Source organism: Amycolatopsis sp. NPDC049253, assembly GCF_040678995.1.
Classification (GTDB): Bacteria; Actinomycetota; Actinomycetes; order Mycobacteriales; family Pseudonocardiaceae; genus Amycolatopsis.
On record NZ_JBFAQX010000031.1, the window covers coordinates 1 to 56,431 of the forward strand.

General features: G+C 70.6%; 53 protein-coding genes, 2 tRNA genes and 1 other RNA gene (1 of these 56 cut by a window edge). 35 read left to right on the forward strand and 21 right to left on the reverse strand.

Features of this window, described 5'->3' with window-relative positions:
• Positions 1-118: 118 nt before the first annotated feature.
• Positions 119-562 carry an Lrp/AsnC family transcriptional regulator gene (locus AB0K15_RS39770; RefSeq protein ID WP_364063364.1) on the reverse strand — a complete coding sequence of 148 codons (444 nt, stop codon included), beginning with the start codon at positions 560-562 and terminating at the stop codon, positions 119-121.
• A gap of 125 nt (positions 563-687) precedes the next feature.
• Here AB0K15_RS39770 and AB0K15_RS39775 point away from each other — a divergent pair, with 125 nt between their 5' ends.
• The 6 genes from AB0K15_RS39775 to AB0K15_RS39800 all read left to right on the forward strand — a co-directional run bounded on the left by AB0K15_RS39775 (position 688) and on the right by AB0K15_RS39800 (position 7,205).
• Positions 688-1,116 carry a rhodanese-like domain-containing protein gene (locus AB0K15_RS39775; protein ID WP_364063123.1) on the forward strand — a complete coding sequence of 143 codons (429 nt, stop codon included), beginning with the start codon at positions 688-690 and terminating at the stop codon, positions 1,114-1,116.
• Positions 1,113-1,862, forward strand: coding sequence for a type 1 glutamine amidotransferase (locus AB0K15_RS39780; RefSeq protein WP_364063126.1), 750 nt, complete (start codon positions 1,113-1,115; stop codon positions 1,860-1,862). The genes AB0K15_RS39775 and AB0K15_RS39780 overlap by 4 nt, the downstream gene beginning before the upstream one ends.
• A gap of 94 nt (positions 1,863-1,956) precedes the next feature.
• Positions 1,957-3,087 carry an inorganic phosphate transporter gene (locus tag AB0K15_RS39785; protein WP_364063129.1) on the forward strand — a complete coding sequence of 377 codons (1,131 nt, stop codon included), beginning with the start codon at positions 1,957-1,959 and terminating at the stop codon, positions 3,085-3,087.
• A 55-nt stretch (positions 3,088-3,142) separates the two neighbouring features.
• The gene (locus AB0K15_RS39790) at positions 3,143-6,118 is read left to right on the forward strand and encodes a bifunctional [glutamine synthetase] adenylyltransferase/[glutamine synthetase]-adenylyl-L-tyrosine phosphorylase (RefSeq protein ID WP_364063132.1); all 2,976 of its coding nucleotides are present in this window, start codon (positions 3,143-3,145) and stop codon (positions 6,116-6,118) included.
• 26 nt (positions 6,119-6,144) lie between these two features.
• Positions 6,145-6,576, forward strand: coding sequence for an acyl-CoA thioesterase (locus tag AB0K15_RS39795; RefSeq protein ID WP_364063135.1), 432 nt, complete (start codon positions 6,145-6,147; stop codon positions 6,574-6,576).
• The gene (locus AB0K15_RS39800) at positions 6,573-7,205 is read left to right on the forward strand and encodes a class I SAM-dependent methyltransferase (protein ID WP_364063138.1); all 633 of its coding nucleotides are present in this window, start codon (positions 6,573-6,575) and stop codon (positions 7,203-7,205) included. Before AB0K15_RS39795 ends, AB0K15_RS39800 begins: the two co-directional genes overlap by 4 nt.
• Here AB0K15_RS39800 and AB0K15_RS39805 read toward each other — a convergent pair.
• Positions 7,193-7,345 (reverse strand): hypothetical protein, encoded by a 153-nt coding sequence (locus AB0K15_RS39805; RefSeq protein WP_364063141.1) that lies wholly within the window; start codon positions 7,343-7,345, stop codon positions 7,193-7,195. The genes AB0K15_RS39800 and AB0K15_RS39805 overlap by 13 nt on opposite strands.
• 284 nt (positions 7,346-7,629) lie before the next feature.
• Complete coding sequence (locus tag AB0K15_RS39810; RefSeq protein WP_364063144.1) at positions 7,630-8,196, reverse strand: TetR/AcrR family transcriptional regulator; 567 nt, start codon at positions 8,194-8,196, stop codon at positions 7,630-7,632.
• 199 nt (positions 8,197-8,395) lie between these two features.
• Here AB0K15_RS39810 and AB0K15_RS39815 point away from each other — a divergent pair, with 199 nt between their 5' ends.
• The 3 genes from AB0K15_RS39815 to AB0K15_RS39825 are packed head-to-tail and all read left to right on the forward strand — an operon-like array spanning position 8,396 to position 11,965.
• Positions 8,396-8,848, forward strand: coding sequence for a (2Fe-2S)-binding protein (locus AB0K15_RS39815; protein ID WP_364063147.1), 453 nt, complete (start codon positions 8,396-8,398; stop codon positions 8,846-8,848).
• The gene (locus AB0K15_RS39820) at positions 8,835-9,797 is read left to right on the forward strand and encodes a xanthine dehydrogenase family protein subunit M (RefSeq protein ID WP_364063150.1); all 963 of its coding nucleotides are present in this window, start codon (positions 8,835-8,837) and stop codon (positions 9,795-9,797) included. The genes AB0K15_RS39815 and AB0K15_RS39820 overlap by 14 nt, the downstream gene beginning before the upstream one ends.
• Positions 9,794-11,965: a xanthine dehydrogenase family protein molybdopterin-binding subunit gene (locus AB0K15_RS39825; protein ID WP_364063153.1), complete on the forward strand. Its 2,172-nt coding sequence runs from the start codon at positions 9,794-9,796 to the stop codon at positions 11,963-11,965. Before AB0K15_RS39820 ends, AB0K15_RS39825 begins: the two co-directional genes overlap by 4 nt.
• A 353-nt stretch (positions 11,966-12,318) precedes the next feature.
• Here the strand turns inward: AB0K15_RS39825 and glnA are convergent, their stop codons facing one another.
• On the reverse strand, positions 12,319-13,743 hold the full coding sequence (gene glnA, locus AB0K15_RS39830; protein WP_364063156.1) for a type I glutamate--ammonia ligase: 1,425 nt from the start codon (positions 13,741-13,743) through the stop codon (positions 12,319-12,321).
• A gap of 175 nt (positions 13,744-13,918) precedes the next feature.
• Between glnA and AB0K15_RS39835 the strand changes: the two genes are divergently transcribed.
• A complete protein-coding gene (locus AB0K15_RS39835) occupies positions 13,919-14,404 on the forward strand; it encodes an RDD family protein (RefSeq protein WP_364063159.1) in 486 nt (161 codons plus the stop codon).
• A 68-nt stretch (positions 14,405-14,472) separates the two neighbouring features.
• Here AB0K15_RS39835 and AB0K15_RS39840 read toward each other — a convergent pair whose 3' ends face one another.
• The gene (locus AB0K15_RS39840; RefSeq protein WP_364063162.1) at positions 14,473-15,201 is read right to left on the reverse strand and encodes a DUF4191 domain-containing protein; all 729 of its coding nucleotides are present in this window, start codon (positions 15,199-15,201) and stop codon (positions 14,473-14,475) included.
• A gap of 64 nt (positions 15,202-15,265) precedes the next feature.
• On the opposite strand from AB0K15_RS39840, the gene AB0K15_RS39845 reads away from it, so the two are divergent.
• From AB0K15_RS39845 to AB0K15_RS39870, 6 genes are all read left to right on the forward strand, one after another.
• A complete protein-coding gene (locus AB0K15_RS39845) occupies positions 15,266-17,359 on the forward strand; it encodes an ATP-dependent DNA helicase UvrD2 (RefSeq protein WP_364063165.1) in 2,094 nt (697 codons plus the stop codon).
• Between the two features lie 210 nt (positions 17,360-17,569).
• Positions 17,570-17,830 carry a hypothetical protein gene (locus AB0K15_RS39850; protein ID WP_364063168.1) on the forward strand — a complete coding sequence of 87 codons (261 nt, stop codon included), beginning with the start codon at positions 17,570-17,572 and terminating at the stop codon, positions 17,828-17,830.
• A gap of 153 nt (positions 17,831-17,983) precedes the next feature.
• Entirely contained in the window at positions 17,984-18,328 is a 345-nt protein-coding gene (locus AB0K15_RS39855; protein WP_364063171.1) for a WhiB family transcriptional regulator, read from the forward strand.
• Positions 18,325-18,582, forward strand: coding sequence for a hypothetical protein (locus tag AB0K15_RS39860; protein ID WP_364063174.1), 258 nt, complete (start codon positions 18,325-18,327; stop codon positions 18,580-18,582). Before AB0K15_RS39855 ends, AB0K15_RS39860 begins: the two co-directional genes overlap by 4 nt.
• A gap of 276 nt (positions 18,583-18,858) precedes the next feature.
• A complete protein-coding gene (locus tag AB0K15_RS39865; protein WP_364063177.1) occupies positions 18,859-19,860 on the forward strand; it encodes a class I SAM-dependent methyltransferase in 1,002 nt (333 codons plus the stop codon).
• Positions 19,857-20,039: a hypothetical protein gene (locus AB0K15_RS39870; RefSeq protein WP_364063180.1), complete on the forward strand. Its 183-nt coding sequence runs from the start codon at positions 19,857-19,859 to the stop codon at positions 20,037-20,039. Before AB0K15_RS39865 ends, AB0K15_RS39870 begins: the two co-directional genes overlap by 4 nt.
• 820 nt (positions 20,040-20,859) lie before the next feature.
• Here the strand turns inward: AB0K15_RS39870 and AB0K15_RS39875 are convergent.
• From AB0K15_RS39875 to AB0K15_RS39885, 3 genes are all read right to left on the reverse strand, one after another.
• Positions 20,860-21,798, reverse strand: coding sequence for a hypothetical protein (locus AB0K15_RS39875; RefSeq protein ID WP_364063183.1), 939 nt, complete (start codon positions 21,796-21,798; stop codon positions 20,860-20,862).
• A 102-nt stretch (positions 21,799-21,900) separates the two neighbouring features.
• Positions 21,901-23,232 (reverse strand): AarF/ABC1/UbiB kinase family protein, encoded by a 1,332-nt coding sequence (locus tag AB0K15_RS39880; protein WP_364063186.1) that lies wholly within the window; start codon positions 23,230-23,232, stop codon positions 21,901-21,903.
• Between the two features lie 54 nt (positions 23,233-23,286).
• Positions 23,287-24,324 carry a hypothetical protein gene (locus tag AB0K15_RS39885; protein WP_364063188.1) on the reverse strand — a complete coding sequence of 346 codons (1,038 nt, stop codon included), beginning with the start codon at positions 24,322-24,324 and terminating at the stop codon, positions 23,287-23,289.
• A gap of 221 nt (positions 24,325-24,545) precedes the next feature.
• Between AB0K15_RS39885 and AB0K15_RS39890 the strand changes: the two genes are divergently transcribed.
• A complete protein-coding gene (locus tag AB0K15_RS39890; protein ID WP_364063367.1) occupies positions 24,546-25,061 on the forward strand; it encodes a M48 family metallopeptidase in 516 nt (171 codons plus the stop codon).
• Positions 25,062-25,500: 439 nt separating this feature from the next.
• Here AB0K15_RS39890 and AB0K15_RS39895 read toward each other — a convergent pair whose 3' ends face one another.
• Positions 25,501-26,910 (reverse strand): zinc-dependent metalloprotease, encoded by a 1,410-nt coding sequence (locus AB0K15_RS39895; protein WP_364063191.1) that lies wholly within the window; start codon positions 26,908-26,910, stop codon positions 25,501-25,503.
• 89 nt (positions 26,911-26,999) lie between these two features.
• Between AB0K15_RS39895 and AB0K15_RS39900 the strand changes: the two genes are divergently transcribed.
• On the forward strand, positions 27,000-28,121 hold the full coding sequence (locus AB0K15_RS39900; RefSeq protein ID WP_364063194.1) for a PDZ domain-containing protein: 1,122 nt from the start codon (positions 27,000-27,002) through the stop codon (positions 28,119-28,121).
• A gap of 99 nt (positions 28,122-28,220) precedes the next feature.
• Here AB0K15_RS39900 and AB0K15_RS39905 read toward each other — a convergent pair whose 3' ends face one another.
• On the reverse strand, positions 28,221-28,781 hold the full coding sequence (locus AB0K15_RS39905; RefSeq protein WP_364063197.1) for a PPA1309 family protein: 561 nt from the start codon (positions 28,779-28,781) through the stop codon (positions 28,221-28,223).
• A 165-nt stretch (positions 28,782-28,946) separates the two neighbouring features.
• Between AB0K15_RS39905 and AB0K15_RS39910 the strand changes: the two genes are divergently transcribed.
• From AB0K15_RS39910 to AB0K15_RS39920, 3 genes are all read left to right on the forward strand, one after another.
• Positions 28,947-31,946, forward strand: a complete 3,000-nt coding sequence (locus AB0K15_RS39910; protein ID WP_364063370.1) for a UPF0182 family protein — start codon at positions 28,947-28,949, stop codon at positions 31,944-31,946.
• Between the two features lie 67 nt (positions 31,947-32,013).
• Positions 32,014-32,087 (forward strand) — tRNA-Met (locus AB0K15_RS39915).
• Between the two features lie 359 nt (positions 32,088-32,446).
• Positions 32,447-33,676, forward strand: coding sequence for a cytochrome P450 (locus AB0K15_RS39920; RefSeq protein WP_364063200.1), 1,230 nt, complete (start codon positions 32,447-32,449; stop codon positions 33,674-33,676).
• On the opposite strand, the gene AB0K15_RS39925 is transcribed toward AB0K15_RS39920, so the two are convergent.
• A complete protein-coding gene (locus AB0K15_RS39925) occupies positions 33,669-35,075 on the reverse strand; it encodes an FAD-dependent monooxygenase (protein WP_364063203.1) in 1,407 nt (468 codons plus the stop codon). The genes AB0K15_RS39920 and AB0K15_RS39925 overlap by 8 nt on opposite strands.
• A gap of 77 nt (positions 35,076-35,152) precedes the next feature.
• On the opposite strand from AB0K15_RS39925, the gene AB0K15_RS39930 reads away from it, so the two are divergent.
• The 6 genes from AB0K15_RS39930 (at position 35,153) to ftsX (ending at position 39,784) form a co-directional block, all read left to right on the forward strand.
• A complete protein-coding gene (locus AB0K15_RS39930; RefSeq protein ID WP_364063206.1) occupies positions 35,153-35,770 on the forward strand; it encodes a TetR/AcrR family transcriptional regulator C-terminal domain-containing protein in 618 nt (205 codons plus the stop codon).
• A 53-nt stretch (positions 35,771-35,823) separates the two neighbouring features.
• Positions 35,824-35,897 (forward strand) — tRNA-Met (locus AB0K15_RS39935).
• Positions 35,898-36,267: 370 nt separating this feature from the next.
• Positions 36,268-36,768, forward strand: coding sequence for a helix-turn-helix transcriptional regulator (locus AB0K15_RS39940; protein ID WP_364063209.1), 501 nt, complete (start codon positions 36,268-36,270; stop codon positions 36,766-36,768).
• 63 nt (positions 36,769-36,831) lie between these two features.
• Positions 36,832-37,935, forward strand: a complete 1,104-nt coding sequence (gene prfB, locus AB0K15_RS39945; RefSeq protein ID WP_364063212.1) for a peptide chain release factor 2 — start codon at positions 36,832-36,834, stop codon at positions 37,933-37,935.
• Positions 37,936-38,142: 207 nt separating this feature from the next.
• Positions 38,143-38,832: a cell division ATP-binding protein FtsE gene (gene ftsE / locus AB0K15_RS39950; RefSeq protein WP_220246574.1), complete on the forward strand. Its 690-nt coding sequence runs from the start codon at positions 38,143-38,145 to the stop codon at positions 38,830-38,832.
• Between the two features lie 58 nt (positions 38,833-38,890).
• A complete protein-coding gene (gene ftsX, locus AB0K15_RS39955; RefSeq protein ID WP_360604851.1) occupies positions 38,891-39,784 on the forward strand; it encodes a permease-like cell division protein FtsX in 894 nt (297 codons plus the stop codon).
• Positions 39,785-39,842: 58 nt separating this feature from the next.
• Here ftsX and AB0K15_RS39960 read toward each other — a convergent pair whose 3' ends face one another.
• The 3 genes from AB0K15_RS39960 to AB0K15_RS39970 are packed head-to-tail and all read right to left on the reverse strand — an operon-like array spanning position 39,843 to position 41,608.
• Entirely contained in the window at positions 39,843-40,895 is a 1,053-nt protein-coding gene (locus tag AB0K15_RS39960) for an FAD-dependent monooxygenase (protein WP_364063217.1), read from the reverse strand.
• Positions 40,896-40,898: 3 nt separating this feature from the next.
• A complete protein-coding gene (locus AB0K15_RS39965; protein ID WP_364063220.1) occupies positions 40,899-41,099 on the reverse strand; it encodes a hypothetical protein in 201 nt (66 codons plus the stop codon).
• 59 nt (positions 41,100-41,158) lie between these two features.
• A complete protein-coding gene (locus AB0K15_RS39970; protein WP_364063223.1) occupies positions 41,159-41,608 on the reverse strand; it encodes a MarR family transcriptional regulator in 450 nt (149 codons plus the stop codon).
• A 178-nt stretch (positions 41,609-41,786) separates the two neighbouring features.
• Here AB0K15_RS39970 and AB0K15_RS39975 point away from each other — a divergent pair, with 178 nt between their 5' ends.
• From AB0K15_RS39975 to AB0K15_RS39985, 3 genes are all read left to right on the forward strand, one after another.
• Entirely contained in the window at positions 41,787-41,951 is a 165-nt protein-coding gene (locus tag AB0K15_RS39975; RefSeq protein ID WP_364063226.1) for a hypothetical protein, read from the forward strand.
• Positions 41,952-42,115: 164 nt separating this feature from the next.
• Entirely contained in the window at positions 42,116-42,598 is a 483-nt protein-coding gene (gene smpB, locus AB0K15_RS39980; protein WP_360604843.1) for an SsrA-binding protein SmpB, read from the forward strand.
• Entirely contained in the window at positions 42,595-43,491 is an 897-nt protein-coding gene (locus AB0K15_RS39985; protein WP_364063229.1) for an amidohydrolase family protein, read from the forward strand. The genes smpB and AB0K15_RS39985 overlap by 4 nt, the downstream gene beginning before the upstream one ends.
• On the opposite strand, the gene AB0K15_RS39990 is transcribed toward AB0K15_RS39985, so the two are convergent.
• The 5 genes from AB0K15_RS39990 to AB0K15_RS40010 form a co-directional block, all read right to left on the reverse strand.
• The gene (locus AB0K15_RS39990; RefSeq protein ID WP_364063232.1) at positions 43,481-44,818 is read right to left on the reverse strand and encodes an acyltransferase; all 1,338 of its coding nucleotides are present in this window, start codon (positions 44,816-44,818) and stop codon (positions 43,481-43,483) included. The two genes, AB0K15_RS39985 and AB0K15_RS39990, sit on opposite strands and share 11 nt — an antisense overlap.
• A gap of 94 nt (positions 44,819-44,912) precedes the next feature.
• Entirely contained in the window at positions 44,913-45,146 is a 234-nt protein-coding gene (locus AB0K15_RS39995; RefSeq protein ID WP_364063373.1) for a hypothetical protein, read from the reverse strand.
• Positions 45,147-45,225: 79 nt separating this feature from the next.
• On the reverse strand, positions 45,226-45,867 hold the full coding sequence (locus AB0K15_RS40000) for a response regulator transcription factor (RefSeq protein WP_364063235.1): 642 nt from the start codon (positions 45,865-45,867) through the stop codon (positions 45,226-45,228).
• Positions 45,868-45,921: 54 nt separating this feature from the next.
• Positions 45,922-47,055 (reverse strand): sensor domain-containing protein, encoded by a 1,134-nt coding sequence (locus tag AB0K15_RS40005; protein WP_364063238.1) that lies wholly within the window; start codon positions 47,053-47,055, stop codon positions 45,922-45,924.
• Positions 47,052-47,738, reverse strand: coding sequence for a sensor domain-containing protein (locus AB0K15_RS40010; protein ID WP_364063241.1), 687 nt, complete (start codon positions 47,736-47,738; stop codon positions 47,052-47,054). The genes AB0K15_RS40005 and AB0K15_RS40010 overlap by 4 nt, the downstream gene beginning before the upstream one ends.
• Positions 47,739-47,924: 186 nt before the next feature.
• On the opposite strand from AB0K15_RS40010, the gene ssrA reads away from it, so the two are divergent.
• Together ssrA and ggt are read left to right on the forward strand one after the other, a co-directional pair.
• Positions 47,925-48,297, forward strand: a transfer-messenger RNA (tmRNA) gene (gene ssrA, locus AB0K15_RS40015).
• A 394-nt stretch (positions 48,298-48,691) separates the two neighbouring features.
• On the forward strand, positions 48,692-50,479 hold the full coding sequence (gene ggt, locus AB0K15_RS40020) for a gamma-glutamyltransferase (protein ID WP_364063244.1): 1,788 nt from the start codon (positions 48,692-48,694) through the stop codon (positions 50,477-50,479).
• 45 nt (positions 50,480-50,524) lie between these two features.
• On the opposite strand, the gene AB0K15_RS40025 is transcribed toward ggt, so the two are convergent.
• Together AB0K15_RS40025 and AB0K15_RS40030 are read right to left on the reverse strand one after the other, a co-directional pair.
• Entirely contained in the window at positions 50,525-51,310 is a 786-nt protein-coding gene (locus tag AB0K15_RS40025; protein ID WP_364063247.1) for an IclR family transcriptional regulator, read from the reverse strand.
• A gap of 27 nt (positions 51,311-51,337) precedes the next feature.
• Positions 51,338-52,303, reverse strand: coding sequence for an aldo/keto reductase (locus AB0K15_RS40030; RefSeq protein ID WP_364063250.1), 966 nt, complete (start codon positions 52,301-52,303; stop codon positions 51,338-51,340).
• Between the two features lie 140 nt (positions 52,304-52,443).
• On the opposite strand from AB0K15_RS40030, the gene hutH reads away from it, so the two are divergent.
• The 3 genes in view from hutH to AB0K15_RS40045 are tightly spaced (at most 2 nt apart) and all read left to right on the forward strand, a layout consistent with a single transcriptional unit that may run on beyond the window.
• Entirely contained in the window at positions 52,444-53,970 is a 1,527-nt protein-coding gene (gene hutH / locus AB0K15_RS40035) for a histidine ammonia-lyase (RefSeq protein WP_364063253.1), read from the forward strand.
• A 2-nt stretch (positions 53,971-53,972) separates the two neighbouring features.
• Positions 53,973-55,625, forward strand: a complete 1,653-nt coding sequence (hutU, locus tag AB0K15_RS40040; RefSeq protein WP_364063256.1) for a urocanate hydratase — start codon at positions 53,973-53,975, stop codon at positions 55,623-55,625.
• Positions 55,622-56,431, forward strand: the 5' portion of a protein-coding gene (locus AB0K15_RS40045) for an allantoate amidohydrolase (RefSeq protein WP_364063258.1). 387 nt of this gene lie beyond the right edge of the window; only the first 810 of its 1,197 coding nucleotides appear in the window; it begins with the start codon at positions 55,622-55,624; its stop codon lies beyond the right edge, outside the window. Before hutU ends, AB0K15_RS40045 begins: the two co-directional genes overlap by 4 nt.

Here is a 56,431-nt window from a genome sequence, read left to right on the forward strand (position 1 = left end):
GTTGTGGGAGAGTAGGACGCCGCCGAACTTTACGTGACAGTCAGGCCCCGGTCGAGAACGCGCAAGCGGTTCTCCCGGGGCCTGACCGCATTTCCAGACCTTTCCGGGCGAAGCCGCCTCAGCTCGGGCGGGTGATGGGCCGGCTCACCACGGGAGACGAGAAGACCAGCGAGGTCGTCGTCTCGCCGTAGCGCTGAGCGCGCTCCACGAAGGTCTCCAGCTCACCCGTGGAACGGCACCGCACCCGCAGCAGCCAGCACTCGTCCCCCGTGATGTGGTCGGCGGAGACGACCTCCGGCAGCGGCAGGATCGTCGAGCGGAACCGCGGGCCGTCGAGGCTGCGGACGCGCACGCGGACCATCGCCTCGATCGGCAGGCCCAGCTTGGCCGCGTCGATACGGGCGCCATACCCCGTGATCACCCCGCGCTGCTCGAGGCGGCGCACTCGCTCCGTCACAGCGGGAGCGGACAGCGACACGCGCCGGCCGAGCTCGGAGAACGTGAGGCGGCCGTCGGACTGCAGGAGCTCGATCAGCTGCCAGTCGACGGTGTCGAGGTCCACGAAATGGTTCACAGAACAAACTCCCGGCAGAGCGCGGCGCGAACGAGGAAATCCCAGGCTAACCAACCCGATCACGAGGGTTCGGCTCTGTGGCGAACGCCCCGCTCCAAGCGACGATTGACCCCATGAAACCCCGTATCCTCCAGTTCGAGACCCCCACCCCGAACGAAGCCGTCACCTACTTCGGCCGCGAGCTCGGCTTCGAGGTCGACCCCGTCGACCTGGCCCAGGACCTCGCCGAAGGCCGCACCGACGGGTACGTGCTGGCCGAGACCCGCGGGACCGAGGCGTACGCGAGAGCGCGCATCCCCGGCGCCATCCACTTGCCCTACCGGGAAATCACCGAGGACAGCACTCGCGACCTCGACAAGAACCTCGTCTACGTCTGCTACTGCGAAAGCATCCACTGCAACGCCGCCACCCAAGGTGCGCTCCGCCTGTCCGCCCTCGGCTTCACCGCGAAGCGGCTCTCCGGCGGCATCACCACGTGGCAGAACGCGGGCTACCCCACCGAGACCGCGCACCCCAGCCCACTCCGTACCCTGGAGAGGTGACACGTCTGCTGATCATCCAACCCGACGCCGGCGACCCCCTCGGCCCGCTCGGTGACTGGCTGACCGAGGCCGGCGCGGAGCTCGATGTCCGGAACCCGCCGGAGCACGAGCTGCCGGCGGACCTCGACGGCTACGCGGGCGTCATCTGCCTCGGCGGCGGCATGGGCGCGCTGGACGACGAACACCACCCGTGGCTCGCCGACGTCCGCAAGCTGCTGAGCCAGGCCGCGGGCAAACAGCTCCCGACGCTCGGCATCTGCCTGGGCGCGCAGCTGCTCGCCGCGGCCACCGGCGGCCAGGTCGTCGTCGGCGAGGACGGGCCCGAGGTCGGCCCCGCGCTGGTCTCCAAGAAGGACGCGGCCTGGACCGACCCGCTGTTCGCCGACCTGCCGCTGATGCAGGACGTGATCCAGTTCCACAACGACGTGATCAAGCGCCTCCCGCCCGGCGCCGAGCTGCTCGCGTCCGCGCCGCTGTACCAGAACCAGGCCTTCCGCCTGCGCCGCTGTGTCTACGGCGTGCAGTTCCACATCGAGACGACGCCGGACATCGTGCGCCGCTGGGCCGAGGACGAGCCGGAGATGGCGGAACTCACCCGTCCGGGCGCGCTGGAGCCGGGGAAGCTGATCTCTGTGCACGCGGACATCGCCGAGACCTGGCGGCCGTTCGCGCATCGGTTCGTCCGATTGGCCGCTGGAGAGCTCGAATCGGCGGCGGAAAGTCAACGCACGTTACCGCTGGCTTAACGGATGATGCACGGATCACTAACACAGCGTTGACGATTCACTCGATCGGTCAGGTACCTTGCGAGAGATGCTCCCGTAGGTATGGAGGACCGGGGTGGATCCCTCGCTAGTGGTCGTCGTCGTGATCGGCACGGCCCTCGTCTTCGACTTCACCAACGGCTTCCACGACACGGCCAACGCGATGGCTACCTCCATCGCCACGGGCGCGCTCAAACCGCGGGTCGCGGTGGCCATCTCGGCGGTGCTGAACCTCGCCGGTGCGTTCCTGTCGGTGGAGGTCGCGAAAACGATCTCCAGCGGCCTCGTCGACGACACCAAGATCGGACCGTCGATCGTCTTCGGCGGGCTGATCGGGGCGATCGTCTGGAATCTCGTGACCTGGTATGTCGGACTGCCGTCGAGCTCGTCGCACGCGTTGTTCGGTGGCCTCATCGGTGCGACCTGGGTTTCGGCGGGCGCCGACTCCGTGCACTTCGGCAAGATCGTGGACAAGGTCCTCGTGCCGGCCGCCGCCTCCCCGGTGATCGCCGGCGTGGTCGCGGCCGCCTTCACGTACCTGGTCTACAAACTCTTCGTCCGCAGGCGGGGCGGCCGCGGCTTCCGCGTCGGCCAGATCGTGTCGGCCTCGCTCGTCTCCCTCGCGCACGGCACCAACGACGCGCAGAAGACCATGGGCGTGATCACCCTGACGCTGGTCAGCGCCGGCGGCCTGCCGGCGGGCTCGGCGCCGCCGGTGTGGGTGATCATCAGCGCGGCGTCGGCGCTGGCGCTCGGCACGTACCTCGGCGGCTGGCGCATCACGCACACGCTTGGCAAGGGCCTCACCGACATCGAGGGTCCGCAGGGCTTCGCCGCGCAGACGAGCAGCGCCGCCGTGATCCTGCTGTCCTCGCACTTCGGCTTCCCGCTCTCGACCACGCACGTGTGCTCCGGCGGGATCGTCGGCTCGGGCGTCGGCAGGCGCGAGGCGCCGGTGCGCTGGCGGATGGCCGGGCGCATGGTCGTGGCCTGGCTGTTCACGCTGCCGGCGGCCGCCCTCGTCGGCGCCGCCGCGGGGAAGCTCGCGTCGCTCGGCACGGCGGGGACCATCGGCGTCGGCGTGGTGGGCATCGCCATCGGGATCGGCATCTACGTGCTCTCGCGCCGCCGGCCCGTGACCGCGCACAGCTTCCAGGTCCCGGAGCCCTCGGCCGCCGACACGGAACCCGACCGCCTCGCCGCCTGAAAGTGAACGCGTGCCTGCCTGCTCAGCCGATGCGGATCCGGCTACGGTGAAGGAGATGGCAGAGCGCGCGCGGACGGCCGCATCGGCGGCCCGGTACGGCTTCACCGACGACAAGGCCGACGCCCAGTTGCACGCGGCGGGCTGGTGGGACGCCGCGGGACCGGTCGAGGGCACCGCCGACGTGCTCGCGGCCCTCTCGCGCGCCGCCGACCAGGACCTCGCGTTGCAGGGCCTCGACCGCATCCGCGAAGCCGACGAAGGCGCGTGGCCCGAGCTGGACCGCGCCCTGCGCGACAATCGGACGTTCCGCGGCCGTCTGCTCGGCGTGCTCGGCACGTCCACCGCGCTCGGCGACTTCCTCGCCGCCAACCCCGGCGAGTGGCACTGCCTCGCCGACCACCGCTGCACCGTGCCCGAGCAGTTCGCCGACCGGCTGCTCGACGACCTGCGCCAGGACGACGGCACGTACGTGACCGGCCTGGCCGCCGAGCAGGCGCTGCGGACGGCGTACCGGCGGCTGCTGCTCGGCATCGCGGCCGTCGACCTCGGGCACCTCGTGGAGGACGGGCTCGACCACCCGTCGTTCAAGGACATCACCCACCAGCTGACGCTCCTGGCCGAGGCCGCGCTGAGAGCGGGCCTCGCCGTGGCCGAGCAGGAGGTCGGGGCGAGCGCCGAAGGTGCGCTGGCCGTGATCGCGATGGGCAAGACCGGCGGGCGTGAGCTCAACTACGTGAGCGACGTCGACGTGATCTTCGTCGGCGCCGGTGACCTGGGCGTGGCGACGCGGCTGGCCAGCACGATGATGCGGGTGGTCGGCAAGGCGTGCTTCGAAGTCGACGCGGCGCTGCGGCCGGAGGGCAAGAGCGGCGCGCTCGTGCGCACGCTCGAGGGGCACACGGCGTACTACCGGAAGTGGGCGAAGACGTGGGAGTTCCAGGCGCTGCTCAAGGCGCGCCCGGTCGCGGGTGACACCGGGCTGGGCCAGGAATACGCGGAGATGGTCGCACCCATGGTGTGGTCGGCCGCCGACCGCGAGAACTTCGTGACCGAGGTGCAGCAGATGCGCCGTCGCGTGGAGGACCACGTCTCCGCCGAACACGCCGAGCGCGAGCTGAAGCTGGGCCGCGGTGGGCTGCGCGACGTCGAGTTCGCCGTGCAGCTGCTGCAGCTCGTGCACGGGCGCGTGGACCCCGAGCTGCGCTCGCCGTCCACAATGGAGGCTCTGGCGGCGCTGGGCGAGGGCGGGTACGTCGGGCGTGCGGACTCGGCGGAGATGGGGACTTCGTACGAGTTCCTGCGCACCGTCGAGCACCGGCTGCAGCTGCGCCGGCTGCGCCGCACGCACTTGTTCCCGGAGTCGACCGACACCGACGAGCTGCGCATCCTCGCGCGCGCGTGCGGGATTCGCGCGGTGCGCGGGCGCAGCCAGGGCCAGGAGCTGCTCGCCGAGTTCCGCCGGCACGCGCAGGGCATCCGGCGGCTGCATGAGAAGGTCTTCTACCGCCCGCTGCTGCAGTCCGTCGCCAACGTGCCGACGGAAGCGTTGCGGCTCACGACAAAACAGGCCGCGAGCCGGCTCTCCGCGCTGGGTTACGCGGCGCCGGAAGGCGCGCTACAGCACATCAAGGCGCTGACTTCGGGCGTCTCCCGGCGCGCGGCGATCCAGCAGGCGCTGCTGCCCGTGCTGCTCGATTTCCTCGCCGACACCCCGGATCCCGACGGGGGTCTGCTCTCGTACCGCAAGGTGTCCGAGGCGCTGGAGGACACGCCGTGGTACCTGCGTGTGCTGCGCGACGAGGGCACGGTGGTGGAACGGCTCGCGTTCCTGCTGGGCACGTCGAAGCTCGTGCCCGACCTGCTCGTGCGCGCGCCGGAAGTGCTGCAGCTGCTGGGAGAGCCGGCCCGGCTCACGGGGCGCAAGCCGGCCGAGGTGGCGACGTCGTTGCGGGCGGCCGTCCGGCGTCAGCCCGGGTTGAACGCGGCGGTGGCGGCGGCGCGTTCGTTGCGGCGGCACGAGTTGCTGCGCGTGGCGTGTGCGGATCTGCTGGGACTGCTGGACGTTCCGGCGGTGTGTGAGGCGCTGTCGAGTGTGTGGGTCGCCGTGCTGCAGGGTGCGCTGGCCGCCGCGTACCGGCAGCGGCAGGCGGAGCTGGGACGCACGCCGGCGACGGTCGCCGTGATCGGTATGGGCCGCCTGGGTGGCGCGGAGCTGGGCTACGGCTCGGACGCCGATGTGCTGTTCGTCTGCGAGCCGGCGGAAGGCGTGTCGGACTCCGACGCGGTGAAGTTCGCTTCGTCGGTGGCCGAGACCGTGCGCAAGATGCTGGGCGCGCCGAGTTCGGACCCGGCGCTGGTCGTCGACGCGGACCTGCGGCCGGAGGGCCGCAGCGGGCCGCTGGTCCGGACCCTGGAGTCGTACCGCGCGTACTACCAGCGCTGGGGCGAGGTCTGGGAGGCGCAGGCGCTGCTGCGCGCGCGGTTCATCGCCGGCGACGAAGAGCTGGGCGAGCGGTTCATCGCGATGATCGACCCGGTGCGTTACCCGGAGGGCGGCCTGGACGCGACGAAGGCCCGCGAGATCCGCCGCATCAAGGCGCGGGTGGAAACCGAGCGGCTGCCCCGCGGCGCCGACCCGACTCGCCACACGAAACTCGGCCGTGGCGGGCTGGCCGACGTCGAGTGGACCGTGCAGCTGTTGCAGCTGCAGCACGCGCACGAGCAGCCGGGCCTGCGCACCGCCTCGACGCTCGACGCTTTGACGGCGCTCGCGGAAACGGGGCTGGCGCCCGCGGAATCGGTGGACTATCTGCGCGAGGCGTGGCTGCTGGCCACGCGCGTGCGCAACGCCGGGATGCTCGTGCGCGGCAAGGCTGTCGACGAGGTGCCCGGCTCGGGCCGCGACCTGGCCGCCGTGGCGCGCGTGTTCGGCTACACCGTGGACGACGACCCGGGCGAGTTCCTCGACACGTATCGTCGCGTCACGCGCCGCGCCCACGCCGTGGTCGAGGAGCTGTTCTACGAGACCTAGGTTTCACCGAGATCTAGAGTGTCGGGGTGACCGATCGCGAACCGTTCCGCACCCGGATCAAGGTGCGTCACTACGAGCTCGACTCGCTGGGCCACCTCAACCACGCCGTGTACCACTCCTACGGCGAGGTCTCGCGCATCGAACTCTTCGAATCCGCGGGCGATTCCCGGCTGCGCGAGGAAAACCTCGCGCCGGTCCTGCTGGAGTCCCACATCGTCTACCGCCGCGAACTCCGCGCCGGCGACACCGTCGACGTCACCTGCGACGCCCGCTTCGGCGACGGCAAGGTCTTCTGGATGACCTCCCGCATTCTCAAACTCGACGGCACCCTCTCGGCCGAGATCACCTGCACCGTGGGCCTCATGGACCTGGAGGCCCGCCGCCTCGTCGACGACCCTCGCGGCCGCTTCGAACGCGCCGGCCTCAACCTCAAGGTCCTCTCGACGGGGGAGCGGTGACCTCCTGGCTGTCGGAGATCGGCGCCTCCTACGACACCGTCGCCCCCAGCTACGCGGCACAACTGCGCGACGCCCTCGCGGGCAAGCCTCAGCTGCGCTCTTTCCTGACGCTGTTCGCCGAACTCACCGACGGCCGCGTCGCCGACCTGGGCTGCGGCCCCGGCTGGGTCACCGCCCACCTGCGTTCCCTCGGCGTCGACGCCTTCGGCCTCGACCTGTCGCCCGAGATGATCGCCTTCGCCCGCCGCACCCACGCCGGCGTCCCCTTCGCCGTGGGCTCGATGACGGACCTCCCCCTCCCGACGGCTTCCGTGGGCGGCATCCTCGCCTTCTGGTCCCTCATCCACCTCCCCGACGCCGCCCTGCCGACGGTGCTGGCCCACTTCCACCGCGCCCTCGACCCCGGCGGCGTGGTGCTGGCGGGCTTCCACGTCGGCGACAAGACCACCTGCAAGACCTCGGGCTACGGCGGTCACCCCATGCACGTCCACATCCACCGCCGCCGCCCCGCCACCATGTCGGCCTTCCTCCGCGCCGCCGGCTTCACCATCGAATCGGAACACCTGCTCGACCCGGACGCCCGCGTCCCCGGCGGCGTGGTCATCGCGCGGGCCGGTCAGCCCCAGTAGTTGAAGAGCGCTTCGCTCAGGTTCGCGGGTCGCCAATAGGCGACGTCCGCGGCGAACACGTGCGGCCACTCCTCCGCGTTGAATGGCCTGCTCAGCTCGGCCGCGGTCAGCACCCGGAACGTTTCTGCCCGCGCCGCCACCGACTCGGGCTCGTCTCTGCCCGCGCCGCCACCGACTCGGGCTCGTCCAGGAACACCGGCGGCCCGGCATCCTCGCCCGCCAGGTCCCGTGGTCACGCGACCGCACGCACCTCGGCATCACATGCGCCCACCACGGCCACGGTGCGGCCGCGATGCGTGAGGAGGCCCTGGTGGAAGTCGGGCGCCACGCCGTCGGCCAGTCGGAACCCGGTCAGTTCACGGCCGGTGCTCCTGGGCTGCGGCGTGCCAGATCCGCCGGAAGTCACGCACGCCGAGCTCGGTTGTCAGTCGGCGCGCATGCCGCGCCACACGAAGTCCACCAGGCTTTCCGTCGCGGCCTTCCAGTCTTCGTCCGGGCTGAGCAGCAGCAAGCCCGCCATCGCGCGCATCACCGTGTCCACCGAGGTGTCCGGGCGGATGGTGCCGGCGGCGATGTTGGCCTTCAGCAGGGTGTCGAGGGCGTCGACCAGGGACTTGTACGCGTGGGCCGGCAGTTCGGCGCTGCTCGAGGCCGCGCGCAGGGCCTTGGCGAGGCCACGTTTGGTGATCAGGTAGTGCGCGAGGTGATCGCTCGCCCACACGCGGAAGGCCTGCTCCGGCGAGCGCTTCTCCAGCAGCACCGGCACGAACTCGACGAGCTGGCACACCTCCCGCTCGTACACGGCGAGGATGAGGTCGGCCGCGGTGGGGAAGTGGCGGTAGACGGTGCCGACGCCGACTTCGGCCTGCTTCGCGATGGCGTTGAACGACACCTCACCCGAGCACGCGAGCGCCTGGGCCGCGACGGCGAGGATGCGCTCGTGGTTGCGCCGGGTGTCCGCGCGTCGCGGGCTGACCGATCCCGTCGACATCGTTCCTCCCGTTCCCGGCGGCGTCTTCCCTGTTCAAGACTCTAGTGCAGTGCTGGAGTGACTCCAGGGCAACTCTCGTTGCCAAGCGGATAGTAATCCGATAGCCTCGAAAACACGAGCTCTAGCGGATCACTATCCGCTAGTTTACGCCGGCTGTGCGGCCGGCATCTCCCACCACATCTGCGGGAAAGAGATCCGAGTGGACATCTCCCTCGAAATCAACGGGCGGGTCGAACGGCTCGCCGTCGAACCCGGCGTGACGCTGCTCGACGCGTTGCGCGAACGGCTGGGCGTGACCGGTCCCAAGAAGGGCTGCGACCGCGGTCAGTGCGGCGCCTGCACCGTGCACGTCGACGGCAAGCCCGTGCTCTCGTGCCTCACCCTCGCCGCCACTGTGCGCAATCCGGTCACCACGGTCGAAGGTCTGTCCACAGAGGACGGATTGCATCCCGTGCAACAGGCCTTCGTGGACCAGGACGCGTTGCAGTGCGGTTTCTGCACGTCCGGCCAGGTGATGTCGGCCGTCGCCGCCGTGCGCGACGACGTCGCGGACGTCCGCGAGTTCATGTCCGGCAACCTGTGCCGCTGTTCGGCGTACCCGAACATCGTCGCGGCGGTCGAGCAGGCGAGGCGGGCCGATGCGACCGTTTGAGCTGACCGCGCCCACCACCGTCGAAGACGCGCTCGACGCGTCCGGAACCTTCCTCGCCGGCGGCACCACACTCGTCGACCTGATGAAGCTCGACGTCCTCACCCCGCAGCGGGTGCTGGACATCAACGACCTCCCGCTGCGCGGCATCGACACCACCGACGGCCTGCGTTTCGGTGCCCTGGAACGGATGGGCGACATCGCCGCGCACCCCGGTGTGTACCCGGCGATCTCGCGCGCACTGCTGCTGAGCGCTTCACAGCAGCTGCGGAACATGGCCAGCATCGGCGGCAACCTGATGCAGCGCACGCGGTGCTCGTACTTCCGCGACGTCACCATGCCGTGCAACCGGCGCGAACCGGGCAGTGGCTGCTCCGCGCTGACGGGCGTCAACCGCATGCACGCGATCCTCGGCACCAGCGACTCCTGCGTGGCGACACACGCCAGCGACGTCGCCGTGGCGCTCGTCGCACTGGACGCCGAGGTGGAACTCACCGGCAAGACCGGCAAACGCACCGTAAAGATCACCGATTTCTACCGCACGCCAGGGGAAACGCCGGAGGTGGAGAACGACCTGCGCCCCGGCGAGCTGATCACCGAGGTGCGCGTGCCGCGGCTGGACTGGGCCGAAAACTCCACCTACGTCAAGGTTCGCGACCGCCAGTCGTACGAGTTCGCGCTGGCTTCGGCCGCGGTGGCGCTGGACGTGCGGGACGGCGTGATCGCCGACGCGCGGGTGGCCGTCGGCGGGGTGGCGACCGTGCCGTGGCGGCTCACGGCGGTGGAGGAAGTGTTGCGGGGCAAGGCTGTCACGCAGGAGTCGTTCGAGCAGGCCGCCGCGTTGGCCGCGGAAGGCGCGCGGCCGCTGGCGTTCAACTCGTTCAAGGTGTCCCTGGTGAAGCGCACCGTCGTGCGCGCGCTGCTGGAGCTGACCGAAGGGAGCCGTCGATGACGGACAGGCTCGACGCGCCGCTGAAGGTCACCGGGCGCGCGAAATACGCGATGGACCACAACTTCCCGGGCATGGCGTACGGCTACGTCGTGGTCAGCACCGTGGCCCACGGCCAGGTCGAGAGCATGGACACCGACGCGGCGAAGAGGGCGCCGGGCGTCCTCGGCGTCTACACCCCGTTCGACCGGCTGGACCTGCGCACGCCGCCGGTGTCGCCGATCATGGGCGAGACCTGGGTGCCGCTGCGCAACACCGACGTCGGCTACTACGGGCAGCCGATCGGGTTCGTCGTCGCGGAGTCGTTCGAGCAGGCGCGCGACGCGGCGATGCTGGTGAAGGTGACCTACGACGAGAAGCCGGCGCTGGTGTCGTTCGACGAGGGGCTCGCCTCGGCCGAGGACGCGCCGGAGTCGCGCGGGAACCCGCCGCAGATCGAGGTGCTGGCCGACGGCGTCGAGTCCATTGAGGACGTTTTCGCCGCCGCGCCGTTCGTGGTGGACCACGCTTATCGCACGGCCACGCAGAACCACGCCGCGATGGAGCCGCACTCGGCCGTCGCGGTGTGGGACGACGGCGAGCTCACGGTCTACACCGGCAACCAGGGCAGCAACCTCGTCGCCACGGAGCTCGCCGGCGCGCTCGCCCTCGACGTCTCGGCCGTGCACGTGATCAACCCCTACGTCGGCGGCGCGTTCGGCGGCAAGGGGCGCACGTCCACGCCCGCGTTCCTCGCGGCCGCGGCGGCGCAGGAACTGGACCGGCCGGTGAAGGCGGCGCTGACGCGCGAGCAGGTCTTCACGGCGACGGCCACGCGCGCCGCGACGCTGCAGAAGGTCACCATCGGCGCCGACGCCGACGGCACGATCCTCGGCCTGCGTCACGACTCGTGGTCGAGCACGGCGATGGACCGCTCGTTCGTCGAGCCGACGTCGCACGGCACGTCGCGCGAGTGGTACGCCACGAAGAACCTGTCCATCAGCCAGAAGATGGTGCCGCTCAACATCCCGCCGACCACGTTCATGCGGGCGCCGGGCGAGGCGCCGGGCTCGTTCGCGCTGGAGAGCGCGATGGACGAGCTCGCCGTCGCGCTCGACATGGACCCGATCGAGCTGCGCGTGCGCAACAGCTCGCTCGCGCCGCCCGGCAAGGACCTGCAGTGGTCGAGCAAGCACCTCGACGAGTGCTTCGCCATCGGCGCGCGCGAGTTCGGCTGGACTTCGCGGCCGAAGGGGCGCGTCGACGGCGACTGGTTCGTCGGTGTCGGCATGGCGACCGCGATGTTCCCCGCCCTGCGTTTCCCCGCGACGGTCGGCATCACGCTCCACGCGGACGGCACCGCCGAGGTCGCCACCAGCGGCGCCGACCCGGGGACGGGCCTGCTGAACGTGATGTCGTCGGTGGGTGCGGAGTCACTGGACCTCGCGCCGTCCCTCATCACCCCTCGCCTGGGCGACTCGAAGCTGCCCCCGGGCGGCATGTCCGGCGGCTCCACCGCGACGGCCAGCGTCGGCACCGCGATCATGCTCGCGGCGAGCGAGGTCCTCGACGCGCTACTGGCCTTGGCCTCCGCGCCGGGCGCCCCGTTCGCGGGTCAGGAGGTGACCTACGCCGACGGCCACATCCACGGCGACACCGACACCATGCCCTTCGGCTCGCTGCTGCGTGCGGTCGGCCGGGATTCCTTGTCCGCCACCGGCTCCTCGGCCCCGGGCGAAGAACTGACGAAACACTCGTTCAGCTCCTTCGGCGCCCAGTTCTGCGAGGTCCGCGTCCACCGCCTCACCGGCGAAGCCCGCGTCTCGCGGCTCCTCGGCGTCTTCGACGGCGGCCGCATCATCAACGACAAGCTCGCCCGCAGCCAAATCAAGGGCGGCATGATCTGGGGCGTCTCCGCCGCGCTGCACGAGGCCCTCGAACTCGACACCTGGGGCCGCTTCGCCACGGGCGACTTCGCGAGCTACCTCCTGCCGGTCAACGCCGACATCCCCGACATCGACGTCCACTTCGTCCAGTACCCCGACACCTTCCACAACGCCGTCGGCGCCCGCGGCATCGGCGAAATCGCCACCGTCGGCGTCGCCGCCGCCATCGCCAACGCCATCTACAACGCGACCGGCGTGCGGGTCCGCCACATCCCGATCATGGTGGAGGACCTGCTGGTGGACTGAGCTATCCGGCGGGGGTGCGAAAACGGGACGGCGGCCGAGGTATAACCTCGACCGCCGTCCCGCGTTTCGCCGCGCGCCGCCGGCGGCCCGGACGGTTGCGCCGTACGCAGTGGCATGGCGTGCTCCGGGAAGCCAGGCTTCACCAGCAGGACATTCGCTACCCGTTCGCTCCGCCCCGCGGCCGGCTGTGGGCCGCGTTGTGGCGGCGGTTGACCGCTCCGCCCGTCGTGGCCTCTGCCAAGGCCTGCGACCCTGGCGAATCTGACGACCGCACAAAAATCGGGACGGCGGCCGAGGTATTCCCTCGACCGCCGTCCCGCGTCTCAGTTGGCCGTCAGGTCACGGCCGGCCGATCACACGTCGTAGTAGAGCGCGAACTCGTACGGGTGCGGGCGCAGCCGCAGCGGGTCGATCTCGTTTTCGCGCTTGTAGGAGATCCAGGTGTCGATCACGTCGGGCGTGAAGACGCCGCCCTCGAGCAGGAAGTCGTGGTCGGCTTCCAGGGTGTCGAGGACCGTGCCGAGGTCGCCGGGGACGAGCTTGACGTTCTTGGCTTCCTCGGGCGGGAGCTCGTAGAGGTCCTTGTCGATGGGCTCCGGCGGCTCGATCTTGTTCTTGATGCCGTCGAGGCCGGCCATCATCATCGCGGAGAAGGCCAGGTACGGGTTGCCCGACGAGTCCGGGCAGCGGAACTCGGCGCGCTTGGCCTTCGGGTTGTTGCCCGTGATGGGGATGCGGACACACGCCGAACGGTTGCGCTGCGAGTAGACCAGCGAAACCGGCGCCTCGAAGCCCGGCACGAGGCGGTGGTACGAGTTCACCGTCGGGTTCGTGAAGGCCAGCAGGCTCGGGGCGTGCTTGAGCAGGCCGCCGATGTAGTGGCGCGCCGTGTCGGACAGGCCCGCGTAGCCGGACTCGTCGTGGAACAGCGGCTGGCCGTCCTTCCACAGCGACTGGTGGCAGTGCATGCCCGAGCCGTTGTCGCCGGCGAGCGGCTTCGGCATGAACGTCGCGGTCTTGCCGGCGGCGAACACGGTGTTCTTCACGATGTACTTGAACAGCTGCAGGTCGTCGGCAGCGTGCAGCAGCGTGTTGAACTTGTAGTTGATCTCCGTCTGGCCGGCGGTGCCCACCTCGTGGTGCGCGCGCTCGATCTCGAAGCCGGAGCCCTGCAGCTGGCGGACGATGTCGTCACGCAGGTCGGCGAAGTGGTCGACCGGCGGGACGGGGAAGTAGCCGCCCTTGAACTTCGTCTTGTAGCCCTGGTTGCCACCGACCTCGTCGGCGCCGGTGTTCCACCAGCCCTCGACCGAGTCGATCTCGTGGAACGACGCGTGCTCGGCCGAGTCGAAGCGCACGGAGTCGAAGATGTAGAACTCCGCCTCCGGGCCGAAGTACACGTTGTCGGCCACGCCGTACTCGGCGATGTACTGCTCGGCCTTGCGCGCGATGTTGCGCGGGTCGCGGCTGTAGGCCTCACGCGTGAACGGGTCGTGCACGAAGAAGTTCAGCGAGAGCGTCTTCGCCTTGCGGAACGGGTCGATGCGCGCGGTCTCGGGGTCCGGCAGCAGCAGCATGTCGGACTCGTGGATCGACTGGAAGCCGCGCACGGACGAACCGTCGAACGCCAGGCCCTCTTCGTAGGCCTCGAGGTCGAAGGCCTTCGCGGGCACCGTGAAGTGCTGCATCACGCCCGGCAGGTCGCAGAACCTGACGTCGATGGACTCCACCTTCTCGTCGGCGATCAGGCGCTGGATGTCGTCTGGAGTAGTGGGCACCCTCGGTGACTCCTTCTTCGATCGAGCTCGCTCGGCAGTACTCTCTTCGGCTCACGCTAAGAGTGCGGTGTTGCCCGACCGTCACCCGTATGTTTCACACACGTTAACGGGTGGCGTGACACGCGCCATCCGACCAGGGCGGATGTGGTGTGCGCCACCGGCATACCCTGGACGGGTGGCGAGATGGACGGGCGAATGGCTCCCCGGGACCGGCAGCGGACCGGGCTCGGAAAACCGAACCGCGTCGAAATGGCCCGGTGAAACGTTCGGTCTGCCCGAATCCGGCGCCGGGTCCGTCGCCGGATTCGGTTCGCGCCTGCTGGCCCTGGTCATCGACCTGGTGCTCGCGGGCCTGATCACCACACTGTTCGTGCGCTACGACCTGCAGGACGTCGCCGCGATGCAGACGTTCAACTGGTGGGCCGGCGTCGTCTGGGCCGTCATCACGACCGTGCCGGCGATGTTCTTCGGCTTCACGCCCGGCATGGGCGCCATCGGTGTCCGCGTCGCGCGCCTCGACGGCGCCACGATGGTCGGCCCGTGGCGCGCGGTGGTGCGGATGGTGCTGACGGTCGTGATCCTGCCCGCCCTCGTCCGCAACGCCGACGGCCGCAGCTGGCTCGACCGCGTGACCGGCACCGTCGTGATCCGGATGCGCTGACCGCGGAACCCGACGAAAAAGGCCTCCCACTCGGCGACGAGTCGGGAGGCCTTTTCCGTGGACCAGGGTCAGCGACGGCGGATCGTCCGCTGCACGTTGCGCATCTTCGCGCCGGCGGGCATCGGGCCCTTCGGCATGGCCGCCCCGCGGTTGCCGAGGGCCGCGAGCTTGGCCTCCAGCGCGTCGACCTGCGGCGGCTTGAGGTTGCGCGGCAGCTTCATCAGCGTGCTCTGCAGCTTCTTGAGCGGGATCTCGTTCTCGGCGTTGCCGATGGTGTAGTCGTAGATCGGCGTGTCGCCGATCAGGCGCGACACGCGCTTCTTCTCCTGCGAGAGGAGCGCCTTCACGCGGTGCGGCGCGCCCTCGGCCACGAGGATCACGCCGGGCGCGCCGAGCACGCGGTGCACGGCGTCGAGCTGCGTGGTCGCGGCGACGGTCGGCGTCACCCGCCAGCTGCCGCGCATGTTCTCCAGCGCCCACGCGCCGGCGCCGGGCTGGCCGTCGGCCTTCGAGTACACCGTCTTCTGCACGCGGCGCCCGAAGATGATCACCGCGAGCAGCACGCCCAGCACGATGCCCAGCGGCAACAGCGCCCACTGCACGTTGAAGATGAACCCGACACCGAACAGGACGCCCGCGACGACCACGATCGAGCCGGCCATCCAAGGAATCAGCATCGGGTCTTCGCGGCGTTGCATCTTGAACGCCTCGAAGAGCTGCCCGCGCCGCGCCTTGCCGGCCGCGCGCTTCTCCTGCTTGGCCAGCTTGGCCGCTTCCTTGTCCTGCTTTCCCGCCATCTGACCAGGATACGGCCGCGTGCCCTGCCACGAATCCCTCGGCCCCCTCTGCGAGGATCGAGGGGTGGCAAGCGCATCGTCTCCGAAGAGTCGCCAGGGCCTGCTCGACGGGCTGGACCCCGAGCAACGAGCCGCCGCCTCCGCGCCGCGCGGGCCCGTCTGCGTTCTCGCCGGCGCCGGCACGGGCAAGACGCGCACGATCACGCACCGCATCGCGCACCTGGTCGGCGCAGGTCACGTCTCCGCCGGGCAAGTACTCGCCGTCACCTTCACCACGCGCGCGGCGGGCGAGATGCGCACGCGGCTGCGCGGTCTCGGCGTCGACGCCGCGCAAGCGCTCACCTTCCACGCCGCCGCGCGCCGGCAGCTGCGGTACTTCTGGCCGCGCGTGGTCGGCGACCGGCCGTGGGACCTCGTCGACAACAAGTTCCGGCTCGTGGCGCAGGCCGCCCAGCGCGCGCGGCTGAGCACGGAGACGGAGGTGCTGCGCGACCTCGCGAGCGAGATCGAGTGGAGCAAGGCCTCGCTCGTGTCGCCCGACGACTACCCGGCCGTCGCCGCGCGCACGCAGCGCGACACCCCGGCCCCGGTGGCGCAGGTCGCACAGGTCTACCGGCTGTACGAGGAGATCAAGAACTCCGCGCAGGTCCTCGACTTCGACGACCTGCTCCTGCACACCACCGCCGTGCTCGAAGAACACGAGGCCGTCGCCGTCGAGTTCCGCGACCGCTACCGCTGCTTCGTGGTCGACGAGTACCAGGACGTCACGCCGCTGCAGCAGCGTTTGCTCGACGCGTGGCTGGGCGGGCGCGACGACCTCACCGTCGTCGGCGACGCCAACCAGACCATCTACTCGTTCGGCGGCGCCTCGCCGCGGCCGCTGCTGGAGTTCACGCGGCGCTTCCCCGAGGCCACCGTCGTGCGGCTCGAGCGCGACTACCGGTCGACCCCCGAGGTCGTCGGCCTGGCGAACCGCGTGATCGGCGCGGCGCGCGGGCGTCCGGCGGGGTCGCGGCTGAAGCTCGTCGGCCAGCGGCCGTCGGGGCCCGAGCCGCGCTTCGCCGAGTACGAGGACGAGTCGGCCGAAGCGGCGGCGGTCGCGCGGCGCGTGCGCGAGCTGCTCGACGGGGGAGTGTCGGCCAGCGAGATCGCCGTGCTGTTCCGCGTGAACGCGCAGTCGGAAGCCTACGAGCAGGCGCTGTCCGAGGCCGGCATCCCGTACCTCGTGCGCGGCGGCGAGCGGTTCTTCGCGCGCGCCGAGGTCCGGCAGGCGATGTCGGCGCTGCGCGTCGCGTCGAGTGACCCGACCTCGCTCGAGCTGGTGACGGCGGTGCGGTCGGTGCTCGCGCGCGTCGGGCTCACCGAGCAGCCGCCGGCCGGCGGTGCGGCGAAGGAGCGGTGGGACGCGCTGCTCGCGCTGGTGGAGCTGGCCGAGGAGCTGGCGGCGAGCGTCGCCGACGCCGACCTGCCACGGTTCGTCGCGGAGCTGGAGCAGCGCGCGGCGGCACAGCACCCGCCGACGGTCGAGGGCGTCACGCTGGCGTCGCTGCACGCGGCGAAGGGCCTCGAGTGGGACGCGGTGTTCCTCGTCGGCCTGTCCGAGGGCACGATGCCGATCCTCCACGCGGGCGACGACGAGGCCGCGATCGAGGAAGAGCGGCGGCTGTTCTACGTCGGCGTCACCCGGGCGCGGGAGCACCTGTCACTCTCGTGGTCGCTGTCGCGCACGCCGGGTGGCCGTCGCAACCGCCGCCGCAGCCGGTTCCTCTACGGGCTGATCCCGGAGGACCACCCGGCCGCCCGCGTCGCGCGGTCGCAGCAGACGTCGTCGGCGCCGGGCTCGAAGGTGGCGCGCTGCCGGCTCTGCGGCGGGCCGCTGCTGCAGACGATCGAGGTGAAGCTGGGGCGGTGCTCGAAGTGCCCGTCCACAGTGGATGAAGGACTGCTGGAGAAGCTGAAGACGTGGCGCGGCGAGCGTTCGCGGGAGCTGAAGGTGCCGGCCTTCGTGGTGTTCACCGACGCGACACTCATGGCCATCGCCGAACAGCGACCGACCGACGACGGAGCGCTCGTCTCGATCTCCGGCATCGGCGCGACGAAGCTCGAGCGCTTCGGCGAAGAGGTGCTCAACGTGGTTCGCTCCTCGATGCGGTCTTGACCGCGTCCGCACCCTGATCGGTGCGGCGAACCCGCTGCTCGGAGGCGATCTTCGTAGCTTCGGAGAGTTTTGGGGAAAATAAGTTGCCCCGGTGTGCGAGGGGCAATAATCTGCTCGTACCCGGGTGGGAAGCCCCCGGTCTGGGGATCCATGTGACGCGCGCCGCCTCGGGTGGCGAACGTCCGGACAGCGAAAGGTGGTGCCGGTGAAATGATCAGCAACATGATGCTCTCGAACCCTGGCACCGGTCTGTCCGGCTGCGGTCTCATCCCCGCTTCGCGCCAGGGTACCGGTGTGTCCACGAGCGCCCACTTCGGCGGAGTCCGTCGGATTGACGAGCGTACGTGGACCGCGGTTGAGGTCACCCTGGCCAATGCCGCCCTCGTTGGCGCGTACCCGCAGGTTGACGTCGATCTGCCGACCATCAAGCAGTTCCGTGTTCCGTTGTCGATACGGGAGCGAAGTTCCTGACCTAGTCAGGACACGAGGCTCACGAAGGCCGCGGAACCGGTAACCGGATCCGCGGCCTTCGTGTTTTTTTGGCTGCACAACCCCACGAGGAACCAGTTGTCCAGTTCGATCGACAGTCCCAAAACCACTGAAACGACAAGAAGGAGCACGGAAATGTCGTCCGCCATCGCCTTCGCCGAGGGGTTCGACCTCGGTATCGGCGACCTGCTCGACGGGGTCGCCGCCCCCGAGCTCGACCTGCCCTGCCGTTCCCGCGACGCCGACCTCTGGTTCGCCGAGTCTCCAGCCGAGCTCGAGCGCGCCAAGGTTCTGTGCGCCGACTGCCCCGTCCGCGAGGCCTGCCTCGCGGGTGCCCTCGCCCGGCGCGAGCCGTGGGGCGTCTGGGGTGGCGAGATCTTCGAGCGCGGTGCCGTCATCGCGCGCAAGCGGCCCCGTGGCCGCCCGCGCAAGAACGCCGCCCTCGAGCCCGCCGCCGCAGCCCGGAGCGCCGCCGCATGACCGTCGAACTCATCACTATCCGCGACTACGAAGCGCGCACCCGCGAACCCGACCGCGCGCATCCGCTACCCGAACAGCTCGATACCCAGGAGACCAGCGAAATGTTGCTTCACGAAGAACTGTCCCGGGCCCGAATACGGGACTTCCACCAAGAAACCCAAGCGCTCCGACCCTGGCGCCGCGCCCGAGCCGCCCGCCGGTGGTCTCGCCTCGCCCGCTGGGCGGCGGACCGCTCGAAGCGGTTCGAGGAGTGAAGGTCTTCGGGATCTTCGAGGCTCTGAAGTGTTGAGTCTCGGAGATCTTCGAGGGGCTTGACGTCCTTTCGCCGGCAGCCCTCCGAGGGTTTGCCCCTCGGGCGGCTGAGGTCCTTGAGATTCCGTCGGCGTCTCTGGGACCTCTGGCCTCGGTTTGTCGTCCGCGCCGGAGGGCCGGTCACCCGTGTGGTGACCGGCCCTCCGGCATTTCCGTTCGACGGCCGCCGCCGGTTTGTCGGCTCGGTTCCGGTGGGGCTTCGGGTGTTGAATGAGGTCGTGTCCGCTCATACGCACGACCACATCGACTGGGCCGACCGGCTGACTCAGCTCCGCACGGCCGACACCCTCGACGCCGACGCCCTTTCGGCCATCGCCCAGCGGCTGGTCGCCGCCCTGCCCCCGACCCCGACGATCGTCGACCTCGGCTGCGGCGCGGGCGGCATGAGCACCCACTTCGCCCACGCCCTGACCACCCACGGCGGCGGCACCCTCATCCTCGTCGACGCAACGCCCGAGCTGCTCGCCGAAGCCGAGAAGTCGGTCCGGGCGGCCGCCGATGCCGCCTCGGCCGCTCCCAGTGCGCTCGACGCGCAGGCCACGCGCGGCAGCCTTGCCGGCACCGTCCCGACCGGAAGCCGACCGGCGTCGAGCGTCCGGGCGGATGGTGGTTCGACCAGTGTGGCCTCCGGTGTGGTCGAGGTGCGGGCGGTGCGTGGTGACCTCGCGGATGCCGCGCTGCCGGGGGCGTTGCCGGCGGCGGATTTGGTGTGGGCGTCGCGCGTGGTGCACCACTTGCCGGACCAGCAGGCGGCCGTGGGGACGGTCGCGGCGGTCGCGAAGGCGGGCGGGCTGGTCGCGCTCGCGGAGGGTGGGCTCGATTTCCGTTGCCTGCCTTGGGATTTGGGCGTCGGCAGGCCCGGACTCGAGGACCGGCTGCTGGCCGCACAGGCCGAGTGGTTCATCGGCATGCGCGAGGGCATCGAGGGTGCCGTCGCGATGCCCTACGGCTGGTCCGTCGCGTTGGAGCGCGCCGGGCTCACCGACGTCGACTCGTTCGGCGCGCTCGTGCACCACCCCGCCCCGGGTCCCGCGATGCTCGGCGACTACGTCGTCCACCGCGTCGCGCGCATCCTCGAGTTCGGCGGCGAGCACCTCACCCCGGACGACCGCGAAACCCTCACCTCCCTCCTCGACCCGCACGGCCCCCACTACCTCGCCACCCGCCGCGACCTCCACCTCACCGGCGCGAAGACCGTCCACTGTGGACGACGCCCGTGACCGCCCCGGACCCCACCTGCTCACGCTGCGGCCGCGCCCGCTCCGCCGAGCCCGACCCGCTCGCCGCCCTGTCCTGGGTCTCCACCAAGGACAACGGCCGCGCCCACTGGCTCTGCGCGACCTGCGCCCGCGACCACGTCCGCGACATCGAGGCCAAACTCCCCGACGAGTACTGGTGACCCCCTCGGGCGGCTCTCACCTTCCTTCCGCTCGTCGTCACTACGCCCGCAGACCGGGTCCGCCGCGCGCTCTTCGTCCACCCCTGCCCGGACTTTCCGAGCTGTCCCCCAGGTCGGACCGCTCGCGCCCGAGGTGGTGAGTCGGTGCGAGCCGCCGGCTCGCTCGCCCCTCACTGCGGCTGGCAACCGAACGCGCGCCAAGCGATTCACTCCGCCCGGGCACAAGCGGGTTAGCAGGTTCACCGCCATGTGTCCGAGTCGGCCGAGTCGTGCCGCCTGCCGGCCGTCCGATTGTCCGTTGCGTTTGCACGCTGCCTCAGCCGCATCGCGCGCTTGGGTGGGTACCTTCCCCGTCGTGCGCGGGAGCCGGCCCTCGCTCGCCTGCCGGTTCGCCCGGCAATCTGCTGCGCGTTCACCGCTACCCCTCCACATGCGGACGGAGATGGATTGGCAGGACCGCCACCGTGCGTGCGAGCTGGTCGGCTCGCGCGCGCCTGCGGGTCGTCCGGTTCGCTGTGCTTTCGCTGCTGCCCAACCGACATCGCTGGTGGAGGCGGCTTCGCAACTTCGCCGCCATGCGTCCGAGCCGCTCGGCTTGCGGTCGCCGGGTGGACGAGTTGCGGCCCGAGGCGCTTGCGCCGCTGTCTCCGCCTGGGCCTTCCAGGACGGCTGGCGATAGGCAGGTCAGCACTCCAGGCGAGTGTGGTGACCGGTCGGTCCGTCTGCGCTTTGCCGGGAGGCTCGGCGCGGCCCTCGCTCCGTGCGAACCTCCGGCAGAGCCCGCGCGGCCGGCCGGTCGTCGTAGGGCCTCACCCCGGCGTCATGCCGCGGTCTCTCGGCGGTGCACGGCGCGGACTTTCGGGCGGGGAGTGCGGGCGGCCTGGGTGTAGGCGCGGACCAGTTCGTGGGTGATGTCGGCCGGGGAGTCGTTGAGCTGGCGGGGCGTGCAGCGCACGAGGACGGTGCCGGTGGCGGTCAGAGCCAGGTGGCTGAAGTCGGTGGGGCCGGCGGCGGTGCGGTAGCGCCAGGCGAGGCCGACCTGGTCCCACCAGGCGTCGGCGATGCCGATGCGGCGGCCGCGCAGGTCGCAGACCGCGACGTTCCACTGTGGGGACGGCAGGGGAGTGTCGCGGAGGAGGCGCAGGGCCTGGCCGTGCGTGAAGGTTTCGCGGTCGTCGAGGGAGCGCAGCACGGCTCGGACCGCCGAGGAGCCGCGTTGGTTGCCGGCGTCGAGTTCGGCGAGCAGTTCGGTGCGGTCGCACAAGCCCCAGAACAGGGGGAGCGTCGTCAGGCGTTCGATGGCCTTCGGGTCGTTCTCGCGGCGCGCCAGATCCAGGGCGGCGCGCGAGGCGCCGGCGTAGGGGAGGCCGTCGACGATCACGGGCTCGGGCATGCGGGCCGTGCGGTAGGTGAGGACGCCGGGTTCGGCACCCGGGCGGCGGTAGTGCGGCAGGAGCAGGTGGATCTCGTTCGTCAGCGGGTGGGCGACGCCGTGGGCGCGCAGCGCGTCGGTCCCCGTGATGACGGTGCCGGGGCCGTAGCGCGCGATCGCGGCGTGCAGCAGCTGTAATCGGGATGGCGGTTTGTCCTGGATCACGAACACGCCGGGGTACACGCGGCGCCACGGCCCGCCCGGCCGCGCCAGCCTGGCGGCTCTTCGGGCCGAGATCCCGGCGCTGCGCAGCTTCTTGAGGTCGATCACGCCGACCGACGTTGAGTCACGGTGAGCCACATCCCGGATGCTTGCGGTAGTCGTCATGCTTCGAGGATGACCGCTCGGCCATCCGAGTGGAACCGGCTTCTCGGATCTGTGGATAACTCCGCGAAACCGGCCCGTGGCAACGCCGAGCCTGTGGACAACTCAGCGAGCGAAACCGGGCTGCCAGCGCTCCACGATGCCGCGCGCCGGGACCTCCGCGTCGAGCTGGCAGAGGATGCCCGTGGACCCCGCGGTGACGCGGTGGATCATCAGGTACTCCGGCGGCAGGTTCAGCGACCGGCCGACGCGGAAGTCACTGCCGCGGGTGTCACCGACGCGGCCGGCCTGGCGCTGCATCCAGCGGCGCGTGAAGTGGAACGTCGGCGTGGCCAGCGGTTCCGTGAACGGCGCGAGGTAGGCGAGCACCTCGTCGGCGGCGAGGTCGGAGTCGGTGCGGACGAAGCCGTTCTCGCGCAGCAGCCGCATGAGGTCGTCGGACTCGCCGTCGAGGGCCAGGCGCGTCATCTCGCCGAGGTGGCGCGGGATGCCGTTGGGCAGCTTCGCGACGCCACCGAAGTCGAGCACGCACAGGCGGCCGTCGTCGGTGACCATGAAGTTGCCGGGGTGCGGGTCGGAGTGCAGCAGGTGCGCCCGGGCCGGCGACGAGTAGTGGAACTCCATCAGCAGCCGGCCGGCGAGGTTGCGCGTCTCCTGGTCGCCGCCCGCGATGACCTTCGACAGCGGCGTGCCCGTGACCCACTCGGTCACCACGACCTTCGGCGCGCTCGCCACCACGCGCGGGATGAGGAACGCGGGATCGCCCTCGAACGCCTTCACGAACGCGCGCTGGTTGTCGGCCTCGTTGAGGTAGTCGAGCTCCTCGTCCATGCGGTCGGCGAGCTCGGCCATCAGCGGCTTCACGTCGGTGCCGGGCACGAACGCCTGGAACAGCCTGCTGAACCGCTGCAGCTGCCGAAGGTCGCTGCGCAGCGCCTCGTCGGCCCCCGGGTACTGGACCTTCACGGCGACCTCGCGCCCGTCGTGCCAGGTGGCGCGGTGGACCTGGCCGATGCTGGCCGACGCCGCCGGGACGTCGTCGAAGTGCTTGAACCGGCCCTCCCACGAGCGGCCGAGCTGCTGCGCCAGCACCCGCCGCGTCTGCTGCGCCGACATCGGCGGCGCGGCGGACTGCAGCTTGGTCAGCGCTTCGCGGTACGGCTTGGCCATGTCGTCCGGCACCGCGGCCTCGAAGACGCTCAGCGCCTGGCCGAACTTCATCGCGCCGCCCTTGAGCGTGCCCAGCACCTCGAACAGCTGCTCGGCGGCCTTCGCCGACAGTGTCGCGCTCACCTGTTCCGCGCTCTGGCCCGCGAGACGCTTGCCCCATCCGCCGACGGCTCGGCCGGCTATCCCGAGGGGAATGCTGGCGAGCTTCGCGGTGCGCGCCGCACCTCTGCGCGGCATTGCGGATTCGCGGTCTGCGGAGTCGGTCACCCTCCGATTCTGCCTTGGTGACCTTGGTGGCCGCAGCCTGCCAGGGGGTGTGGGCTACGTCTCCGGTGGTGCTTCGGGAGCTCCGCAATCGCAGTCCGGGTGCGGTTCCCAGTAGCGATGACGCAGGAGGCCTTCGAACGGATCGAGCTCCAGTGTGCTGTTCCACGTCGGCGGTGGCTCGGCGCTCGGCGACAGCACGCGCAGGGCCTGAGCGACGGCCAGCGAGGCACACGCCTGGACGGACGCGAGATCGGGCCGCTGGTCGACGTCCACGAGCTGGGTCGCGACGCGCGGCCAAGAGTCGTCGAGGTCGGTCCTGCTCAGGTCGCAGCAGCGCAAGCAGGTGCTTCGCCCCGGTACGACGAGCGGGCCGACGAGGATGGTGCCGTCGCGGACGCGGGCCGGCAGGTGGGTGAGGCCGTCGTCGACCAGCTCCGCCACCAGTTCCGGGGCGGGCACGACGGCGTCGGTCAGCACCACCACGTCGGGCGAGCGCTGCAGGTTGCGGGCGGTGCTGACTTCGGGCGCGACGCGGGCCAGCACGTGCTGGGTGGCTTTGCGGCGCGAAAGTCCCAGCTCGGCGGCGGTGAAGCCCGAGCCGAGGTCGGCCTCGGTGACGACGCCGCCGGAGCGGACGTCGATGTGCCCGACCCCGGCGTTGGCCAGCAGCACGGCGACGGCCACGGCGATCCGGCCGTCGCCTCGGACGGCCACCAGGCCCTGGCGTCTTCGCTCGGTGAGCGCGGTCTGGTGGTGGCGGGCGCGAAGGGACCAGAAACCGGTCTCGACGCGTCTGGACCCGGGGCTCGGCGCTTCCGTGACGAGGCCCAGCGCGGTGAGTTGTTTGAGCAGAAGGTGCAGCTGGTCACGGTGTTCGCTCTCGGCGAGCACCGCGTCGAGGCGGCGGCTGCCGTCGAGCCGGCGCACGAGCGCGACGACGCTCGGCGCCAGCCCGGTGGCCACCACGCCGTGGCGCGGGTCGAGGCCGATCTGGACTTCGTCGTCGCCGCGTTCGAGCACGTGGAGGCCCGGGAGCAGCGTCGGGTGGGCCGGGAGAAGGACGTTCGGCGGGGGAACAGTGGACAGCGTCATGATGATCAGCTTGACACCTCGGCGGCGGCGGACCGGCCGGGAAAAGCGAGTTATCCACAGGTGGGGCGAGTTGTGGACAACTCGGGGCTGTGACCATTCGACGCTCCCAAGTTGTCGGTCGGTGGCCTTACCGTTGTCGGGTGGTCGAAGCACGGATGCCCTCACTGCGGGGCCGGGGCGGAACGAACCCCCCGTCGGACACTCCTGAACACAAGGTCGAGGTGCGGCGCAGCGCGCGCCGGCACCGGACGGTCACCGCGTACTGGAAAGACGACACCCTCGTGGTGCTCATCCCGGCACGGATGACCCGCGCGGAAGAGAGGCACTGGGTCGCGGAGATGGAGCGCAAGCTGCAGCGCACCGAACCGCGAAAAGCCGCGTCGCCGAAGTCCTCGGACGACGCGCTGCTGGCACGCTGCGCCGTGCTGGCGGCGAAGTACGTGGATCCACGGGCGATACCCGCGAGCGTGCGCTGGGTACCGCCGATGCGCACCCGCTGGGCCTCCTGCACGCCCGTCGACGCGACCATCCGCGTCAGCGACCGCCTGCGGCGCGTGCCGTCGTGGGTGCTGGACTACGTGCTGGTCCACGAGCTCGCCCACCTGCGCGAACCCGGGCACGACGCGGCGTTCTGGACGCTGGTCAACCGGTACCCGAAGACGGAACGTGCGATCGGGTACTTGGAGGGGTTGTCGGCGGCGGCCGGGTGGGGGATTTCGGAGGAGGACGACGTTTGAGGGGAGCCGGGGCCCGCGAGGGTGATGAAGGCGGGTTTTCCCGGGCTCGGGGTGCTGCAGCGCGCCAGTGCGCGTAGGCGATGAGTCGGCGGCTCGGGAGCACGCTGGGCGATGGGAGATCCCGGCCAGGGGCTCACCGCCGACGCTCGTCGGAGACGACCGTGCACCGGCAGGCTGGGCCGGTCTGCAGGAGATGGATCGGGCCGGCGGACTGCGGGCGGTCTTGCTCCCGCAAGCCAAAGGGATTCGAGTCCGCGGCAGCGCACGGGCCGCCACGCCGGTGGGGCCGTGCGAGGAGGTCCCGCTCAGTGTCGGGAGGCGCTGGAGGCGACGGCACGTCTTGTGTTGAAAGGCCGGCAGGCGGAGTTATTGAAGCGCCGGAAAGCAACCGGTCCTCCGTCGCGAAGGCGGCGGAGGACCGGTTGCTGGACCTAAGGGATCAGGAGGTCGGGGTGTCGCCCTTGTCCTGGTCCGAGTCGGAGTCCGGCTTGGCATCCGAGCCCGAATCCGAGCCTGACGAGGACGACGAAGCAGAGCCAGACTCGGCCGCCTCGCGCTTCTGCGTCCGTTCGAGTTCCGCGATCGGGTCGAAGTCGTCGCCCAGGACGGGGGTGTCGCCGAGGCGGTCGGCGAAGTCCAAGGGCTCGTCGAGGTCCTCGGCCGTCGGCATGAGGTCCGGGTGGGACCAGAGGCCGTCGCGCTTGTCGATGCCGTGGCGGTCGCCCACGAGTTTCCACAGGGACGACGCCGCGCGCATGCGGCGGGGGCGCAGTTCGAGGCCCACGAGGGTCGCGAAGGTCTGCTCGGCGGGGCCGCCCGTGGCGCGGCGGCGGCGGAGCGTCTCGCGCAGCGCGTCGGCGCCCGGCAGGCGGTCGCCGATGGCCTCGGCGACCACGACGTCCACCCAGCCCTCGACCAGGGCGAGCAGGGTTTCGAGCCGCTTCAGAGCCGACTCCTGCTCGGGCGTGGTCTTCGGCTCCAGCAGCCCGGACGACATGGCCTCTTCGATGCTCGCCGGGTTCGACGGGTCGATCTGGCCGGCCAGCGACTCCAGCGCCGACGTGTCGACGGTGATCCCGCGCGCGAACTCCTCCACGGTCGCCAGCAGCCGCTGCCGCAGCCACGGCACGTGGGCGAACAGGCGCTGGTGCGCGGCCTCGCGCGCGGCGAGGAACACGAGCACCTCGCTGCTGGGGACTTCGAGCCCCTCGGTGAACTTCTCGATGTTCGCGGGCAGCAGCGCCGACGTGTTGGCCGGGCCCAGCGGCAGGCCGACCTCCGTGGACGTCAGCACCTCCTGGGCCAGCTGCGCGAGCGCGTTGCCGAGCTGGGAGCCGAAGGCCATCCCGCCCATCTGCCCCATCATGGACAGCAGCGGCCCGGCGGCCTGCTTGGCCTCCTCGGGCAGCGCCTGCATCCACGCGCCGGACACCTGCTGCGCGACCGGGTCGCAGAGCCGCTGCCACGTGGGCAGCGTCTTCTCGACCCACGTGCGCGCGGACCACGCGACGGTGGTGTTCGCGCCGGCGGGCAGGATCGTCGCCGCGTCGAGCCACAGCTCCGCCAGGTGCGCGGCGTCGCGCACAGCCGTGGACGAGTCTCCGGTACCCGACGCGAAGCCGATCTTGCCGTCGTCGCTGCCGCTCAGGTTCTGGAGTGCGATCTGTTTCGCCAGGTCGTAGTTCACCGGCCCGCTCGACGAGCCCGCCTGGCTGAGCATCTGGCCCAGCTGGCTCAGCATCTGCCCGAGCTGGTTGAACGCCTCCGCGCCTGACGGCTGCTCCGAGGGGTCGTTGTCGCCTCGTCTGTCGGGATCGGGCGGTCCGAAACCGAACGGGGGTTTGCTCATACGTCCACCGTACGCGGGTAGGGCCTCTCCCAGCGCGTCAACCATGGCCTTCACCGGGAAGCGAACACGGTCACCGTACGCTGTCGCTCGTGACCAAACCCGACGAGGAGACCGCGACCGCGAGCAGCCGGACCGAGCCGTCGAGGGAACCGGCGCGCGACGAGCGCCGCCTGACGCGCCGCGGCTGGACCCTGCTGGTCAGCGGCGCGCTGTTCCTGGTGTTCGTCGTAGCCGGTTTCCTGGTCCAGGTGCCGTACGTGGCCATCAGCCCGGGCCCGACGTACGACACGCTCGGTCGCGACGCCGCGGGCAATGAGGTCGTGCAGGTCAAGGGCCACGAGACGTACCAGACCAACGGCGAGCTGCGCATGACCACCGTGTCGCTCAACGACGGGATCAACCTCTTCACCGCGCTCGGTCTCTGGGCCAGCGGCCGCTACGCGCTCGCGCCGCGCGAGGAGTACTACCGCCCCGGCGAGACCAACGAGCAGGTCAAGCAGGAGAACATCCAGCAGCTGCAGGACTCCCAGAGCAACGCCCAGGTCGCCGCCCTGCGCCACCTCGGCTACCCCGTGGAGGTGCTCGCCAAGGAGATCGTGTCCGGCAGCCCCGCCGATCACGTGCTCGCGCCCGGCGACAAGCTCGTCACCGTCAACGGCACGAAGGTCACCGAAGCCGCCGACGTCGCCAAGGCCCTCACCAACACCAAGCCCGGTCAGACGGTGCAGATCACCTTCCAGGCCGACGGCCAGCCCGAACGCACCGTGCCCATCACGCTCGCCAAGCGCGACGACCGCACCCAGGGCTTCATGGGTCTCACGGCCGTCGACCACGCGATCGCGCCGTTCAACGTCAACATCTCGCTGCAGGACGTCGGCGGCCCCTCGGCCGGCCTGATGTTCACGCTGGCGATCATCGACCGCCTCACCCCGCCCGGGAAGCCGGACAACAACCTCGCCGGAGGCCGGCACATCGCGGGCACCGGCGAGATCACCGAGACGGGCGAGGTCGGCCCGATCGGCGGCATCTCGTTCAAGGTCGTGGGCGCGCGCGAGGCCGGGGCGACCGACTTCCTCGTACCGGAGCACAACTGCGCCGAGGCGAAGTCGGCTGTGCCGGACGGGCTCAACCTGATCAAGGTGTCCACTCTGGACGACGCGATCGCCCAGCTCCAGAACCTCAAGGCCGGCCGGCCCACGGCGCACTGCTGAGGAAGACGAAATGCCGGCGCCCGTCCTGAACCGGAGGCCCCCACGGGGCGGCCTCCGGCTCGACAGGGCTCGGGGCCGGAAAGCTCAGGACCGGACGGCTCAGGGCAAGAAGGTCGTCCTCAACGCTTCGAGCAGGTTCGGCGCGAGGTCGGGGCTCTCCACGATCTCGTCGACGGCGTCCGCGTCGGTCGAAACGTCGCCGGGCCGCGTGCCGCGCAGGCGCATCACGCACGCCACGTCGCCCTCGCGCAGCACCGCCGCCACGAGCCGCGCCTCCGTGCGCCGCGGGTGGTCGGCCGCCGCGCGGCGCAGGCGTTCGGCATCGGCCTCGGCGACGCCTTCGAGCTCCGCCTCGACGTCGGGCGGCAGCACGATGATCTCCTGCGCGAGCGCGCAGCCCACCACGATCTCGGGCCAGGCGATCCGGCCGAGCGACTCGGCGAGGTCACCTTCCGGCAACGCTTCTTGCGCCACGGGCGTCAGCGGGTTCGCGCGGTCGAGCTGGCCGGCCAGCTCGGGCTGCTCGTCGAGCAGGGCCGCGGTGGGCACCAGCGCGAACAGCTGCGGCGGCTGGTCCCAGCCCCCGGACGCGACGAACTCTTCGACTTCCCGGGCCAGGCCGGCGACGGGGTTGGCGGCGGGCGGCTCACTCGGCTGCATGGCGACATCGTCGCAGGCCGGTCCCCGCGCCGTCGTGCGACGTCCGATTCGGGCGGTCCCGGGAACTCGGGAACCCATCCGTAGAGTTAGACCGTCAGGGGACGCAGCTGTCCCCGCGAACGTGTTCACGAAGACAGGAGCGATGCCGTGGCGACTCGGCCCCCCGTGAGCCTGAAGCTGTCCCGCCGCAGCCGGATCCTCCTCATCATCGCCGCGGTGATCGTGCTGGCGCTGCTGCTGGGTGTCAGGCTGCTGGACACCTACGTCGACTGGCTGTGGTTCGGCGAGGTGCACGCGCGCTCGGTGTTCACCACGGAAATCCTCACGCGGATAGTCCTCTTCGTGGCCGTCGGGTTGCTCGTGGGCGGTTCGCTCGCGATCAGCCTCACCATCGCCTACCGCACGCGTCCGGTGTTCGTGCCCGTCTCGGGCAGCGACGACCCGCTCTCGCGCTACCGCTCGATGATCGTGAGCCGCATCCGGCTGTTCGGCATCGGCATCCCGCTGATCACCGGCCTCATCTCCGGCGCGTCCGCGATGGGTGACTGGCAGACGATCCAGCTGTTCCTCAACGGCACGTCGTTCGGCCAGACAGACCCGCAGTTCGGGCTCGACATCGGCTTCTACGCGTTCACCCTGCCGTTCGTGAACTGGCTGCTCGGCTGGCTGTTCGTCACGGTCGTGGTCTCGTTCTTCGGCGCGCTGATCGCCCACTACATCTTCGGTGGCATCCGCCTCGCCGGCCGCGGCGGCCAGTTGGCGGGCCCGACGCGGGCGCAGCTCGCCATCACCGTCGGCATCTTCGTACTGCTGAAGGCGGTCGAGTACTTCTTCGACCGGTACAACTTGCTGCTGTCCGATCGCGACATGCCGCTGTTCAACGGCGCCACCTACACCGACCTCAACGCGGTGCTGCCGGCGAAGCTGATCCTGCTGTGCATCTCGGTGATCTGCGCGATCGCGTTCTTCGCGGGCGCGTTCCTGCGCAACCTGCAGCTGCCGGCGATCGCGCTCGTGCTGCTGATCCTGTCGGGCGTGCTGGTGGGCGTCGCCTGGCCCGCGATCCTCGACCAGTTCTCGGTGAAGCCGAACGCGAACGACAAGGAAGCCACGTCGATCCAGCGCAACATGGACGCCACCCGCGCGGCGTTCGGGCTGCAGAACGTGAAGTACGAGGACTACCAGGGGAGCAACCAGGCCACCCAGGACCAGGTGAAGGCCGACTCGGGCACCGTGTCCAACATCCGGCTGCTCGACCCGAACGTCCTGTCCGACACCTACACCCAGCTCGCCGGCGGTCAGAACTACTACGGCTTCCCGGCGAAGCTCGACATCGACCGCTACACCGTCAACGGCTCCACGCAGGACTACATCGTGGCCGCCAAGGAGATCAAGACCGACGGGCTCACGGGCAACCAGACCAACTGGATCACCAAGCACCTCGTGTACACCCACGGCAACGGCTTCGTCGCCGCCCCGGCCAACACGATCAACCGCGCCGTCACGGACGTGTCCGACACGAGCAGCGCCGGCTACCCGATCATCGGCACCAGCGACACGAAGAACCCCACCGGCGCCGGCTCGATCGGTGGCAAGCCCGGCATCAAGGTCGACCAGCCGCGCATCTACTACGGCGAGCTGGCCGACCAGAACGACTACGCGATCGTCGGCGGCACCCCCGGCAAGGCGCCGGGCGAGTCCGACTCCCCGGACCAGAAGAACTACTACTACAACGGCACGGGCGGCGTTCCGCTCGACAACTGGTTCAACCGGCTCGCCTTCGCGGCCAACTACGGCGAGCGCAACATCCTCTTCTCCGACGCCATCGGCGACGGCTCGAAGATCATGTACAACCGCACCCCGCGCGACCGCGTCAGCAAGGTCGCGCCGTGGCTGACGCTCGACGGCGACCCGTACCCGGCGGTCGTCAACGGCAAGATCGTGTGGATCGTCGACGGGTACACCACGCTCAACAACTACCCGTACTCGCAGCAGACGCAGCTCGGCGACGCCACCAACGACTCGCTCAACGGTGTCACGCGCCAGGCCAACAACTCGATCAACTACATCCGCAACTCGGTGAAGGCGACCGTCGACGCGTTCGACGGCACGGTCACCCTGTACTCGATCGACGACAAGGAACCGGTGCTCAACGCGTGGGAGAAGGTGTTCCCGGGCCTCGTGAAGCCGAGCTCCGCGATCCCGCCGGACCTGCGCGCGCACTTCCGCTACCCCGAAGATCTCTTCAAGGTCCAGCGTGAGCTGCTCGCCCGGTACCACGTGGACAACCCGCAGCAGTTCTACGCGCAGCAGTCGTTCTGGAGCGTCCCGCAGGACCCGACGGAAGACGGCAGCGCGACCACGGCGGCGGCGAACGTCGCGAACCAGCCCGGGTATTACGTCCTCGCCGACGCAGCAGGTGAAGGCACACCGACGTTCCAGCTGACGAGCGGGCTCACCGGTCTGCAACGGCAATACCTCGCGTCGTGGATGTCGGTGTCCTCCGATCCCCAGGACTACGGCACCATTCGCGTACTCCGACTACCCACGGTCACCGGCGCGAACCAGGTCGACGGGCCGGTACAGGTGCAGAACAAGTTCCAAAGTGATCCACAGGTCGCTTCGGACCGGACACTGCTCAACAACCCCAACGTGATTCCCATCTACGGCAACATGATCACGTTGCCGGTCGCCGACGGGTTCCTCTACGTCGAACCGGTGTACATCAGACAGCGCAACCAGCTGAGCTACCCGCAGCTGGCCCGCGTCCTGGTCTCGTTCGGCTCCAAGGTCGGCTACGCGCCGACTTTGAACGAGGCACTGGACCAGGTGTTCGGCAAGGGCACCGGCGCCGCGGCGACCACCCCGGTCGAAGGGGCACCACCGTCCTCGTCGACCCCGCCGACATCACCGTCGGCACCCACGTCGCCGACCACGCCGACCACCCCGCCGGCCAACTCGGGCGGCTCCAACCCGGCACTCGACAAGGCGGTGACCGACATCCAGTCGGCGCTGGCGAAGCTGAAGGCCGCGCAACAGTCGGGCAACTTCGCCGACCAAGGCGCCGCGCTCCAAGCCCTCGACGCCGCGGCGAAGGCCTACGAGACCGCCAAAAACGCCACCCCGCCCTCGGGCAGCGGCGCCCCGCAGCAACCCGGCGGGTGACCTCGCGCACGGTAGTGGCACCTGCTTTGCGCCTGGCTGAAACCCGGGCGTAGGGTAGGTGTCACGACGCGGGGTGGAGCAGCTCGGTAGCTCGCTGGGCTCATAACCCAGAGGTCGCAGGTTCAAATCCTGTCCCCGCTACAGAGGTCGGAGGCCCGTGCTTGCGGAATGCGCAAGCCGGGCCTCTTTCGCATTTCCCCGGGGGTCGGCCCCCGGGCCCCCGCCAGGGAGGGCTTCGCCCCCCTGGACCCCCCGGTGAGGTTGCCTTGGGTGGTGAGGTGGCCGTTGGTGACGTGGCGGGGTGAGGCGGCCTGCGTGGGCGGATTCGACGCCCGAACGGCGCGGGTTCGATGTAGCCGCGGGGATTCCGTGCACCATCTGGGTCATTTCTCGACGTTGAGGTCGTGCTGGGTGGGTGGGGTTGCGTTGTGCGTCGTGTGGTCGGGCCTCGCTGGGGAGAGCGGGGGCCGCTGTTGTGCGGGGCGGAATAGGGTGCGGGGATGGGTGAAGGTGTGGGATCGGCGGGGCCGGCGCTGGGGGAGCTGTTCGGGGCGGGGCGGAGGGCCGATCCGTATGGGGCGTATGGGGAATGGCGCGACAGGGCGCCCGTGGTGCGGGTAGGGGAAGGGCTCGTGGCGGTGCTCGGGTTCGAAGAGGCCGAGCGCGTGGTGACGGGGGCGGAGTACGGGCACCCGGAGCCCGAAGTGATCGGGGCCGGGGACGAGGATCTGCCGGTGGATGGACGAGGGCGGGTGGTGAGGGCGTTCGCGTTCTTGAATCCGCCGGATCACACGCGGTTGCGGGGGTTGGCGGGGAAGGCGTTCACCGCACGGACGGTGGAGGGCCTGGTGCCGCGCGTGGAGGAGTTGGTGGAGGAGTTCGTCGGGCGGGTGGTGGAGGCCGGCGAAGGTGACTTGATGCGCGAGCTGGCGGTGCCGTTGCCGGTGACGGTGATCGCGGAGCTGCTGGGGGTGCCGGTCGGGGATCGGGAGCGGTTCGGGGCGTGGTCGGGAGCGATGGCGCGGGCGGCGGAGCCCGGGTTCTTGCTCGGGCCCGGAGTCGCGGACGCGGCGGCGCGGGCACGGCGGGAGTTCGTGGCCTACTTCAGGGAGCTGGCGGCTGAGCGGCGAAGCGCTCCGGGGGACGACCTGGTGTCGGCGCTCGTGGCGGTGTCGGACGACGGGGAACGGCTCAGTGAGGGGGAGTTGCTCGTCACGCTGACGTTGTTGCTCGTGGCAGGACACGAGACGACGACCAACCTGATCGGCAACGGAATGTTGGCGTTGCTGCGGAATCCGGATCAGTACGCCGCTCTGGCTCAAGATCAGGCGCTCGATGCGGCGTTGGCCGAAGGAGCCGTCGAGGAGATTCTGCGGTACGACTCGCCGATCCAGCTGACGATGCGGACGGTCCTGACCGACACGACCCTGGGCGGCGTCGAGCTGGCGGCGGGAACGACGGTGCTCGTGTTGGTGGGCGCGGCGAACCGGGATCCGCGCGTGGGCGAGGAGCCGGACCGGTTCGACATCACCCGCGTGCCGCGGCGGCACCTGGCCTTCGGGCGCGGGATCCACTTCTGCCTGGGCGCTCCGCTGGCGAGGCTGCAGGGGCGGACGGTGTTGCGGGAGCTCGCGCGCCGAGCACCGGGGCTGCGCCTGGCCGGAGAGCCGGAGTGGGCGGAGACGGTGACGTTGCGCGGCCTGCGAACGCTCCCCATCGCGATCAGGTGACGGGCAACCAGGCGAAGTAGCCGTCCGGGCGGACCAAGGCGGCGGAGGCGAACGGCAGGGCCGGAAAGTCCGTTGTGGACAGTGGGCCCGGAACCGCGGGCAGGCCCGACAGATCTGCGCCCGGCGTGGTGAGCAGGACGTGGTGGCCCGGGTGGAAGAGGGTGCTGGCCCAGCCGCCGCCGGGGAGGCGGAAGTCGGGGAGGCGCGCCCCGGTGAGGGGGTGGGCGTGCGGGGGCGCGGGGTAGCGGACGGCGAGCCCGGAGACCAGGCCGGACAGGTGGCGGGACACCTCGGGCAGGTCGGCGAGGGTGGTGAAGAGCGCGCGCAGAGCGCGGCTGGAGCGGCTTTGCGGGATGAGGCCGTTCTGCGCCGCGACGTTCTCGAGCACGGCGGCCCCCACGGCGCGGCGTTCGGGCTCGTACGTGTCGAGCACGTCGTCGAAGCCGTTGAGAGCCGCGGCGAGCTTCCAGCCCAGGTTGGCGGCGTCCTGCACGCCGAGGTTGAGGCCCTGGCCACCGGCGGGGAAGTGGATGTGGGCGGCGTCGCCGGCGAGGAGGACGCGGCCGACGCGGTACTGCGCCGCCAGGCGGGACGCGTCGGAGAAGCGGGACAGCCAGCGGATTTCCGTGATCACCGCCGGGCCGTAGGTCGCCGCGAAGGCCGCGTGCACCTCGGCCTCGGTGACGGGTGAGCCGAACGTCGCGGGACGCCGGGCGCGGTCGCCGAACGTCAGGCGGTACAGGAGCGGCTCGGCGAGCGGGATGAGGCCGCAGAAGCCCGTGGCGCCGTCGGACTGGACCATTCCGCGCATCGACGTCCACGTGCCGGCCGCGCGGTCGGGGACGTGGTCGACGACGACGTCGGCGACCACGCCGTAGCCGGTGCCGTCCTCGCCTTCGAACGGCACGTCCAGCAGCTTGCGCACGGTGCTGCGGCCGCCGTCGCAGCCCACCAGGTAACGGCAGCTCAAGACGAGCTCCGGCGTGACCACGCGGACGCCCGCCGCGTCCTGCGACAGCCCCACCACCTCGTGCCCGCGCAGCACCTTGCCGCCGAGCTCCGCGAACCGTTCCTCCAGCAGCTCCTCGACCTGCGCCTGCGGGATGCCCAGCTGGTACGGGTGCCGCGTGTCCCACCCCGCGTAGCTGATCGGGACGGCCGCGAAGTGTCCCTCCTGGACGGTGGCGAACGCGCGGTCCTCCGCTCTCGGCAGCAGTCCGCGCAGGTCCAGCACCTCCGCCGTGCGCGGCTGCAGGTTCAGCGCCTTCGACAGGCCGGTGCGCTCGGGCAGCCGCTCGACCACCACCGCGTCGACACCGGCCAGGCGCAGCTCGGCCGCCAGCATCAGGCCCGTCGGGCCGGCCCCGGCGACGACGACATCGGCGTGCAGCTCGTTCATGACCACTCCTTAACGTTGTTAAATTGACCCGTCGCCAGAGTGCCCTTAACATCGTTAAATTGTCAAGGAGGTAACCCGTGGCCCTGAACAGGCAGGACATCGCGCGCTCGGGACTGCGCCTGCTCAACGAAGTGGGCCTCAACGGGCTGACGCTGCGCCTGATCGCCGGCGACCTGGGCGTGAAGGCGCCCGCCCTGTACTGGCACGTCAAGAACAAGCAGGAGCTGCTCGACGAGATGGCCACGCAGATGCTCGCCGACGCCGCGGCCGGGCGCGTGCCGCCGGACGGACTCGACGAGTGGCAGCGGCTGGAGCACCAGGCCAGGGGTCTGCGCGACACCCTGCTGGCGTACCGCGACGGCGCGAAGGTCTTCTCCGGCACGTTTCTCGCCGACACGAGCCTGGTCGGCCCGCCTCCGCTGCAGGAGCGGATCGACGCGGGGCTCGACCCGGTGCGCGCCGCGCGGGCGCACTTCGCCGTTTACAGCTTCGTGATCGGCTTCACCATCGAAGAGCAGGCCGTGTATCCGGTGCGTGGTCAACGCGACGAGCGCTATGGGCCGGAAGACGCCGGCGCGGCCGTGCTGGCGAACCCCGAGGCCGGGTTTTCCGACGGGCTGGCCATCGTGCTCGCCGGCGCCCGCCAGTGGCTGGACGCGCCATCGTCGCAGGTCGAACGCATGCAAGAGCCTTAAGTGGGGGCGCCTGAAACCCGTTGAGCCCCCCGTGTAATCTATTAACACAACGACGCGGGGTGGAGCAGCTCGGTAGCTCGCTGGGCTCATAACCCAGAGGTCGCAGGTTCAAATCCTGTCCCCGCTACAGAGGTTGGAGGCCCGGCTTGCGGAATGCGCAAGCCGGGCCTCTTTCGCATTTCCCCGGAGGTCGAACCCCCGGGGCCCGCGTCGGGAGGGGCTTCGCCCCCCTGAACCCCCCGGCGAGCTGCGCTCGCAGTTGATGTCCGGGCCTTGCTTTTTCGTGCCCTGACCTGCCGGTTCGCTCGGGTGGTGGTTGCGCTCGGAGCCCTTGGTCGTTTTGCGCCGGAACTCGCGTCCTCGCGGTTGCGGAGCGTGTCCGGGTCCACAGTGGACCCGCTTCCGGATTGGGCCGAATGAGGGGATAACACTAGCCACAATGGACAGATCCCGAGGCCACTGTGGACATACCGCCGAAGAAGTGGGAACGTAGAGGTGTGTCCGAATTGAATGCAACAGCCGCCGCTCTGCTCGGTCTCCTCCACGACGGTCCCGCCACGGGCGGGCAGCTCGTCGCGGGAGCCGACGAGCGCTTCGGCGCCTTCTTCAGTGTCACCCGCAGCCAGGTCTACCGCGAGCTCCCGGCCTTGTCCAAGGAGGGCCTCGTCCGGCTGGGCAAGCAGGGCCCGCGCTCGAGCCAGCAGTACGTGCTGACCGCGGCCGGCAAGAAGGCCTTCAAGACGTGGCTCACGTCCGAGGCCGGTCCCGACCACCTGCGCAGCCCGCTCATCCTGCGGCTCGTGCACGCCGGTTCGCTGACGGCGAAGCAGCGCACCGCTCTGCTCGAGACCGCCCGCGGCACCTACCAGGTGCAGCTCGACGAGGCCAGGGCGGCCACCAAGGCGGCCGACGGCCCCTACGCCAAGGCCGTCGCCGAGTTCGCGCAGGCGCAGGCCAAGGCCGCCCTGAAGCTGCTCGACGCCATCCCGTCGGCCTGACCCACGCCACAGCCCACGACCGGTTCGCAACCGGTCGTGGGTTTTGCCGTAACCTTGGTAAACGTGAGTGATGAGTTCGATGCGGCCCTCAAGGACCTGACCGGCAAGCTGACGCAGATCGAGTCGGTGATGGACCTCGATGCGCTGCGTGCGCAGGTCGCGGAGCTCGAGAGCCAGGCCTCCAGCCCCACCCTCTGGGACAACCCGGAGGAGGCGCAGAAGGTCACCAGCCAGCTCTCGCACCGCCAGAGCGAGCTGCGCCGCGTGTCCGACCTGCGGTCGCGCCTCGACGACCTGGGCGTGCTCTACGAGCTGGCCGAGGCCGAGGGTGACGCCGGCAGCATGCAGGAGGCGGAGGGCGACCTCACCGACCTCGGCAAGGACGTCGACGCACTCGAGGTCCGCACGCTGCTGTCCGGTGAGTACGACGACCGCAACGCCGTCGTCACCATCCGCGCGGAAGCCGGCGGCGTCGACGCGGCCGACTGGGCCGAGATGCTGCTGCGCATGTACCTGCGCTGGGCCGAGCGCCACGGCTACCCCACCGACGTCTACGACATCTCCTACGCCGAAGAGGCGGGCATCAAGTCGGCGACGTTCAAGGTGAGCGCCCCTTACGTCTACGGCACCCTCTCGGTCGAGCAGGGCACCCACCGCCTGGTGCGGATCTCGCCGTTCGACAACCAGAGCCGCCGCCAGACGTCCTTCGCCCACGTCGAGGTGCTGCCGGAGGTCGAGGAGGTCGACCACGTCGACATCGCGGAGAAGGACATCCGCGTCGACGTGTACCGCTCGTCAGGCCCCGGTGGACAGAGCGTGAACACCACCGACTCCGCGGTGCGCATCACGCACCTGCCGACCGGCATCGTCGTGTCCTGCCAGAACGAGAAGTCGCAGCTGCAGAACAAGGCCGCGGCGCTGAAGGTCCTGCAGGCCCGCCTGATGCTGCGCAAGAAGGAAGAGGAGCGGGCCGAAATGGACGCCCTCAAGGACGGCGGCTCCAGCTGGGGCAACCAGATGCGCTCCTACGTCCTGCACCCGTACCAGATGGTCAAGGACCTGCGCACCGACTTCGAGGTCGGCAACCCGAGCGCCGTGCTCGACGGTGAGATCGACGGCTTCCTCGAGGCGGGCATCCGCTGGCGCAAGCAGGCCGCGGTCGCCTGATCCGCGTCCGCTCGAGTCCACTGTCGCCTGTTCCGTGAACGGGCGACAGGATCCACTGTCGACACCCGGAACCGATTCCGGGACAAGGGACTTCCGCTACCGTCCGGCGCGGCAAAAGCCACGCTTGGCGACGGCGGGGGTCCCTTGCCCGCATCGGGGGCACGGGCAACCCAGGCTTAACGAGGCCCATGGGTAGTATGCCGAACCGTGATCCGGCTCGAAGAGGTTTCCAAGGTCTACAAGACCTCGACCCGTCCTGCCCTCGAACGGGTGTCGGTCGAGATCGACAAGGGTGAGTTCGTCTTCCTCATCGGCCCTTCGGGTTCCGGGAAGTCGACGTTCCTGCGTCTCCTGCTGCGCGAAGAGGTCCCGAGCAAGGGCCGCGTGATGGTGTCCAACTTCGACGTCGCCAAGCTCGCGCGGCGCAGGGTCCCCCGCCTGCGCCAGACGATCGGCTGCGTCTTCCAGGACTTCCGCCTGCTGGCCAACAAGACCGTGGCCGAGAACGTCGCGTTCGCGCTCGAGGTGATCGGCAAGCCGCGCCTGACCATCAAGAAGGTCGTGCCCGAGGTGCTGGAGCTCGTGGGCCTGGAGGGCAAGGCCGACCGCCTGCCCAACGAGCTCTCCGGTGGCGAGCAGCAGCGCGTGGCGATCGCGCGCGCGTTCGTGAACCGGCCGCTGGTGCTGCTGGCCGACGAGCCGACCGGGAACCTGGACCCCGACACCAGCCAGGACATCATGCTGCTGCTGGAGCGCATCAACCGCACGGGCACGACCGTGCTGATGGCCACCCACGACCACTCCATCGTGGACTCGATGCGGCGCCGGGTCGTCGAGCTGCAGCTCGGCCGCGTGATCCGCGACGACGCCCGCGGGGTGTACGGCATCGGTCGCTGAGCGACCCGCCGCCCGCCTTCCCCGACAGCCCCGACCCAACAAGGGACAGACACCTGCGATGCGTGCCAGTTTCGTCTTCAGCGAGGTCCTCACCGGTTTGCGCCGGAACGTCACGATGACCATCGCGATGATCCTCACCACGGCGGTCTCCCTCGCCATGCTCGGCGGTGGCCTCCTGGCCGTGCGGACGATCGACAAGATGAAGGCGAACTTCCTCGCCGAGGTCGAGGTCCAGGTCAGTCTCGTCGAGGACATCAGCGCCAACGACAAGAACTGCTCGCAGCCGCTGTGCAGCGGGCTGCGCCAGTCGCTGCAGAACAACCCCGGCGTCGAGTCCGTGGTGTACGAGAACCGCGACCAGGCCTACGAGCGGTTCAAGAAGATCTTCGCGAGCCAGCCCGAGCTGCTGGAGCTCACCGGCCCGGAGGCGCTGCCCGCGTCGCTGCAGGTGAAGCTGAAGGACCCGGACCGCAGCGCCGCGATCATCGCGGAGTACTCGGGCAAACCCGGCGTGCGCAAGGTCGACGACCAGAAAAAGTTCCTCGACCGCGTGTTCAACGTGTTCAACGGCATCCGCAACATCGCGTTCGGGATCGCGCTCATCATGGCCATCGCGGCGCTGCTGCTGATCGCGAACACCATCCAGGTGTCGGCGTTCACCCGGCGCACGGAGGTCGGCATCATGCGGCTGGTCGGCGCGACCCGCTGGTACACACAGCTACCGTTCCTCCTGGAGGCGGTGGTCGCCGGCGTGGTCGGTGCCGTGCTCGGCATCCTGTTCCTGCTGGCCGCCAAGCTCACGTTCCTCGACTCGGTGCTCACGGGTGAGGTCTTCCCGCAGATCACCACGCTGGAACTGTTGTTCCCCGTGGCGCCGATCCTGCTGGCCGTGTCGGTCGTGATCTCCGCGATCACCGGGTACGTCACGCTCCGCCTGTACGTGCGCCACTAGCTTCACCCCGACGCCGCGTGGGCAGGATTTCGGTCCTGCCCACGCGGCGTTGTCGTTTTCAGCGCACGGCGGCCAGTGCGGCGTCCAGTTCGTCCACCTGGGACGGTGCCGGCTGCGCGTGCAGGTGGCCGTCGGGACGGACGACGGCGACCACCGGCTTCGGGCCCAGCGCGTCGGCCAGTGGGCCTTCGCCGTATCGCGGCTCGACGACGAACGCCTGCCGCACCTGGTCGCCGACGCGCCGCGCCAGGGCCCGCCACGCGGGTGCCCGGCCACAGCAGCACGGTGAAGCCGTCCGCGGAGACCGGCGTCCACGTCCGGCCGGCCACGCGCGTCTCCTGGCCCGGTTCGCCCGCCACCGGCAGCCGTTCGCCCGGCCACACGCGTTTGTCGGGCAGGGCGCGCAGGACGTTGCGCGCGGGGTAGCGCACGCCGGTCTGGGCCACCAGCGGCGCCAGGGCCCGCTGCACCAGCCCGGACGACGAGGCCGCGCGCAGGGCGACGTCGCGCGCCGCGATCTGGCGCGGCTTGCGCAGGAGCCCCAGTGTGTCTGCAGCGCCGTCGTGCGGGCCACGGCGTGAGCTGCGTCACGGCGTTCGAGGTCGTAGCCGTCGAGGACCGACTCGGGCAGCTCACCCGTACGACGCCGCCGAGGCGCCAGCCCAGGTTCACTGCGTCCTGCAGGCCCGTGTTCAGGACCTGGGCGCCGGGCCGGGCTCCTGATGTGGGCCGCGTCACCCGTCAGGAGTGTCCGGCCGGTTCGGAACGCGGCCGCGATCCGCGCGTGCACCCGGAACGTGGTGCTGAAGCGCAGTTCGCCGAGCACGTTGTGGCCGGGGCCGCGTTCGTCGACGATTCGCTGGAAGAACTCGCGTGAGGGCGGGGTGTCGTCGGTGCTGTGCGGCACGCTCACCGCGACCCGGCAGATCCCGCCGCCGCGCGGGCCGAACGCCAGGCTGCCCTGCGGCGCGTAGCAGTAGCTGACCACGTTCTGCGGGGTGCCGCCGGTGATCTCGGCGTCGGTCACGGAGAAGCTGACGTCGAACTCTTCGCCCTCGAACGACCCGCCCACGAGCTTGCGGGCCGAGCTGTGCGCGCCGTCCGCGCCCACGAGTCACGCGGTTTCGAGCTCCGCGCTCGGGCCCTCCAGCACGGCCGTGACGCGCGGGCCGCGGGTGTCACGGATCTCCGCGAGCCGCACGCCGCGTTCGATCTTGCCGCCCAGCTCGGCCAGGCGGCCGTCGATGATCCGCTCCGCCTCGCTCTGCGCGATCGCCACCGTGTCCGGGCAAGGCGTGTCGCGCAGCCGGTTCATCCAGGCGGTGCCGAATCGGGGTGTGATGTGCCCTAGGTGTGCCGCGCTGTCACCAAAGTTCAGTCGCCCTCGGCGAGCGTGGTGACGGCGCGCTGCAGCAGCTCGCGCACCGCCTTGTCCTCGTCCGGCCCGAACGCCGCGGACAGACGCGCCTCGACGGCCAGCGCGGCCTCGTTCGCCTTGCGGAACGTCGCGTGGCCGGAGCGGGTGAGCCGGGCGATGAGTACCTGCGCGTGCACGTCCGAGGGCGTGCGTTCCACGAGTTTCTTCGACTCCATTGTGGACAGCAGTGACGTCATGCTCTGCGGCGTGACGCAGCACACGCGGGCGAGCTGGGCGCCCGACAGCGGCGACATCGACAGCGCGTAGAGCACCGAGTACTGCGGCACGGACAGCCCGAACGGCTTGAGCACGTGGTTCTTCTCCGCCATCAGCGCCTGCTCGGCCCGCTTGAGGTGGGTGCCGAGCCGGGGCTCGAGGCTTTCCGTGATCCGCTCTTCCACGCCCATGTGACCTCCTCGCCGGCCTGCGCCGGGCCCTCGTCAGAGCCTGCTCCCAAACTATCAGGTTCCGGATGGGGCACAGAACCCTTCGGCCTGACGTGAGGACCCGGCTACTGCTTCCATGGCTGTTATCCATCAGGGTTCGAATGGTTCTTGCCCGATCCCGCTCGCCGAAAGGTTCTCCATGGCGGTCGGCGCCGCGCCGCGGCCCACCAAGCCCGGCCTCACGCTCTTCGCCGTGTGCGCCGCGATCGTGCTGGTGCCGGTCACGGCCACCGGCGCGTCGATCGCGTTGCCGGACATCAGCGGCAGCCTCTCCACCAGCCTCGCGCACGACGCTCCAAGGTGAGCTGGGCGTCGGCCCGTCTCCGCGGTTGCTGAAGCTGCGGAGCAGCATCCTGGCCGACGAGCCCGGCACGCCGGATCGGTGGCTCAGCGCGGTGTCCTGACCAGGGGAGCGGCGTGGGGAAACCCTGTCGGCTCGCGCGGGGAAAACCACGTAGAGTTGACATCATGCCCAAGGAACGTGGACAGAAGGTCATCGCGTCGAACCGCAAGGCTCGGCACGACTACTCCATCCTGGACACCTACGAAGCGGGACTGGTGCTGCAGGGTACGGAGGTGAAGAGCCTTCGGGAGGGCAAGGCCTCGCTGGTCGACGCGTTCGCGACCGTCGACGACGGTGAGGTGTGGCTGCGCAACGTGCACATCCCGGAGTACACGCAGGGCACGTGGACCAACCACATGCCGCGGCGGACGCGCAAGCTGCTGCTGCACCGCAGTGAGATCGAGAAGCTCATCGGCAAGACGAAGGAGAGCGGCCTGTCGCTCGTGCCGCTGTCGATGTACTTCAAGGACGGCAAGGTCAAGGTCGAGATCGCGCTGGCCAAGGGCAAGAAGGCCTACGACAAGCGCCAGACGCTGGCCAAGCGCGACGCCGAACGCGACATCAGCAAGGCCATGGGCCGCGCGCTGAAGGGCCGGTTCACGGAGTGACGCTCGGTCCCGCCTCGGACGCCGACGTCGCTCGGTGGACCGCTGCCCTCGGCCTCGACGGGCTCGTCGACATCCACGTGCACTTCCTGCCGAAATCCGTGATGGACAAGGTCTGGGCCTACTTCGACCAGGCGCGGCCGCACTACGGCACCGAATGGCCGGTGCACTACCGGACCACGGAGCAGGAGCGCGTGCAGACCCTGCGCGAGCTGGGCGTGAAGCAGTTCGCACCGCTGGTGTACCCGCACAAGCCGGGCATGGCGGAGTGGCTCACGTCGTGGGTGCTGGAGTTCGCCGAGCAGGTACCCGAAGCGGTGCCCACGGGCACCTTCTACCCCGAGCCGGCCGCCGCGTCCTCAGTGGACGCCACCCTGCGGGCCGGTGCGCGGTGCTTCAAGGCCCACGTGCAGGTCGGCGCGTACGACCCGCGGGACGACCTGCTGAAGCCGGTGTGGGGTTCGCTGGCCGACGCGGGCGTGCCCGTGGTCGTCCACTGTGGACACGGACCGCTGCGCGGCGACTTCACGGGCTTGAACGTGTTCGCCGAGGTCCTCGAACGGCACCCGAACCTCACGGCCGTGCTGGCCCACGCGGCGATGCCCGAGTTCACCAGCGCGTTCGAGCTGATGGCGCGCTTCCCGCGCGTGCACATCGACACGACGATGGTCGGCGTGCCCTTCGCGCAGAAGATGTCGCCGCTGCCGGTCGACTGGACCGACCGGCTCGTCGAGTTCGCCGACCGCGTGGTGCTGGGCACCGACTTCCCGAACATCCCGTACTCCTACGCCACGCAGCTGCAGGCGATCGCCGGCTGGGCGGCCGACGATCGCCTGGGTGAGCCGTTCCTGCGGGCCGTGCTCCACGACACCCCGGCGAAGCTGCTCAGCGTTTGACCTTCGCCGCCTCCGTGATCGCGACGGCCCGGGCGAGCAGGCGCGTCAGCGACACCTGACGGCCGGCCAGTGCGAACCCGGCGGCGAGCAGCACGACCCAGGGGATCGGGCCGTGGGCGAAGCCTTCGCTCAGCGGCTGGAAGCCGTGCGCGGCGAGCCCGAGCAGGCCACCGGACGCAAGCAGCCCGGCCAGCACGAGCTGCGGCGTCCGGGCGGTGATCACCGCGTCGTCGCGCTGCGTTTCGAAGCGGGAGAACAGCCGCAGCAGCACCAGCAGCACGGCTGCGCACAGCGCGAACCACGCCGGCGCCATCACGAGCCACAGCACCGAACCGGGCGCCGGCGTCGCGTACCCGAGGCCGAGCACCGTCACGCCGGAGACGACGATCAGGGCCGGCATGTGCCACAGGTACACGCTCATGAACCGCGCGCCGATCCAGCTCAGCGCGGTGCCGACGCCAGGCCGCGCGGCCAGCGCGTTGAGCTGCGGGCGGAACGCGAGCAGCAGACCGAGCTGGCCCACGGCGAGGAACAGCAGCAACACGGTGGGCGGGCTCATGTTCGACACGGGCGCGCCCGGCATGCCGATCATGCTCGCGGGGTACGGGCCGAACGCGACCAGCAGCGCCGTGACCCCGAACCCGGCGGCGGACAACGCGAGCGCACCACGGCGGGTCAGCTCGCCCAGCCGGCCTTCCACGTAAGCGAAACCAAGCTGGTGCACGGCCACCCACACGAACACCGCGTTGACGTACCCGATCAGCCCGAGGTCGGCGAACCGCGCGACGTCGACGAGCGCGCCCGCCACGGCCATCACCAGCGGCACCCACAGGCCCCAGCGGCGGTGCGCCGCGACCATCAGCGGCGTGAGCAGCACCGTGAGCAGGTAGACGGACAGGAACCACAGCAGCTGCGCGGCGATCGAGCTCGCCACCTGCAGCGGCTGCGGCGGAATTCCCATGCCCTGCAGCAGATCCGGCACCACGAGCCACACGGCCAGCAGCGGAAGCACCGGCACCAGCAGCCTTCGGACGCGCGCGGCGAGCCATGCGCGGGAGGATTCCGCGCGGCGCAAGGAAATCAGGTTCGCCGCGCCACCCGCGAAGAAGACCAGCGGCATCACTTGGGAAAGCCAGGTCACGACCCACCAGCCGGGCGTCGCGAGCGCGTTGCCCGTCGCCAGCGTGCCGTGGTCGTAGGAGAGCACCGGCATCACCCAGTGCTGCGTGATCACGGCCAGGATCGCGCCTGCCCGGACCACGTCGAGGAACTTGTCGCGGCCGCCTGGAGCGACCGGTGTGCTGACCCGCAGCAGGCTCGTCGTCATGCCTCCAAGGCTGGTCGCTGAAGCCTTGTGAGACAGCGGGGTGAGCCGCCGAGTTCGACCTCCGGCCAGCCCGTGGTCGATACGGGGGTTGTCCCTACCTCAGGCCGTCGGGCTCCGGTTCGGAGTGCGACGGTTCCGAGTTCGTGGCGCTCACGCGGTACTCCCAGCCGTGCTCGGTCATGCCGAGCTCGTACAGCGTCTCGATCTTCGGACCGCCGTGGAGGTGGATGTGGCGCACGATCGTGCCCGGGACCGGTTCTTCGTCGGTGAGCTCCTGGACACGGCCGTCGAGCGGACCGCCGAAGAAGCGGACGCTGCGGTCGGTCACCGGGAACTCCTCACCAGACATTGGTCCATGGTAAGCGAGGCCCTCACGCGCGTGCTGCCGCCAATACGGGTGACGGCCGTCAGCGGCCCAGGTACGTCAGGACCGCTCGCACCCGCCGGTGTTCTTCCGAGCTGGCTTCGAGACCGAGCTTGGAGAAGATGTTGCCGATGTGCTTTTCGACGGCGCCGTGCGACACCACGAGCCGGTTGGCGATCGCCGTGTTCGACAATCCTTGCGCCATCAGGCCCAGCACCTCCGATTCGCGCGCGGTGAGCGCGTCGAGCGGGTTGCGGCGCCCGCGCGCCATCAGCTGCGCGATCACGTCGGGGTCGATCGCGGTTCCGCCACCCGCGACGCGGCGCACGGCGTCGAGGAAGTCGCCGACGTCGGCGACGCGTTCCTTGAGCAGGTACCCCACCCCGCCGGCGCCGCCGGAGAGCAGCTCCACCGCGTAGCTCTCCTCGACGTACTGCGAAAGCACCAGCACGGGCAGACCGGGCACGGCGGAGCGTGCGGCGAGGGCGGCGCGCAGGCCTTCGTCGGTGAACGTCGGCGGCATGCGCACGTCGACGATCGCGAGGTCGGGCCGGTGTTCGGTGACCGCGCCGAGCAGGTCGTCGCCGTTGTCGACGGCGGCGATGGTCTCGATGCCCTCGTCGGCGAGCAGGCGCGTGACCCCCGCCCGCAACAGCACGGCGTCTTCGGCGATCACTACTCGCATCAGGCCCCCAGGCTCGTGAGAGAAAAGCTCCGGGGCTATTCACTCACGAGCGGGTCACCATTGGCACGGCAGGTCCGCCCGGATCACGGTCGGCCCGCCGACGGGGCTGACCACGGTGATCACGCCGTCGATGGTCGCGGCGCGGTCGGCCAGGCCCGCGAGCCCGCCGCCGGGACGCACCTCGGCGCCGCCGTGCCCGTTGTCGGTGATCTCGACGATCACGTGCGTTTCGCTGCGCCACACCTTCACGACCGCCTCGGTGGCGCCGGAGTGCTTGGCGATGTTGGTGAGCGTCTCGCCGACGATGAAGTACGCCGTGGTCTCCACCGCGGCCGGCGGGCGGGGCTCGACGTCCACGCTCACGTCGACGGGGATCGGCGACTTCGCGGCCTGGGCCGAAAGCGCCGCGTCGAGGCCGCGGTCGCCGAGGACGGCGGGGTAGATGCCGCGCGCCAGGTCGCGCAGCTCGGAGACGGCGAGCTTGGCGTCGGCGTGGGCCTCGTCGATGAGGTCGCGCACGGCGGCGGGGTCGTTGTCGAACTTCGACTTCGCACGCCCGAGGCTCATGGCGACGGCGACGAGCCGCTGCTGGGCGCCGTCGTGCAGGTCGCGCTCGATGCGCCGCCGCTCGGCCTCGGCCGCGTCGACGCCGCGGGCTCGGGACGCCTGCAGGTGCTCGGCCTTCGCTTCGAGCTTCTTCGTGCGGTTCGGGCCCAGGAGGGACAGGGCGAGGTTGCCGTGGAGCCAGCCCAGCCACGGCGTCACCCAGATCGCCATCGGCAGCAGCACGATCGACGCGATCGCCACCGGCAGCTCCGCGACGGCCAGCGGGAACGCGATCATCAGGTACGCGAGGTCACGCCACGTCGTCGGGTCGGTGAGGCGGGTGAGCCAGCGGCGCGTCATCGACTGGCCCTCGAGCGGCAGCCGCTCCACCTTCGTGAGCGGCGTCCGCAGCATCGTGCGCGCCCAGCGGCGCTCCGCGTCGCCCGACCAGCGGACGAACGCCGTGGTCGCGAGCAGGATCGGGAAGCCGACCCAGACCACGACGGTGCCGACGCCCACCGTCGCGCCCACCACGATGAGCACGAACTGGACCAGGCGGAACACGAAGCTCGTGATCATGTAGACGATCGTGCGCGCGGGGTTCGGCCGGGGATGCTCCGGCAGCTGCTGCTCCGTGGTCATCCGGTCACCGTGCTCGTCTCGTCGAGTTCCAGCCACGAGCGCTCCATGCGCCGGCGCTGGGACACGGTGGGCCGCAGCAGAGCCACGGCGAGCCCGCCGTGCAGCGCCGCCAGGCCCCTGGTCAGCGCCACGGACAGGGCGGCGAACAGCACCCCCAGCGCCGCCCAGGGCAGCGCGCTCACCGTCGAGTCGACGGTGAGCCACCGCACATCGTATCCCGGGAAGTACCAGGCGCCCTCGGGCAGGAAGCGGTAGTAGATCGGCAGTGCGACCAGGCCCAGGCTCGTCGCCCAGAACGTCACGACCAGCACGAACTCGACGAGACCGACGGGGAAGAGCAGGAAGAAGTACGACAGGTCGCGCCACGTGGCGCCGTCCTTCAGCCGCGTGGTCCAGCGAGCGCGCTGCCCGGTCGGCGGCAACGGCAGGTACGGGCTGTCCACGTACGTGTCGAGCAGCGAAAACACCCGCGCGCGCTCCATCCGCCCCGCCCCGCGGGCCAGGAGGACGAGCAGCCCCAGCAGCGGCACCCCCAGCCACACGACCAGCGTCCCGGCGCCGGCCGAGAGCAGCACTGTGATGAGGGCGAACGACACGATGCCCATCGGCAGGTTGAGCAGCAGAAACGCCAGCGCCCGACCCAACGGCGGGTGGCGCCTCCTCGCGGCGGACACGGTGACCATGGCGGGGCTCCTTCTCCAAGCGAACGACCTGCTCAGCATCGCTTCGCCGGGCCCCCGCCTGAATGGGGCGCGCGGGCATGTTCCGGGTAGGGCCAGCCCCACCCCGGCCTCGTGCCGCCTCGTGCCTCCGGGAATCAACCAGGTTGCCGCACGCGTTATGATGGTCAGGTTATGTACCACCTACAAGGGGGTGAACGGTTTCGACTCTGGACGTTGAGTCAGGGGAAGCGTGTCGGTGCAGGCGAGAGACCACCGCAAGCGTCATCGCAAACCAATAAGCGCCAAGGCCAATAGCCAGCGCGACTTCGCTCTTGCTGCCTAAGTAGCAGAGTGAGTCTGTCGGCCCGGGATCGCCTCCGACCCGGTAGCCGGCATCAGCTAGGAGGCTTACCGCCAGTCCCGGCCGCGGGGCCTGGTTGGGAAGCAAACAGTGGCTGGGCCCGTCACTTCAGCTTGTTCACGTGACTGAAGGGGTCAAGTAGAGACAGAGTGGACTGCACACGGAGAAGCCCTGTCAAGACGCTAGAGGACCCGGGTTCAATTCCCGGCACCTCCACAAGAATGGCCGGCTCATGCTCACTGGGAGCGTGAGCCGGTTTTCTTGTGTCGGGTGTTTTCTGGGGGTGCGACCCCCAGGCCCCGCCCGGGGGCGAGCCCCCGGACCCCCGTCGTGGTGGGCGGTGGGCGTTGTCGGGTGCGGGTGGTGAGGTGGGGGGCCTGGAGCCTGGGGCGTGGGGTGGGGTGCGGAGATGCGCTCGTGCTGCGGGATGCGCCGGGCGGGGCCAAAGTGGGCGTACGGAGCAACCACCCTAAATCCGCCTCAAGTCAGCTTCCTGTCGAACCCCGACGGGTGGTAAACCTCCGACCACGAAGCTCACCGGCGAGCGCGTGGTGTGGTCCGTACCTCGTCGGGAGTCCCGGAAGGCCGTGGGTGGTCTGAGAAAGGGAGTGCCATGCGCCGTCGTCGAACACTTTTCGTTCTGCTGGCCGTCGGGGTCGCAGCGGGGACCGTGGTGCCCGCGGCACAGGCCCAGCAAGGGGGCAAGCAGCCGGTCGCCGAGGGGTACGGCGGAGCGGTCGTCTCGGACACCGTCGAGTCCACCCAGGCGGGCATCGACGTGTTGCGCAAGGGCGGCACGGCGGCCGACGCCGCCGTCGCCGTGGCCTCGACGCTCGGGGTGACCGACCCGTACGTCGCCGGGCCCGGTGGGGGCGGCTACTTCGTCTACTACGACGCCAAGACCAAGCGCGTCTCCACCATCGACGGCCGCGAGACCACGCCGGCCGCCGACGGGTCGGACATGTTCGTCGACCCGGCCACCGGCAAGGCCTACGACTTCGAGACCGCCGTCGAGAGCGGCCGGTCCGTCGGCGTGCCCGGCATGCTCGCCACGTGGCAGCGCGCGCTGCAGCGCTGGGGCAAGTTCAGCCTCGCCGACAACCTCAAGCCCGCCGTGCAGGTGGCGGAGCACGGCTTCGTGGTCAACCCCGAGTTCGCCGCCGAGACGGCCTCGGTCAAGGACAAGCTGTCGCACTTCGCGCCCAGCGCCGCGCTGTTCCTGCCGGGTGGCGACGTGCCGAAGGTCGGCTCCGTGTTCCGCAACCCGGACCTCGCCGACACCTACCGCCAGATCAGCCGCCAGGGCATCGGCGCGTTCTACGGCGGTGCCGTCGGCCGCGACCTCGTCAAGACCGTGCAGAACCCGCCGCTCGCCAAGGGCGCGCCGATCAAGCCGATGTCCGGCCCGATGCAGCTGTCGGACCTGCGCGCCTACCGCGCGCTCGACGGCTCGCCGACGCGCGTGAACTACCGCGGCTACGACGTCTACGGCATGGCCCCGTCCTCCAGCGGCGGCATCACCGTCGGGGAGTCGCTGAACATCCTGGGCAACTACAACCTGTCCACGATGGACCGCACGCAGGCGCTGCACCACTACCTGGAGGCCAGCCGCCTCGCGTTCGCCGACCGCAACCGCTACATCGGCGACTCGCGGTACGTGAAGGTCCCGCAGCAGCAGCTCCTGTCGAAGCAGTTCGCGGCCACCCGCGCGTGCCAGATCGACCCGAACAAGGCCGGTCAGAGCCCCGTCGCACCCGGTGACCCGTACTCCCACAACGGCGGCTGCACCACCGCGCCCGCCGCTTCGTCCGACAGCAACGAGCAGCACACCAACCACTTCGTCGTCAGCGACAAGTGGGGCAACATCGTCTCCTACACCAACACGATCGAGCAGCTCGCCGGCAGCGGCATCACCGTCGACGGCCGTGGTTTCCTGCTCAACAACGAGCTCACGGACTTCAACTTCACGCCCACCCAGGGCACCGCGCCCGACCCGAACCTGCCGGCCGGCGGCAAGCGTCCGCGCTCCAGCATGTCCCCGACGATCGTGCTCAAGGACGGCAAGCCCGTGCTCGCCGTCGGTTCTCCGGGCGGCGCCACGATCATCACGACGGTGCTGCAGGTCCTGGTCAACCGCCTCGACCTCGGCATGAGCCTGCCGGACGCGATCGCCGCGCCGCGTGCGTCGCAGCGCAACGCGAAGACGTCCGACGCGGAGCCGGCGTTCCTCGCGCTGCCCACCACGAAGGGGCTCGAAGCGCTGGGGCAGAGCTTCAGTCAGGTCAGTTCCATCGGGGTCGCGGCCGGGCTGGAGTTCAAGCCGGGCGGCAAGATCCTGGCGGCCGGTGAACCCGTCCGCCGGGGCGGCACCTCGGCGATGGTGATCTCCACGCACCGCTGATCCGCACGACGAAAGGCCCGCTTCGCGATCTGCGAAGCGGGCCTTTCACTGCGGTTTCGTGCCCCCGATCCGGCTGGTGAGCTCCGCGGCCGCCTCGGCAACCGCGGCCGCGAACTCCGGAAAGGTCTCGCCGCACGGCCCGTCGTCGGGGCAGAGATGGCGCAGCGTCACCGAAATCGATGCCATCGGCCGCGCCCCGTGGTCGAACACGGGCGCCGCGACGGAGGCGAACCCGTCCGTCACGTGACCGTCCTCGACCGCCCAGCCCAGCCTCCGTTCCGCGGCTAACGTCCGCCGCAGCGCGGCCAGCGAATCCGGCCCACGCCGAGTCCGCAGCACGAACGACGCCGCCATCGGGAACAGCGCGCGGACGTGGGCGGCCGGCAGGTGGTTGAGGATCGCCCGCCCCGACGCGGTGAGCTGCCCGGGCAGCCGCACGCCGACGTCGGTGACCAGGGTTTCCGGCCGCGCCGGCCGCTCCTTGATCAGGTACAGCGACTCGTTCCCGTGCAGCACCCCCAGGTGCGCGGTGTGGCCGACGCGGTCCACGAGCTTGCGCAGCAGCGGCGCGGCGAGCCGTTCGAGCGGGTCGTGGCGCAGGTACGCCGACCCGAGCTCGAACGCGGCGATCCCGAGGCCGTAGCGGCGCTCGGCCGGCAGGTGGGCGACGAAACCGGCGGCGACGAGCTCGTTGAGCAGGTGGTACGTCGTCGATCGGGGCAGGTGCAGGTCCCGCGCGACGGTCGCCGCGGACACCGGACCGGCGTGGCCCGCGAGCAGCCGCAGCACGGCGAGGCCGTTGCGCAGGGCGGGAACGTCCGAACTGCTCACTTGGCTCCTCCCGGACGCGTGCGGGCCTCAGCTGAAGACGGCCGAGACCGCGGCGAACAGGGTGTCGTCGAGGTCCGCGCCGGCGGCCTCGCGGACCGCCTGCCACTGGGTCTCGGTGCTGGGCGAGACGACCGGCGCGGTCACCGCCGGATGCGCCAGCAGCCAGGCGAGCGCCAGCCCCGCCGTGCTGATTCCGTTGTCCCGTGCGAGATCCCGGAGCACGCCGACGCGGATGAGGTTGTCCGCCGAGTGCATGCCCGCGTAGAACCGGTCCCCGGCGAGGGCGATGCGACTTCCGGGCGCCGGCGCGGCTCCGTCGAGGTACCGGTCGGAGAGCACGCCGCCCGCGAGGGGTGAGTAGGCCAGGTACCCGATGCCCTCCGCCGCGGCCAGCGGCAGGAGGTCGCGCTCGTCCGCGCGGTCGAGCAGGCTGAGTCCATTCTGGACGCACACCGGACGAGGCAGCGACCTCTTCGCGGCGACGTCCAGGATGGTGTCCAGGAGGGCTGCGTCGACGTTGCTGACACCGTAGGCGCGGATCAGCCCCGCTTCGCGCGCGGCGGCGAACGCGGTGAGCGTCTCCTCGATCGGCGTTCGCGGATCGGGTGCGTGGGAGAGGTAGAGGTCGACGCGGCCCAGGCGCCGGATGCTCTCCGCCAGCTGCCGTTCGACGTGCGGCCCGGACAGGTCCACGTCCGTCTGGCCGGGCCGCGCCAAGCCGCCCACCTTGGTCAGCACGACCACGTCGTCCCGCGGCTGCTCGGCCAGCCAGCGCCCGACCGTGCGCTCGCTCTCGCCACCTCCGTAGCTGTCGGCGGTGTCGATGGTGCGAATCCCCAGGTCGTAGGCCTCGCTGAGGCGGCGCAGCCCGTCCGCGCTGTCGATCCCCAAGCCCCGGGTGGCCGCCGCGCCGCCGATGCCTCCGATGGAACCGGCGCCGTAGACGAACCTGGTGACCTCGACCCCGGTGTCACCGAGCGAAGACGTTTCCACTGGACCCACCTTCCGAAAAGGCACGAGCGGGACACTCGTGCCACGCAGCGAAGCTCCAACCTCGCTGTGTCTTGAATACCAGACGCTACCGCCAACTCCGCTCTCCCGCCCGGGCGCTGATCGTTGTTTCAATGACTGACATGCCGGAATCAGTGCTCTTGGGCTCGAAGCCGATGACCGCGTCCGACGTCGTCGACGTCGTCCGCGGACACGCGCACGTCGGGCTCACCGAGGCGACCGAGAAGAACCTCGCCGCCACCCGCCAGCACATCGAGGACCTCGCGCACGCGACGTCGCCCACCTATGGCGTCTCGACGGGTTTCGGCGCGCTCGCGACGCGCCACATCCCCGTGGAGAGCCGCACCGCGCTGCAACGCAGCCTCATCCGCTCGCACGCCGCGGGCGCGGGGCCGGCGGTGGAGACGGAGGTCGTGCGCTCGCTGATGCTGCTGCGCCTGCGCACGCTCGCGAGCGGCTACACCGGCGTGCGGCCGGAGACCGCGCAAGCGCTTGCGGGCCTGCTCAACGCGGGGATCACCCCCGTCGTCCACGAGTACGGCTCGCTCGGCTGCTCGGGTGACCTCGCACCGCTGGCCGCGATCGCGCTCGCGCTGATGGGCGAAGGCGAAGTGGACCACGAGGGCGAGCGCAAGCCCGCCGCCGACGCCCTGCGCGCGGCCGGCATCACGCCCGTCGTGCTGGCCGAGAAGGAAGGCCTGGCGCTCACCAACGGCACCGACGGCATGCTCGGCATGCTGCTGCTCGCGGCCGCCGACCTGCACAACCTGCTCGACGTCGCGGACCTCACCGCGGCGATGAGCGTCGAGGCGCTGCTGGGCACCGACCGGGCCTTCGCCGCCGACCTGCAGGCACTGCGGCCGCACCCCGGCCAAGCGGCCAGCGCGGCGCGGATGTTCGCGGCGCTGCAAGGGTCGAAGATCGTCGAAAGCCACCGCGGGCCCGACTGCAACCGAGTGCAGGACGCGTACTCGCTGCGCTGCGCCCCGCAGGTCCACGGCGCCGCGCGCGACACGCTCGCGCACGCCGAACTCGTGGCCGACCGCGAGCTGCGGTCCGCTGTGGACAATCCCGTGGTGCTGGCCGACGGCCGCGTCGAGTCCAACGGCAACTTCCACGGCGCGCCCGTGGCCTACGTGCTCGACTTCCTCGCGATCCCGGTCGCGGACGTCGCCAGCATCGCCGAGCGGCGCACCGACCGGATGCTCGACAAGGCGCGGTCGGCCGGCCTGCCGCCGTTCCTCGCGCACGACCCGGGCGTCGACTCCGGGCACATGATCGCGCAGTACACGCAGGCCGCGGTGGTCAGCGAGCTCAAGCGGCTCGCGGTCCCGGCGTCGGTCGACTCCATCCCGAGCAGCGCGATGCAGGAGGACCACGTCTCCATGGGCTGGTCCGCGGCGCGGAAGCTGCGCAAGGCCGTCGAAGGCCTGAACACGGTGCTGGCGATCGAACTGCTCACCGCCGCCCGCGCGCTCGACTTCCGCGCGCCGCTCGAGCCGTCGCCGGTCACCGGCGCGGTGCGCGACCTGCTCCGCACGAAGGTCGAGGGCCCCGGCGCCGACCGGCACCTGGCGCCCGAGATCGCGGCCGCCGAAGAACTCGTCCGCTCCGGCGCCGTTCTGGCCGCCGCCCGTCTGGAGGTCTGAGAATGTCTCGCACCGTCCGTGCCGCCCGCGGCACCCAGCTCACCGCGAAGTCGTGGCAGACCGAAGCCGCGCTGCGGATGTTCCACAACAACCTCGACCCCGAGGTCGCCGAGCGGCCCGAGGACCTGGTCGTCTACGGCGGCACCGGCAAGGCCGCGCGCAACTGGCCCAGCTTCGACGCGATCACGCGGGAACTGACCATTCTGGACAACGACGAGACGCTGCTCGTGCAGTCGGGCAAGCCGGTCGGTGTGTTCCGCACGCACGAGTGGGCGCCGCGCGTGCTGATCGCGAACTCGAACCTGGTGGGCGACTGGGCGACCTGGCCCGAGTTCCGCCGCCTGGAGCAGCAGGGTCTCACGATGTACGGCCAGATGACGGCCGGCTCCTGGATCTACATCGGCACGCAGGGCATCCTGCAGGGCACGTACGAGACGTTCGCCGCCGTGGCGAAAAAGAAGTTCGGCGGCACCCTGCGCGGCACGCTCACCGTGACCGCGGGCCTCGGCGGCATGGGCGGCGCGCAGCCGCTCGCGGTGACCATGAACGACGGCGTGGCGCTCGTCGTCGAATGCGACCCGCAGCGCGCGCACCGCCGCGTCGAGACGCGCTACCTCGACGAGGTGGCCGACGACCTCGACGACGCGATCCAGCGCGTCACCACCGCGAAGAAGGAGCGCCGCCCGCTGTCGGTGGCCGTGGTCGGCAACGCCGCCGAGGTGCTGCCGGAGCTGCTGCGCCGCGGCGTCGAGGCCGACATCGTCACCGACCAGACCTCGGCGCACGACCCGCTGTCCTACCTGCCCAAGGGCGTCAGCGTGGACGACTGGCAGGACTACGCGGCCAAGAAGCCCGACGAGTTCACCGACCGCTCGCGCGAGTCGATGGCCGACCACGTGAACGCGATGCTCGGCTTCCTCGACGCCGGCGCCGAGGTCTTCGACTACGGCAACTCCCTGCGCGGCGAGGCCAAGCTCGGCGGCTGCGAGCGGGCATTCGACTTCCCGGGCTTCGTGCCCGCCTACATCCGCCCGTTGTTCTGCGAGGGCAACGGCCCGTTCCGCTGGGCCGCGCTCTCCGGTGATCCCGAGGACATCGCGGCCACCGACCGCGCGATGCTGGAGCTGTTCCCGGAGAACGAGTCTCTGGCCCGCTGGATCAAGATGGCCGGCGAACGCGTGGCGTTCCAGGGCCTGCCGGCCCGGATCTGCTGGCTCGGCTACGGCGAGCGCCACCTCGCGGGTCTGCGGTTCAACGAGATGGTGGCCAGTGGCGAGCTCAAGGCGCCCGTGGTGATCGGGCGCGACCACCTCGACTCCGGCAGCGTCGCCTCGCCGTACCGTGAGACCGAGGCCATGGCCGACGGGTCCGACGCGATCGCCGACTGGCCGCTGCTCAACGCGCTGGTCAACACCGCGTCGGGAGCGAGCTGGGTGTCGATCCACCACGGCGGTGGCGTCGGCATGGGGCGCTCGATCCACGCGGGCCAGGTCAGCGTCGCCGACGGCACGGCACTGGCCGCGCAGAAGCTCGAGCGCGTGCTCACGAACGACCCGGGCATGGGCGTGATCCGCCACGTCGACGCCGGCTACGACCACGCGGCCGAGGTCGCCGACGAGCGTGGCGTGCGCATTCCCATGCGGGACAACGCGTGAGCACCTCGGGGCTGCTCGGCGAGATCGCCGACGTCGGGCGCGATGCCAAGCGCGGCGGCTACTCGCGGCACGCGTTCGACTCGCCGGAGCACGATCTGCGGACGTGGTTCGTCGAACGCGCGCAGCGGCTGGGCCTGGACGTCGAGACTGATCGCAACGGCAACCTCTGGGCCTGGTGGGGCGCGCCGGGGCCGGACGCAGTGGTGACCGGCAGCCACCTCGACTCGGTGCCCGGCGGCGGTGCGTTCGACGGCCCGCTCGGCGTGACGAGTGCACTGGCGGCCGTGGAGGCGTTGCAGGCCAAGGGGTTCCGGCCGGCGAAGCCGTTCGCCGTGGTCGTGTTCGCCGAGGAGGAGGGCGGCCGGTTCGGCGTGCCGTGCCTCGGTTCGCGGCTGCTGACCGGCACGATCGACGCCGGCACAGCGCGAGCGCTGCGCGACCCGGACGGCGTCACGTTCTGGGAGGCGGCCGCGAAGTCCGGTCTGGACGTGGACCGGATCGGCTCTGAGCCGGACCGGCTGGGGCTCATCGGCCGGTTCCTGGAGCTGCACGTGGAGCAGGGCCGCGGCCTCGTCGATCGCGGTTCGGCGGTGGCGGTCGGCAGCACGGTGATCGCCCACGGGCGGTGGCGGTTCTCGTTCGCCGGTCAGGGAAACCACGCCGGTGCGACGCTGATCGCCGACCGTGTGGACCCGATGCTGCCCGCGGCCGAGACCGTCGTGGCCGTGCGGCGGCTGGCGAAGACGCGGGCGGACGCTCGGGCGACCGTCGGCCGGCTCGTGCCGACACCGGGTGGCACCAACGTC

Bases quoted from the DNA above. Each gene is read 5' to 3' on its own strand.
- AB0K15_RS39775 (WP_364063123.1), top strand. From the start codon at position 688: ATGAAACCCCGTATCCTCCAGTTCGAGACCCCCACCCCGAACGAAGCC.
- AB0K15_RS39790 (WP_364063132.1), top strand. From the start codon at position 3,143: ATGGCAGAGCGCGCGCGGACGGCCGCATCGGCGGCCCGGTACGGCTTC.
- AB0K15_RS39810 (WP_364063144.1), bottom strand. From the start codon at position 8,196: ATGTCGACGGGATCGGTCAGCCCGCGACGCGCGGACACCCGGCGCAAC.
- AB0K15_RS39820 (WP_364063150.1), top strand. From the start codon at position 8,835: ATGCGACCGTTTGAGCTGACCGCGCCCACCACCGTCGAAGACGCGCTC.
- AB0K15_RS39825 (WP_364063153.1), top strand. From the start codon at position 9,794: ATGACGGACAGGCTCGACGCGCCGCTGAAGGTCACCGGGCGCGCGAAA.
- AB0K15_RS39840 (WP_364063162.1), bottom strand. From the start codon at position 15,201: ATGGCGGGAAAGCAGGACAAGGAAGCGGCCAAGCTGGCCAAGCAGGAG.
- AB0K15_RS39850 (WP_364063168.1), top strand. From the start codon at position 17,570: ATGATCAGCAACATGATGCTCTCGAACCCTGGCACCGGTCTGTCCGGC.
- AB0K15_RS39855 (WP_364063171.1), top strand. From the start codon at position 17,984: ATGTCGTCCGCCATCGCCTTCGCCGAGGGGTTCGACCTCGGTATCGGC.
- AB0K15_RS39860 (WP_364063174.1), top strand. From the start codon at position 18,325: ATGACCGTCGAACTCATCACTATCCGCGACTACGAAGCGCGCACCCGC.
- AB0K15_RS39875 (WP_364063183.1), bottom strand. From the start codon at position 21,798: ATGACGACTACCGCAAGCATCCGGGATGTGGCTCACCGTGACTCAACG.
- AB0K15_RS39885 (WP_364063188.1), bottom strand. From the start codon at position 24,324: ATGACGCTGTCCACTGTTCCCCCGCCGAACGTCCTTCTCCCGGCCCAC.
- AB0K15_RS39895 (WP_364063191.1), bottom strand. From the start codon at position 26,910: ATGAGCAAACCCCCGTTCGGTTTCGGACCGCCCGATCCCGACAGACGA.
- AB0K15_RS39905 (WP_364063197.1), bottom strand. From the start codon at position 28,781: ATGCAGCCGAGTGAGCCGCCCGCCGCCAACCCCGTCGCCGGCCTGGCC.
- AB0K15_RS39920 (WP_364063200.1), top strand. From the start codon at position 32,447: ATGGGTGAAGGTGTGGGATCGGCGGGGCCGGCGCTGGGGGAGCTGTTC.
- AB0K15_RS39925 (WP_364063203.1), bottom strand. From the start codon at position 35,075: ATGAACGAGCTGCACGCCGATGTCGTCGTCGCCGGGGCCGGCCCGACG.
- ftsX (WP_360604851.1), top strand. From the start codon at position 38,891: ATGCGTGCCAGTTTCGTCTTCAGCGAGGTCCTCACCGGTTTGCGCCGG.
- AB0K15_RS39965 (WP_364063220.1), bottom strand. From the start codon at position 41,099: ATGAACCGGCTGCGCGACACGCCTTGCCCGGACACGGTGGCGATCGCG.
- AB0K15_RS39970 (WP_364063223.1), bottom strand. From the start codon at position 41,608: ATGGGCGTGGAAGAGCGGATCACGGAAAGCCTCGAGCCCCGGCTCGGC.
- AB0K15_RS39975 (WP_364063226.1), top strand. From the start codon at position 41,787: ATGGCGGTCGGCGCCGCGCCGCGGCCCACCAAGCCCGGCCTCACGCTC.
- smpB (WP_360604843.1), top strand. From the start codon at position 42,116: ATGCCCAAGGAACGTGGACAGAAGGTCATCGCGTCGAACCGCAAGGCT.
- AB0K15_RS39990 (WP_364063232.1), bottom strand. From the start codon at position 44,818: ATGACGACGAGCCTGCTGCGGGTCAGCACACCGGTCGCTCCAGGCGGC.
- AB0K15_RS40000 (WP_364063235.1), bottom strand. From the start codon at position 45,867: ATGCGAGTAGTGATCGCCGAAGACGCCGTGCTGTTGCGGGCGGGGGTC.
- AB0K15_RS40005 (WP_364063238.1), bottom strand. From the start codon at position 47,055: ATGACCACGGAGCAGCAGCTGCCGGAGCATCCCCGGCCGAACCCCGCG.
- AB0K15_RS40010 (WP_364063241.1), bottom strand. From the start codon at position 47,738: ATGGTCACCGTGTCCGCCGCGAGGAGGCGCCACCCGCCGTTGGGTCGG.
- ggt (WP_364063244.1), top strand. From the start codon at position 48,692: ATGCGCCGTCGTCGAACACTTTTCGTTCTGCTGGCCGTCGGGGTCGCA.
- hutH (WP_364063253.1), top strand. From the start codon at position 52,444: ATGCCGGAATCAGTGCTCTTGGGCTCGAAGCCGATGACCGCGTCCGAC.
- hutU (WP_364063256.1), top strand. From the start codon at position 53,973: ATGTCTCGCACCGTCCGTGCCGCCCGCGGCACCCAGCTCACCGCGAAG.